A 55,651-nucleotide genomic window follows, 5' to 3' on the forward strand; every position below is an offset into this window, starting at 1 on the left:
CCTGCATCAGAACGCGTGGCGGATACCGAAGTCGTAGCCGGTGGAAGAGCGCGGCAGGCCCGTGTAGCTGGTGCCCGTGCTGCCGTAGCCCGTGGTGCTGGCCGACACCAGGCTGCCCGTGTAGTTCACGTCGTTGCGGTTGTTCACGCGCGCCACCGTCGCATACAGCGCCGTGCGCTTGGACAGGTTGTGCACGTAGCCAACTGCGAACTTGCGCGCCATCGGGTCTTCGCCCGTGATGCCGGCCGTGCCTTCGTTGTAGCGCACTTGCGAGTACGCCACGCGGATCAGGCCTGCGCCCACCGGCACGGTCGCGCCGATCAGGTAGCCGTTGTAGGTGTCGTGCGTGTCAGCCGCTGCCGCGTAGTCGAACTTGTTCTTCACGTTCGACAGCTCGCCGAACAGCTTCACAGGACCGAAGTCGTACGAAGCGCCCAGGTTGATGGTCTGCACCCTGCGCTCCAGCGCGGTGGTGTCCACGACGGTGCTCTGGCCCACGGCCAGTGCCACGTCCAGGGGACCGTTGGCGTAGCCGAAGCGGCCACCGACGTAGCGCCCAGCCGTGCTGCTGGAAGCTGCAGTGGTGCTGGTGGCGTCGGTGCTGGCGTTCTCGTGCAGGCTGTACTGCACCTGGCCGTAGAAGCCGCCCAGGTTCGGCGGCAGGAAGTAGCCGATCGAGTTGCTGGCACGCACGTAGTTGGCGTTGTTGATGGTGGTGTTGCCGCTGACGGTGCTGATGACGTTGGTGCCCGAACCGTTGGTGCCGAACGGGTCGAACACGGTGTCGTTCCAGAAGGTGGCGGTGTAGTCGCGGCCCAGGCGCAGCTCGCCGAAGCCACCCGACAGGCTCACGGTGGAGCGGCGCGCGAAGGTGGAGATGCCGGTGGCGCCGTCGTCGTTGGTGATGGGCGCTTCGAGCCAGAAGCTCGCTGCCAGCCCGCCGCCGAGGTCTTCGGTGCCGCGGAAGCCGATGCGGCTGGAGTTGTAGGCCGAGTTGCCCAGGCTCGTCTTGCTTTGCTTGACCGACGCGCCGGTGGTCGTGTCGCGCGAGGTGCTCGACTGGTAGGTCAGGCCAGCGTCCACGACGCCGAACAACGTGACGGACGATTGGGCAGAAGCCAGGCCGCAGACGGCCAGGGCAGCGAATGCCGTGAGGGTTTTCTTCATTCAGGGTTCTCCAGTTGCAGCGGCTCTCCATCGAGCAGCAGGCACGCATCGTCTCGTTCAAATTCGGAGGAATCTTGTGAATGCCTCTGCTTTGCGTGAACTGTTGTTTGCGTGCACTGCGCCGGGAGAAGCCCCGCACGACCGGAGGAAACACCTCACACAAGAAGTCTCCCAAAAGCAGCGCAATGCTCGGTGACCGAAGGAGTCATCCATGACCATTGCCATGCCAAGCACCGTCGCCACCTCGCTGGGTGTGCAGCAGCTGACCAGCGCATTCAGCCCCGCCTTTTCCTACCTGCGCATTCTTCGCAACCTCATCATTCCGATGCCCGAGGGGCATGCGGTGCGCACCGCGCGCATCGACGCCGTGGTGGTGTGCGAAACCGGTCTCTACCTGTTCGAGATCAAGGCCTGGCGCAACGCCTTTGTCTATCGCAAGAAGTCGGACCAGTCCCCGCCGCGCTGGTTCCTGCGCCTGAACGGCGGCAAGAGCGCGCGCGAGGTGAAAGACCCGGCATGGCAGGGCGGACGCAAGACCACCCAGCTGCGCAGCCTGCTGCCCGACGACCTGCGGCTGCAATACTTCGTGCTGCTGCCGTGCGAAGGCATCGAGCTCGAAGGCGTGATGCCGGCAGCCGTCATTACCCAGCAGGACCTGCCCTACATCGCGCGCCTGGTGCGCAACAACGGCCGTACCGCGCGCACCTACCGGCTGCTCGACGAAGAGGCCGTCGACCGCACGGTGGAGCGCCTGCTGCAGATACAAGGGTCCCTGTCGCTCGAAGAGCATCTGCAGAACTGCCGCGAAAGAGCCGGGTTCGTCGCGGGCGAACAGACGGCGCCGGCATGGCCAGCCTCAAACGCCATGGGGTTGCAGTAATGTAAAGACCAAGGTAAAGACCCCGAGCGGCCCGGGGCAGCCGGAGAAAAGTCCCAAATTTCTCCGACATTGGCAAAGACCATCCGTCGATGCACTTTCCCAAGTCCCTCGCAGCGGCCAGCGCGCTGCTTGCCTCTCTCGTCGCCCCTCTCGTCGCTCTTCCCGCCTGGGCCGTCGAACCGTTCACCGTCAGGGACATCAAGCTGGAGGGCCTCCAGCGCGTCGAACCCGGCACCGTCTTCGCCACCATGGGCCTTCGCGCCGGCGACACCTACAGCGACGAGCGCGGCAGCGCCGCCATCCGCGAGCTGTTCAAGCTCGGCCTCTTCAAGGACGTGCGCATCGACGTGAACGGCAACGTGCTGGTGGTGGTGGTGGAAGAGCGCCCCTCCATCGCCGACGTCGACTTCGTGGGCACCAAGGAGTTCGACAAGGCCGCGCTGCAGAAGGCGCTGCGCGAGGTGGGCATCGCAGAAGGACAGGCCTACGACAAGGCACTGGCCGACCGAGCCGAGCAGGAGCTCAAGCGGCAGTACATCAGCCGCAGTCTTTACAACGCGCAGGTCATCACCACCGTCACGCCGCTGGAGAACAACCGAGTGAACCTGACCTTCACCGTGACCGAAAGCGAGTCCGCGCGCATCAAGGAAGTGCACGTGGTCGGCAACAAGGCCTTCAGCGAAAGCACACTGCTCGACCTGTTCGACCAGGACACCGGCGGCTGGCTCGACTGGTACACCAAGTCCAACCAGTACTCGCGCACCAAGTTCAACGGCGACCTGGAGACGCTGCGCTCCTACTACATCACGCGCGGCTACCTGGAGTTCCGCATCGAGTCGACGCAGGTCGCCATTTCGCCGGACCGGCAGACGCTGACCCTCACCATCAACATCATCGAAGGCCAGAAGTTCGTGGTGGCCGGCGTGAAGCTCGCGGGCGACTACGTGGGCCACGAGGACGAGTTCAAGACGCTGGTGACCATCCGCCCCGGCGCGCCCTACAACGGCGAAGACGTGGCCGCCACCACCAAGGCCTTTACCGACTACTTCGGCACCTTCGGCTATGCCTTCGCACGCGTGAAGGCCGAGCCCGAGATCGACCGCGAGAACAATCGCGTCACGCTGGTGCTGAAGGCCGAGTCCTCGCGCCGTGCGTACGTGCGGCGCATCAACATCGGCGGCAATGCGCGCACGCGCGACGAGGTGATCCGCCGCGAGTTCCGCCAGTACGAGGGCGCCTGGTACGACGGCAACAAGATTCGCGCCTCGCGCGACCGGGTCGACCGCCTGGGCTTCTTCACCGAAGTGAACGTCGACACCGTCGACGTGCCCGGCTCGCCCGACCAGGTCGACCTGGTGGTGAACGTGGCCGAGAAGCCGACCGGCTCGCTGCAGCTGGGCGCGGGCTACTCGTCCACCGACAAGGTCTCGCTGAGCTTCGGCATCACGCAGGAGAACGTGTTCGGCAGCGGCAACTACCTGGGGCTGAACGTGAACACGAGCTCGTACAACCGCACCATCTCGGTCACGGCGACCGACCCGTACTTCACCAAGGACGGCATCTCGCGCACGATCAACGTGTTTCACACCACCACGCGGCCGTACTACGAGGCCGACGGCAACTACAAGCTCGCGAGCGAAGGCGGCTCCATCCGCTTCGGCTTTCCGGTGGGCGAGCAGGACACGGTGTTTCTCGGCATCGGCCTGGAGCGCTGGTCGTTCACGCCCGGCACCAACGGCACCTACACGCTGGTCGACGGCTCGTACGTGTACACCGCCACGCCGCAGGCCTACCTCGACTATTTCAAGTGCACGGGCACCGCGCCGAGCGTGACCTGCGCCAAGTCGAGCGTGGTGGGCATCCCGGCCACGCTGGGCTGGTCGCGCGACGACCGCGACAGCGCACTGGTGCCTACGCGCGGCCGGCTGCAGAGCGCCAACCTCGAAATCGGCGTGGGTAGCGAACTGCGTTACCTGAAGACCAACTACCAGTACCAGCAGTACTTTCCGCTGTCCAAGCAGTACACGCTGGCCATCAACGGCCAGCTCGGCTATGCGCGGGCGCTGGGAGACAGCACCTACCCGATCTTCAAGAACTTCTACGCCGGCGGCCTGGGCTCGATCCGCGGCTTCGAGCAGAACTCGCTCGGCCCGCTCGACTCGGTCACGGCCGGTGCGCTCGGCGGCACGCGCAAGGCGATCTTCAACATGGAGTTCAGCACGCCCTTCCCCGGCGCAGGCAACGACAAGACGCTGCGCCTGTACACCTTCTTCGACGCGGGCAACGTGTTCGCCGACCGCACCGCCAGCATGACGGACGCGCAATGGAAGGCGCAGAACCGCATTCGCGCGTCGACCGGCATCGGCATCAGCTGGATCTCGCCGCTCGGCCCGCTGCGACTGGCCTACGCGGTGCCGCTGATCTACCAGAAGGAAGACACGGCCAACGGCATCTCGGCCGACCGCACGCAGCGCTTCCAGTTCCAGATCGGAACCTCCTTCTGAGCGGAGTACCCTGGCCATGGCTCGCATCCTGCTGGTGGAAGACGGACGCGACAGCAGCGCCCCGCTGCTGCTCGGCCACCTGCAAGGCGCAGGCCACGAGGTCGAGCAGGTCGAAGACGGCTCGGCGGCGCTGGAGCGCATCCTGAGCATGCCGCCGGCGCTCACCCTGCTCGACATCGTGCTGCCGCGCATCGACGGCATCCAGGTGCTGGAGACGGTGCGCTCGTACGGCAACCACCCGATCATCATGCTGACGGCGCGCGCGCAGGAAGCCGACCGGCTGCTGGCGCTCGACCTGGGCGCCGACGACTATGTCTGCAAGCCCTTTTCGCCGCGCGAGGTGGTGGCGCGCATCCACACGGTGCTGCGCCGGCATGCGCAGTGGCGCGATACGGCCGCCCGGCCCTCGACAGCGGTGCGCTTCGACGATCCGCGCGGCAACGCCTGCCTGGAGGGCCGCGCGCTGAGGCTGACGCGCCGCGAACTGCTGCTGTTGCGGGCGCTTTCACGCGACCCTGGCCGGGTGTTCACGCGCTCCAAGCTGCTCGAAGCCGCGTTTCCGGAGGCGTTCGACGTCAACGAGCGCGCGGTCGACGGGCACATCAAGAACCTGCGCAAGAAGCTCGCGGCCGCCGTGCCTTCGCACGACTGGATCCGCTCGGTCTACGGTGTGGGCTTCAGCTTCGCGGAGCGGCCGGCCTGAGCCCGCACGCCCGCTGCAAGCGTGGCTTGCGAGGCTCAGCCTTCGGCGCGCGGCGGCACCAACGCGCGGGCGCGCGCCGTGCCTTCCAGCGCGCGGGGCCGCACCGGACGCATGCCACCGCCACCGGGGGGCGGCATCCCGCCGGGCGGCGGGCCACCAGCGCCCCCAAAGCCAGCACCCGGCCGCGGCGGCCGGTCAGTCACCGGGTTCGCCGCCGGGTCCACCACCAGCGCGAGCGTGGCAACGTAGCGCTGCCGCTCCTCGCGCACCGCGCCGAGCACCGTTGCGCCAGCCTTCAATGCGATGCCGTCCACGCTGTTGAGCGTGTCGCGCAGCCGCGCGCGCTGATAGAGCGGCATCTGCGTGTAGAGAAACTCGCTCAGCGCATCGGGCAGGAAGAACTGCGAGGTGAGCACGGCGTGCGCGCCCTTGATCACCTTGAAATGGATGTGCGTGGTGCGCCCTGCATACCAGCCCGGGTACACGGTGCCGAAGGACACGGCGCCCTCGCTGTCGGTGTGCTGGCTGCCGCGCAGGAAGGTCTTGCCTTCGAACGACTGGGCGCGGTCGTCGCCCTGCTCGCCGAAGCCCGAGTAGCGCCCCTGCGCGTCGCAGTGCCACAGGTCCACGCGCAGCCTGGGCAGCGGCCGGCCGGCCGCGTCGCACACAGTGAAGCGCACGTCCAGCGGCACGCCGTCGAGCCCTTCGGTGATGTCGCGGCGCTCCAGTGCGAGGTCGAGGTAGTACGGTCCTTCGGTGGCCTGCGCAGTCAGCGGCAGGCGGCGCGGCGCGGCCAGTGCCGGGCGTGCCGATGCCGACAGGCCCGCGGCGCCGAAGGCGGCCAGCAGGCCGCGGCGCCCGGGGAGCAGCGAATCGGGGGGTGTCATGGCGTCTTTTCCTTGTCGATCGGTCCGGTGCCGGACGCGGAGGGCCGCGTGGCGCATCCCTCCGCCCAGAAGACGAACAGCGTCCACGCCTGGGCGATCAGCCAGAAAAAAACCGTGATCGCCAGCTGCAGCGGCAGGCCCATGTGAGGAGGGTTCATGGCCTGCATCGTGCGGGCCGATTCAGGAGAAATGGTGGAGAAATTTCCTCCCAATTTCCTCCACATTCGGCCGCAATGATCGGCCGCTTGCCCATGAAGTACCCCTTCGCCTGCCCGCCATGCATGCCGCAGAATGCGGCCATGCCTCCCCCCAGTCCATGCCTCACCTGACACTTTCCAGGAAGATCTTCCTGGCGCTGGCCGCCCTGTTGATCGTGCTGTTGATCAGCTTTGCGGGCCTGTCGATCATCGCGCTGCAACGCGGCCTGGGCTCCTACGTGGCCGAGATCGAGATCCGGCGCATGGACTGGCTCACCGATCTGCTGCTGAAGCACTACGTCGCCAACGGCGACTGGAAGAGCCTGCGCGACAACGACGACGCCTGGCGCCGCCTGCAGATGGGTCGGATGGCTGCCCTGCTCGACAGCACCAGCAACGGCAGCAACGCCGGCGACGAGCGGCGGCTGCCGCCCTGGTATGACTACCGCGCCATGCGCGGCGGCAATCCTTCCGCCCCTCCACAGCACGACAACGGTGCCGACGGCAGCCCGCCACCCCCGCCGCCGTCGGAGACGACGCTGTCGTCACCACAGCTCGACCTGATGCCGCGCCGGCTGCCGACCATGCCGCCGCCGTGGTTCTTTCGCGATCCACGGGAATCGCCCGACTCCATCTTCCAGCGGCTGGCCGTGCTCGACGCGCACGGAGCGCGCGTGGTGGGCGCCGACGTCGACCTGGCGAACGCCGCGCGCACGCCGATCCGGCGCGACCGCACGGTCATCGGCTATCTGGCGCTCACGCCGCTGCAGGGCCTCGAAAGCGAGGCCGACCGCGCCTTCGTGGCGCGGCAGTCGGGCGTGATCGTGCTCACGGGCCTGTGCGGCCTCGGCTTCGCACTGGTGCTGTCGTGGCTGCTGGCACGCCGCTGGTTCAAGCCCATCGACGAACTCACGCAGGCCGCGCAAGACCTGGCGCGCGGCCGGCTCTCCACCCGCGTCGCGGTGCAGGGCTCGGACGAACTGGCGCTGCTCGGGCGCACCTTCAACGACATGGCACAGCGCCTGGACACGGTCGAGGCCTCGCGCCGCGCCTGGCTGGCCGATGCCGCGCACGAGCTGCGCACGCCGCTGGCCGCCATGCGTGCGGAAATCGAGGCGCTGCAGGACGGCGTACGCACTTTCGACGAACGCACCGCGCTGCGGCTGCACCGGCAGGTGATACGGCTCGGCCAACTGGTCGACGACCTGCGCAGCAGCATGCGCGAGCCGCAGAGCGACCTGCTCACAGCCACGGTGTTTCCGCTGTCGCTGCTGAAAGAAGCGCTCGACCACACGCGCGACCGCTTCGCCGCGCGTGGCATCACGGTGGACCGGCGCGCCATCGACCTCATCGGCGCCGCCGCGCAGCCGACCATCGACGGCGACGCGCACCGGCTGCACCAGGTCTTCATGAACCTGCTGGAGAACACGCTGGCCTACACCGACCAGGGCGGACAGCTGCGCATCGACGTCACGGTCGAGGGCGCATGGACCGGCAACTGCCTCACCCTGCTGTTCGACGACAGCGCGCCGGGCGTGCCCGAGGCCGAGCTGCCGCGCCTGTTCGACCGCCTGTTCCGCGGCGAAGCCTCGCGCAGCCGCGAACACGGTGGCTCCGGGCTCGGCCTTTCGATCTGCCGAGCGACCATCGAGACGCACGGCGGCACCATCGATGCGTCAGCCTCGCCCCTGGGCGGGCTGCGCGTGACCATCACCCTTCCACTGGGGACATCCTCATGACACGCATCGTCATCGTCGAAGACGAAACCGACATCGCCTCGGTGGTGCAGGACTACCTGCGCCACGCGGGCTACGAAACCGAGCACTTCACCGACGGGCAAAGCGCGCTGGAAAGCATCGTCGCCGCACCGCCCGACCTCACGCTGCTCGACATCATGCTGCCGCGGCTCGATGGCATCGAGGTGCTGCGCCGCGCGCGCGAGCACACGGCGCACCCGATCATCATGCTGACCGCGCGCATCGAGGAAGTCGACCGGCTGCTGGGCCTGGAGCTGGGCGCCGACGACTACGTGTGCAAGCCTTTCTCGCCGCGCGAGCTGGTGGCGCGCGTGCGCGCCGTGCTGCGTCGCACCGCACCGGGGCTGGCGCAGGGCTCGGCCTCGCAGAGCGACGCGCCGGGGCTGGTGCTCGACGACGTGCACTGGCGCGCCTCGCTCGAAGGCACGCCGCTGAACCTCACGCGGCGCGAGTTCGGGCTGCTGCAGGTGCTGTCGCGGCACCCAGGGCGCATCTTCTCGCGCTCCCGCCTGCTCGAACTGGCCTACGACGACACGGTTGACGTGACCGAACGCGCCATCGACAGCCACGTGAAGAACCTGCGCCGCAAGCTCGGCTCGGTCACGCCCGAGCACGACTGGATACGGTCGGTGTACGGCGTCGGCTTTGCGTGGGAAGTACCGGGCTAGCCGGTGGCTATCGGCTGGCGAGAAGAGTCTTGAGCTCCCCGCTGTCGATGAGCTTCTGCAGATCCGCGGCGCCGCCGACCAGCATGCCCTTGACGAACACCATCGGAAAGGTCGGCCACCCGGTCCACATCTTGAGCGCGTTGCGGTCGCGCCATTGGCTCAGGTAGCTGCCGTACCCGAGGTACTTGTACGGCTGCCCGATCCGGTCGAGGGCCTGGCGCGCTTTCTTGGGGAACGGGTTGATGCCCATGCCGACCACGACCACGTCGTGCTCGGCAACTGCCGCCATGACTTCGCGCACGAAAGTCTGGCGGCTGTCGGCCAGCCTTGCGCGGATGGCGGGGTGGATGCGGGCTTCTTCGAGGACGGGGCGGGGCATTGGGGAGCTTTCAGTGGTTCGTGTGAATGTAAGGGCCCGGGGGCGGCGCTTCCTGACTGCCAGCCAGCCAGTAATCCATCGTTGCAATGGCAAGCTTCTTGCTCGACGCCCCTGTGACTTGCTCATCCCCAGGGATCGCATATCGGCATCCGCCGTCGTCGAAACGACGAGATCGAGTGTTCTTTCGACGATCTGGTCTCTACCTTCGGTCTCCTGTCGTACCTACGATCACATCCACCGAAGACTGTCATCGCTTCAAGTCGAAGCCGATGCCTTGTTTTTTCCTTCCCCCCGAGCCCTGAAAACGGAGTATTCATCATGAAGCGTCGCGATTTTGTTGCTGGTTCAATGTTGGCGGCGGGTGCCGCTTCGTGGGCGACCGCGTTGGCGCAGGCGAGCGAATCGACATGGGAGCGCGTAACGCGCACCAAGGTCATGCGCGTCGGCGCGGTCGATGGCGGACTGCCCTATTACAAGAAGGACATGGTGAGCGGGGAGTGGCTCGGCTGTATGGCCGATTTCTATCGCGGCCTGGCCAAGAGCCTGGACGCAAAGCTCGACATCACGCCCACCAGCTGGGGCAATTCCGTGCTCGAGTTGCAATCGCAAAAGATCGACATCTTCTTCGGCCTGAACCCGACGCCCGCGCGCCTGCAGGTGATCGACTTCACTGACCCGGTTTTGAACATCGCCTTTGCCGCGGTCTGCAAGAAGGGCTATGCGCCCAAGACCTGGGCAGAGCTCGACCAGCCCACGATCCGCGTCGTGGTCGACAAGGGCTCTTCGCACGACACGCTCGCCACGCGCCTGCTCAAGAACGCGGAGATCACCCGGCTGGACAGCGCCGTCGATGCAACGCTTGCGCTGCAGGTCGGGCGCGCCGACGCGCAGATCCTCGTCCTGCCGCTGGCCCTGAGCCTGGCCAGCAAGAATCCCGCGGTGGGCCAGGTGGTCATCCTGACGCCTGAAGAAGTCGCAACCTCCAATGGCGGCGTTCGCAAGGAGGCCGACACGCGCTGGCTCAAGCACGTCAACGGATGGCTCGCCAGCGAACGCGCAAGCGGAAACATCCGCAAGACCTTCATCTCGAACCTCAAGTCCGTCGGGGGCGTCAGCGAAGACAAGATCCCGCCGCAAATCAAGGTCTGACGATCACTCCCGGGCACCATCATCATGAAGATCCAGAACATCGAAGTTCATCTGCTCGAATCGCCCATCAAGATGAAGCGGTCGCAGGGCGTGGGGAGCATCCAGGCCTCCATCAAGCGCGTGGTGGTCCGCGTGCGAACCGACCAGGGCATCGATGGCATCGGCGAGGGGCAGGCGTGGGAGGTGTTCTCGGGCACCAACGAGAACCTGTTCCACGGCATTGCGCAGTACTTGCGCCCCGTGCTCCTGGGCACAGACCCGCGCGACATTCCGCAGCGCATGGCCGATTGCGACCGGGCGCTGGTCGGCAGCCCCGAAGCCAAGGCCGCGGTGGAGATGGCCCTGTTCGACCTGTGCGGCAAGGCGGCCAACCTGCCGCTGTATTCGCTGATCGGCGGCAAGGTGCGCGACAGGATTCCCTTTTCTTTCTCCATCGCCAATCCCGACATCGACGCCGACATCGAGCTCGCCAAGCAGATGCTCGGCGCCGGGCATCGCATCTTCAAGGTGAAGACGGGCTTTGCCTCGCATGCGGAAGACATGCGCCGGCTCTCGCTGCTGAGAGAGCATCTGGGCTTCGAGTTCGATTTGCGCATCGATTACAACCAGGGCCTGCAGCCCTACAACGCGCTGCAGCAGCTGCGTGATGTCGAGCAGTTCAAGCCCACCTTCATCGAACAACCGGTGCCGCGCGACGCCATTGCGGCCATGGCGCAGATTGCGGCGGCACTCGACACACCCATCATGGCCGACGAAAGCGTGTTCTCCCCGGCCGAGGCGCTGCGCACGGTGCAGGAGCGCGCCGCCGACATCATCAGCATCAAGCTCATGAAGGCCGGTGGCATCGGCAAGGCCATGAAGGTGAACGCGATCGCCGAGGCGGCGGGTCTTCCCTGCTACGGCGGCACGCTGTGGGAGGGCGGCGTTGCACTGGCGGCCGCGTCGCACTTCATTGCGGCAAGTGCCAACGTCTCTCTGGGCTGCGAGTTCTACATGCCGAAGTATGTTTTCCAGGAGGACATCCTGATCCGCATGACGCCAGCGGAAGCGGGGCACGTGCATGTACCGAGCGGTCCGGGTATCGGTGTCGAGATCGACTGGAAGATCGTCGAGAAGCAACGCATCGCGTTCTCGGCCTGAAGCGCCGGCTTTGGCATGAACACCGTCATCGTGACCGGCGCGGGCTCGGGCATCGGCGCCGCAACCTGCCGGCTCCTTTCAACGCAGGGCGTCGACCTTGTGATTCACACCGGCAGCAACCGTGCGGCGGCCGAAGCGGTGGCGCAGCAATGCGGCGCGGTGCGAAGCACCGTCGTGGTTGGGGATGTAGGCACGCCGGAGACGATCGACACCCTGCTGGATGCCGCGCAAGCCCAGGGCGGCCTGCGCGGCGTGGTGGCCAACGCCGGCTTTGCCGACCGGCGCTCGCTCGCGGAACTGGACGACGACAGCGTCGAGCGTTCTCTGCACGTCATGGTCGTTTCGCTGGCACATCTCCTGCGCAGAAGCCTGCCTCTGCTGGAGGCGAGCGGGCAGGGCCGCTTCGTTGCGGTGAGTTCGTTCGTCGCGCACCGCTTCCGGCTGGGCAGCTCCACATTTCCCGCGACGGCGGCTGCCAAAGCCGGCGTGGAAGCTCTGGTGAAAGCCGCGGCCGCCGAAATGGCGCCGCGCGGCGTGACCGTCAATGCAGTGGCGCCGGGCTATGTCCGGAAAGACAGTGCGAAGGCAGGCGCGCTCAACGAGCAGCAATGGAAGGCGGCCCTGGGACAGGTGCCCATGGGCAGGCTCGCAACCCCCGACGACATCGCGGCCCCGATTGCCTTCCTGCTGAGTCCGGCGGCAGCCTTCATCACAGGGCAGGTGATTCATGTGGACGGGGGAATGACGCTGTAAAGGCTAGAGCCGGGTCCCGAGGCGCGGATCTGCGTCGCGGTCTTCGCCCAGGTCTTCTCCAGCATCCGCGACAGGTACGAGCCCGACTCCCAGCCCACCTGCAGGGCGATGGACAGCACCGACTCCCGCGTGTGCGCCAGCAGGTAGGCCGCGCGCTCCAGGCGCCGGCGCTGCAGCCAGGCCAGCGGCGATACGCCGTACTTCGCTCGGAAGATGCGCTCCACCTGGCGGCGCGAGAGGCGGTGCTGCTGGGCAAAGGCTTCCAGCGACAGAGGCTCTGCCAGGTCGCTTTCGATGGCTTCGGCCAGCAGTTCGGCCACCAGCAGGGCCGATAACGGATCGCCGTCCGACAGGGGGTTGCCGCTGAGCCGCGCCGCCTCCATGACGAGCGCGCCGCACAGCGCGTAGTTTTCGCCAGCGCCGGTCTTCGCGGACTCGAACATCCGCTGCGACAGTGCTCGCAGCGCAGTGCTGCCCGCGCGCATGCCCTGCGGCGGCCCCGAGACACCCTGCGCCTGCAACGCGGTCGCCCACAACGCGGGATCGACATAGACAGCGATGTGCGTCTGCCCCGCCGTGAGCGTGGTCGTCGAATGCGCGCTGCCGGCGGCAAACCACACGAAGTGCCCAGGACCGAGTCGCTGCGCCTCGCCCCGCGCATCGCCGACGCTGAAGCGCCCCGCGAGGGGCACGAACAGCATGTCGCAATCGTGCACGTGGGTGTCGGTGGCATAGCGGTCGCGGGTGTTCGCGACCATGGTGGCGTGGTGCGACAGCCGCTCGACGAACAGCGACTGGCGGGGCGTCGAGGGCGCGTTGTTCAGCTGCATGGCCGCTCCTTGTCGCATTTGAATTCGTGCATGTCGCAATCGGTCGCGCGCATTTGTGCACGCTCAACAGAATCGGGAAACACCACTCCCGCAAGCAAGAAGCATGACCTCAAAACCTCTGCGCCGCGCGCTCCTCGGTCTGGCAGCCGCCGGGCTTCTGTACGGCCCTGCAGCCTCCTGGGCAGCCCCGGACTATCCAGGCAAGCCGGTCACGATCATCGTACCCTTCCCCGCCGGCGGCGGCACGGACGTGATCTTCCGCTCGGTGCAGCAGCGGCTGCAGGCCGCGCTCGGCGTGTCGGTGATCATCGACAACCGGTCCGGCGCCGGCGGCACTGTGGGCACGGGCTTCGGCGCGAAGGCGAATCCCGACGGCTACACGCTCGTGGCCACCACCACGTCGACCATCGCATCGGCCGACGCGGTGTACCCCAAGCGGCCCTACGACCCGATCAAGGACCTGGTGCCGGTCGGCACCATCGGCACCACGCCCTTCGTGCTGGTGGTGACGCCTTCGCTGGCGGCACGCGACGTGAAGGGCTTCATCGACTACGCCAAGGCGCATCCACAGGCGCTCAACTACGGAAGCATCGGCAACGGCAGCCTGAGCCATCTGACAGGTGAACTGTTCAAGCAGCGCACCGGCATCGAGATGACGCACGTGCCCTACCGCGGCGCAGCGCCCGCGCAGGCCGACCTGATGGCGGGGCAGATCCAGGCGCTGTTCGACAACCCGCCCGCGCTGCTGGCGCAGGTGCGCGGCGGCCGCATGCGGGCGCTGGCGATCAGCGAGCCCTCGGCCGGCTTCGACGGCGTGCCCACTTTCGAGCAGGCCGGCATCAAGGACTTCAAGCCGCAGCTCTGGTACGGCCTGATGGCCCCGGCAGCCACGCCGCAGCCGGTGATGCAGCGCCTGCGCGCCGCGCTCGACACGGCAATGAACGACCCGGCCCTGCGCGCCGACATGCTCGCCAAGGGCGTGACGCCGTGGAACGTGCAGCCCGACGCGTTCCAGGCGCAGATCCGCGGCGACATCAAGCTCTGGGGCGGCATCGCGCGCTCGGTGAACGCGAGGGCCGATTGACGATGGCCAGCGTTCACAACATCCGCGTCTTCGTGGGGCCCGACCCGAAGGTCGGCGGCAACCCCGCGCCGGTCTGGCTCGATGCCGACGACCTCTCCAGCGCGCAGATGCAGGAATACACGCGGCGCAGCGGGCATGAATCGGTCTTCGTGCTGAAGCCCGCGACGCCCGCTCATGCCCTGCGCATGCGCTACTTCGTACCGAACCACGAAATGGAAATGTGCGGCCACGCCACGGTCGGCGCGCTGTGGCTGTTGCACCAGCGCGATGAATGGAACGGCGCACCGGTCGCCATCGAGACGCTGAGCGGCACCGTGACGGGACGGCGTGTCGATGGCACGGTGCAGATCAGCCAGCCGCGCGCGGTGGTGCAGGAGGTGACGAAGCAAGCACTGGTCGAAGAGATCGCGCAATGCCTGGGCATCGACGCATCGCAGATCGCGGGGCCGGTGCTCAATGCCGCCACCAGCCGCGTGAAGACACTGGTGCGGCTGGCGGACACGGCGCAGCTGCATGGCTTGCGCGTGGATTTCTCGCGCGTCGAATCGCTGTGCGAGCGGCTCGGGTCCACCGGGCTGTATCCCTACGCGATGTCACAGGACGCAGCCGACACAGTCAGCGCGCGGCAGTTTCCGAAGTCTTCGGGCTATCCGGAAGATGCTGCCACGGGCATCGCCGCGGCCGCGCTCGCGTGGGGGCTGCGCCATCTGGGCCTGGTCGGCCGCGGCGCGCTGTCGGTGACGGTGCGCCAGGGCGAGGCCATGGGGTCGCCCTCTGCCATCCACGTCGGACTGCCTTCGGAGGCGATGGCGCAGGAAGGCTGCTGGGTGGGCGGCGACGCCGCAGCGGACCGCCCCTGAAGCAGCACGGCTGGTCCTGCCTTACTGGTACGCCGCCAGCTCCTGCTTGGCAATCGCGTTGCGGTGCACCTCGTCGGGACCGTCGGCCACGCGCAGGTGGCGCTCGTAGGCGTAGAAATGTGTGAGCAGCGTGTCCTGGCTCAGGCCCATGGCGCCGAAGGCCTGCATCGCCCAGTCGATCACCTTCACGCAGTTGTTGGGCGTGAGCACCTTGATCATCGCGATCTCCCTTGCGGCGACTTTGTTGCCCACGGTGTCCATGCGGTAGGCCGCGTTGAGCACCATCCAGCGCGACTGCTCGATGAGCATGCGCGACTCGGCAATGCGCTCGCGCCACACGCCCTGCTCCGACAGCGGCTTGTGGAACGCGACGCGCGACACGAGGCGCTGGCACATCATTTCCAGCGCAGCCTCGGCCATGCCAATGGCACGCATGCAGTGATGGATGCGCCCAGGCCCGAGGCGGCCCTGTGCAATCTCGAAGCCGCGGCCTTCGCCGAGCAGGATGTTCTCGACCGGCACGCGCACGTTGTCGAACACGATCTCGGGGTGGCCGAACGGCGGGTCGTAGACGCCGAGCAGTGCCATGTCGCGCACGATGGTCACGCCGGGCGTGTTCTTCGGCACGAGGATCATCGACTGCTGCTTGTGGCGATCTGCGTTGTCGGGGTCGGTCTTGCCCATCAGCACGAAGATTTCGCAGCGCTCGTTCATCGCGCCGGTGATGTACCACTTGCGCCCGTTGATGACGTACTCATTGCCTTCGCGGCGGATGCTGCAGCGGATGTTGGTCGCGTCGCTCGACGCCACCTCGGGCTCGGTCATCGCGAAGGACGAGCGGATCTCTCCAGCCAGCAGCGGCTTGAGCCAACGCTCCTGCTGGGCCTTGGTGCCGTAGCGCGCCAGCACTTCCATGTTGCCGGTGTCGGGCGCAGAGCAGTTGAAGATTTCGGAGGACCAGTAGCGCCGGCCCATGATCTCGCACAGCGGGGCGTATTCGACGTTGCTCAGCCCCGGGCCGTGCTCCGACTCCGGCAGGAACAGGTTCCACAGCCCGCGCTCGCGCGCCTTGGCCTTGAGGCCGGCCATCATCGGCAGCTCGGCGTAGGGGCGGCCTGCGCGGGCGTTGGCGGCCAGTTCTTCTTCATGGCGTTTTTCGTTCGGGTAGACGAACTCGTCCATGAACTTGAGCAGTTCCTCGCGCAGCGCGATCACCCTGGGTGTGAATTCGAAATGCATGGTGCGTCCTTCAGCAACAGTCGATGTGCCTTGAAGGTACGTCGCGCACCGCATTCCGGACGGTCTTCCGCGCGACAGCCCGAGGCCCCTGCTGTCGCCTTCGCAGCAGCCACCGGCGCGACAATGCGTGCATGACAGCCAGCACTCCGGATGCCACGCCACAACCCGCTTCGCCGCCGCGCCCCGTGCGCTCGGCAGCCACCCTCATCGTTCTGCGCGACGCAAGCCACGGTCTCGAAGTGCTGATGCTGCGGCGGGCCGAGAAGGCCAACGACCAGAACAGCGGCGCCAGCGTGTTTCCGGGCGGCGTGATCGATGCGCACGACCGCGGCCTGCACGTGCACTGCGCCGGCATGGACGACAGGGCCGCGAGCGAACGCCTCGCGGTGCCTGATGGCGGGCTCGACTACTACGCAGCCGCGATCCGCGAATGCTTCGAGGAAGCCGGCGTGCTGTTTGCGACCGACGGCGGCACCGAACGGCTGGTGTCGCTGGACAGCCTGCCGCCCGACCAGCTCGCCGCCATGCGCCATGCAGCGGAGCAAGGCACCGATGCGCTGCTCTCGCTGTGCGAGCGGCACGGCTGGCGGCTCGCGGCCGACCGACTCGCTTATTTCGCTTACTGGCTCACGCCGCCAGGCATGCCGCGCCGCTTCGACACGCGCTTCTTCATCGCGCCGATGCCCGAGGCGCAGCGCGTGCAGCCCGATGGCCGCGAGACGGTCGAGCACATGTGGCTGCGCCCCGCCGAGGCCGTGGACCCGGCGCGCGGGCTCAAGCTGATGAACGTGACGCGCCGCATCCTCGAGCAGCTCGCGCAGTTCGCGAGCACGGCCGAGCTCATGAGCCATGCGCGCGGCCTGAAGCACATTCCGCGCGTCATGCCCCGGCTGGCGGACGGGCCCGCGGGACGACGGCCGGTGAACATGGACGAGCCGGCATACGAAGAAGTGGCGCATCTCGACCCGGAGGGCAAGGGCGGTGGCCGCTATGCGCACGAAGCCGGGCTGGTGACGCGGCTGTCGGCGCGGGTTCTGCGGGTTACGGGCGAAGCATCGGGCGAACTGGCGCACAGCTACTTCGTAGGAGCTGAGGGCGGCGATTGCGCGTTGATCGATGCGTTGCCCGCGAGCCCCGGGCACACCGCGGCCCTCGTTGCAGCGGCACCCGGGCGCGTGCGATGGATCCTGTCTACGCAGGCGTCGCCGGAAGAAGCCATGGGCGCCCTCGCCGGCCTGCTCGACATCTGGCCCGATGCCTCCACGGTGCTGCCCACGCCGGGCGAACGGATCGACCTGGGCGGCGCCACGCTGCGCGTGCTGCCGGGTACGGACGGGGCGCAATCCCGCCAGTTCCTGCAGGTCGAGGACGAGATGCTGCTCACAGGGGTTGCCCCCGCAGCCGACGACGCCCGAGCCCGGTGGATAGCCCCGCGCCACGGCTTCCTGCGCAGCCGGCCTGCGCCCTAGCCACAAGGCGCCACACGGCCGTGGCATGCATCGTGCAAGATCAGCCCATGCTTCCCCTGTCTCCCGACGCGCTGCGCCAGCGGCTGCGGTCTTTCGCTTCCCGCGCGCAACCCGTTCGCATCCTTCTCACCCTCGGCAGCCTCATGGCGGCCTGCGCCTGGACCGGCCATCCTGATGCGGTGATTCCCCTGTTCCTCGGCGCCATCGCCAGCGCGCTCGCCGAGACCGACGACAGCTGGCGCGGCCGGCTGCGCGCGCAGGTGGTCACGCTGGGCTGCTTCGCGGCCATCGCGTTCGCGGTCGAGGCGGCGTTCGGCCTGCCGCTGCTGTTCATCACCGGGCTTGCGCTCGCGGCCTTCTGCCTCACGATGCTTGGGGCGGTGGGGGCGCGCTACAAGGCGATTGCCTATGCGACGCTGATCCTCGCGATGTACGCCACGCTTGGCATCGAGAACATGGGCGCGCACGGCGTGACGCACCGCGGGCGCGAACCGCTGCTGCTGCTGGCGGGCGCTGCGTGGTACGGCGTGTTCTCGGTGTTGTGGTGCGCGGCCTTTCCGGCGCAGCCGGTGCAGGCACGGCTCGTGACGCTGTTCGCGGTGCTGGGCAATTTCGTGCGCTTCAAGGCATCGCTGTTCGAGCCGCTGCGCGGCATCGACATCGAACGCAAGCGGCTCGCACTGGCGCAGCTCAATGCCGAAGTGGTGGCGGAGCTCAACGCGGCGAAGGAAAGCATCTTCCTGCGCATCGGCGCGCGCGCGCCGACCGGGCGCCTCTCGCGCTACCGCGGGCTCTACCTGATCGCGCAGGACGTACACGAGCGCGCCAGCTCCTCGCACGACGACTACAACGCGCTGGCCGACGCCTTCTTCCATAGCGACCTGCTCTACCGCTGTCAGCGCCTGCTGGGCCTGCAGGGCCTGGCCTGCCAGCGGCTGGCCGATTCGATCGCTCGGCGCGAGCCCTTCGAGGTGGGAACGGAGACGGTGCAGGCGCTGGCCGACCTGCGCAGCGCCATCGAGCATGAGCGCGCGCGGGCCGATACGCCCGGGCGGCTGGCGCTGCTTGCGTCCGTCGAGGCGCTGGCGCGCAACCTCGCGCTGCTCGACGGGCAACTCGCCGGGGCCAGCCAGCCGTCGGCGCGCGCGGGCCGTACGGAGATGGGCCTGTTCGACCGCTCGCCGCGCTCATGGCGCGATGCGATCGAGCGCGTGCGGCGCCAGCTCACCACGCGCTCGCCACTGTTTCGCCATGCGCTGCGCCTGTCGGTGGCGCTGGTGGCGGGCTACGGCGTGATGCGCGCCATTCACCCGGCGCAGGGCTACTGGATCTTGCTGACCACGCTGTTCGTCTGCCAGCAGACGTATGGCGACACCATTTCGCGCATGGGGCAGCGCATTGCCGGCACCGCGCTCGGCGTGGTGGCCGGTTGGGCGCTGCTGCAGCTGTTTCCGCAGCCGCTGGTGCAGTCGGTGATCGCGGTGGTGGCGGGCGTGCTGTTCTTCGCGACCCGCGCCACGCGCTACCTGCTGGCCACAGCCTCGATGACGCTGCTGGTGCTGATGTGCTTCAACCAGGTCGGCGACAGCGGCGTGCTGCTGGTGCCGCGGCTGGTCGACACCGCCATCGGCAGCGCGATCGCCGGGCTGGCCGTGCTGCTGGTGCTGCCGCACTGGCAGGCACGGCGCATCAACGAGCTGGCGGCGGCCGCCATGCGCGGCCATGCCGGCTACCTGCGGCAGATCGTCGGGCAGTACCGCACCGGCGCGCGCGACCACCTCGACTACCGGCTGGCGCGGCGCAACGACCACAACGCGGATGCAGCGCTGTCCACGGCCGTGTCGGACATGTTCCGCGAGCCGGGCTACGTGCGTCCGCGCGCGGGGGTGGCGCTGCGCTTCCTGATCCGGTCGCACACGCTGCTGAGTTACCTCTCGGCCCTGGGCGCCCACCGTGCGGCGCTGCCAGACTCGGCGCAGATGGCGGTGCTGCGCACGGCGGCCGAAGGTGCGATCGCAGCGCTGGAAGGGCTGGCGGCCGGGCTGGAAAAGGGCGTGATCGAGGCGCCGGGCGATGCAGTTGCGGAATCAACCGCGCGCGCCGCACTGACGCAGGCCGTTGCCGCCAGCGGCGAGAACGGGGACGGCGGCGACCCGCAGGCGCGAACTTTTCATACCGAACTCGGTCTGATCTGGCTGCAGATAGACGCGTTGCGCACCCATGCACGCGAATGGCTGCAGTCCGAAGGCAGCGAAACCACGACCGCGCCAGCCTGAGCGAACATCCATGCGATCCGGTCGGTTGAAAGCACCCGCCGTGAACACCCCACGGCGCGGCAGGTAAGATTACCCCTACATGTCCCGCTGGTTTGTCGCCACTGTCCTGTCCATCATGCTGTCCTGCTACGGCTTTGCCGTGCTTGCCCACAGCGTGATCGGTGGCGGCCATTCGCACGGCGAACAGCAGGAGTCCGCGCTGGTTGTCAGTGCTGACTTCTCCGATGCAGCAACGCCGGCAAGCGATGCCGACAAGGCGTCGGACGATTCCCTTTCCGTCGACGAAGCCGGCTCCGAGCATGCCGAACTGGTCGACGCACGCAACGGCGCCCCCGCGCTGCTGCGCTTTACGGAACAGCCGCCGAAGCTCGGCCTGACCACCTCCGTCGCGCCGTTCCTCGCTCGACCCAAGCGGCCACCCCGCGCCGCTGCCTTCGTCGCCTAGGCCCCTCAAGGCCTTGCGCGACCGGGAGCCGCCATGGCTCCCGCCCTTTCGATCCGGGCTCCCGCCATCCGGCGGCACCCGCATCGCAGCAACGACATCTCTCATTTCCGGCCCTGTGCCCCTTGCGCGCCATTGCGTGCAGCCGGCACCGGTCCAGCTTCAAGGAATCAACACAATGAACAACAGTCCCTCCACCTATCACGACGGCTTCGACCTCCCGCTCGCCTCGCCGCAGGAACGCAACCGCGTGCTGCGCAACACCTACTGGCTGCTCGCGCTGTCGATGGTGCCCACCGTTCTGGGCGCCTGGATCGGCGTTTCCACCGGCTTCTCGCGCGCCATGTCGCCGGGCATCGGCCTGATGGTGTTCCTCGGCGGCGCCTTCGGCTTCATGTACGCCATCGAGAAAACCAAGGAATCGGCCGCCGGCGTGCCGGTGCTGCTGGCCTTCACCTTCTTCATGGGCCTGATGCTCTCGCGCCTGGTGGGCTCCGTGCTCGGCCTGGCCAACGGAGCTAGTCTGGTGATGACGGCGTTCGCCGGCACCGGCGCGATCTTCTTCGGCATGGCCACGCTGTCGTCGGTCATCAAGCGCGACCTGTCGGCCATGGGCAAGTGGCTCTTCATCGGCGCCATCCTGCTGCTGGTGGCTGGCATCGCCAACTTCTTCATCCAGTCGAGCGCGCTGATGATGACGCTGTCGGTCGCGGCCATCGGCATCTTCTCGGCCTTCATCCTGCACGACCTCAAGCGCGTGAAGGACGGCCTGGAGACCAACTACATCTCCGCCACGCTGGGTGTGTATCTCAGCATCTACAACGTCTTCCAGTCGCTGCTGGCCCTGCTGGGCATCGCGGGCGGCCGGGACGAGTAATTCCCCACGAAGGAAGGAAAGGAACATCCCATGCGTCTCACCACCAAGGGCCGCTTCGCGGTCACCGCGATGATCGACATCGCCCTGCACGGCCGGTCGGGCCCCGTCACGCTGGCCTCGATCAGCCTGCGCCAGCGCGTGTCGCTGTCGTACCTGGAGCTGCTCTTCGGCAAGCTGCGGCGCGCCAGCCTGGTCGAATCGACCCGCGGCCCCGGCGGCGGCTATTCGCTCAGCCGCAAGGCGGCGGAGATTTCGGTGGCCGACATCGTTCTCTCGATCGAGGAACACGATGCCGAATCCACCCGCCGGCGCGACGCCGACGCCCCGGGCGAGACCGGCCGCTGCGAAATCGACGAGCTCTGGGCCACCGTGAACCTGCGGGCGGTCGAGTTCCTCAAGTCGATCTCGCTGCAAAGCCTGGTCGACGAACAAAAGGCCAAGGGCGTGCAAGCCGCAGTACGGACCGAAACCCGGCGTACGCCGACCGGTCAGCCGGCCACGCGCAAGCCTTTTGTGGTCGACGCGCCGAACTCGGTGTTCGCACTGGGACGGCGTCAGCAGAGCGCCAGCTAGCCTCAGCCGGTCAACGCCATCACGGACCATGCGGTCGCCCGGCGCGGCCGCACGCGACGACGTCCTGACTCAGCGCTCTTCGGTGGCGGGCGAGCGCCTCGGCACGCCGGGCAGGGTCCATCCGAAAGTCATGCCCGCCGCGGCTATCAGGATGGCCGCGGCGCCCACCACCTGCAATGCGCCCAGCCGCTGGCCGAAGGCGACATAGTCGACGCCGATGGCCACCAGCGGATAGATGAACGACAGCGCGCCGGCCACGGGCGTCGACAGCTTCTGCAGCGCCCCGTACAGCAGCACGAAAACCAGGCCCGTGTAGACCACGCCCATGGCCAGGTGCACGCCCCACGTGGCCGCATCGGTGGGCAGCGTCTTCAGATGCGCGAACGGCGCGAGCATCACGATGCCCACGCAGACCTGGATCAGCGCGATGAGGTGCGGGGCGATGCCGTCGAGCTTCTTCGCAATGATCGCGGCCACCGCGTAGCAGAAGGCCGCGCCCAGTGCCATCAGCACGCCGACGAAATAGGCCGAACCGTCGGCCCCGCCACCAGGCTTGGCCTGCGCCACCAGCACCACGCCGGCGAACGCGATGCACAGCCACACGGCCTTCATCGCGGTCAGCCGTTCCGACAGCAGCAGTGCGCCGAGCGCGACCAGCATGAAGGGCTGCGTGTTGTAGACCGCCGTGGCAATCGAGATCGACGCGCGCGAGAAGGAAGCGAAGATCAGCACCCAGTTGACGACCAGCGCCACGCCGCCCAACGCGGCCAGCGCAAAGCTGCGCAGCGTCAGGCCGCGCCGCAGCAGGCCCAGAGCGAGGCACACAATGAGCAGCGTGGCCGCGCCGAACACGCAGCGCCAGAACAGCAGGTCGGGCAACGGCTGTCCGGATCGCACGACGAACCATCCGATGGTTCCGGAAATCACCATGGCCGCGCTCATTTCCAGCGCACCGCGAAGCTGTGTCTGCATGTCTGTCTCGAATGGCAGAAAGGAAGGAGCAAGCGTGCCACGTCCGGCGCGGATTGGATATGCTTTGAATAAGGCAATTACCGCTGATGACCTTTCAAAACAAGCCATCGCGGCCCATTCACCGGAGATCGGCAACATGCTCGACGCAATCGACGAAACCATCGTGCAGGCATTGGCCGGCAACGCGCGGATGTCCCTGAAAGAACTGGCCCACCACGTGGGGCTGTCGTCGCCCAGCGTGTCGGAGCGGCTGCGACGACTTGAAGAGCGCGACGTGATCCGCGGCTACACGCTGGACGTGAACCCGAAGGCGCTGGGCTACCAGTTCCAGGCCATCGTGCGCATCCGCCCATTGCCGGGGCAACTGCAGGCAGTGCAGAAGCTGATCGAGGCCACGCCCGAGTTCTGCGAGTGCGACAAGGTCACAGGCGAAGACTGCTTCGTCGCGCGGCTGTTCCTGCAATCGCTCGAACAGCTCGACGGCATTCTCGACCGCATCGCGAGCAAGGCCGAGACCAATACCTCCATCGTGAAGGCGCAGACGATCCGCAGGCGGCTGCCGCCCTTTCCGGCTCAGTGAAGGTCAGGGCCAGAACTGCTTCAGTATTTCCGGCAGCATGCTCTCGACAAAATCGTTCGTGCACGCGCTGCCGGCCTGCTCGCCGAACTTCTCGTCCAGCGCAAGATGCGCAAAGCCGTGCACGACGGACCAGGCGCCGAGCGCGGCGGCCTGCATCGCGCGGTTCGGCGGCTTCTTGCTGCTCCAGCCGTTGTAGTCGCGCACTGCCTGCTCCAGTTCGGCGAATGCCGCATCGCCGGCCGCCTGCAGCCGGAGGTCTTGCGTCAACCGGTCCTTGCGGAACATGAGCTGAAAGCGCGCCGGGTAGGCCAGCGCGAATCGCACATAGCCCATGCCCTGCCCACGCAAGCGACGCGCGGGGTCGGTGCCACCCGTTTCCGTGCCGGCACGCAGGCAGCGTGTGAGTTCCTCGAAGCCCAGGATCGCCACCTCGGTCAATAACCCGGCTGCGCTGCCGAAGTGATGCATGGGCGCGGCCGCCGACACGCCGGCGCGCCGCGCCGCTTCGCGCAGGGTGAAGCCCTCGATGCCGCGCTCGGCGAGCAGGGCTTCGGTAGCCCCGATCAGCGCCGCGTGCAGATCGCCGTGGTGATAGGGCGCGGGGGCTTCCTCTGTTTTCTTTGCCGCCATGGCTGGTTGCTGCTTTCGGTCTTCAAAGGAGGGAACTCTACCTTCTAAAGAATCTGCTGGCGTTTTTATCTAAACAGTGTAAAGATCATGCCATGCCAATCCCGGCATGCCTTTTTTGAACGCGAGGCTCTTCCATGTTCGACTCACTTTTCAGCGCAGGCAGCACCGTCGCCCTTCCTGCCTGGGCCGCGCTCGGCGCAGCCCCGTGGCTCGGGCGTGCCAAGCCGGTGATATGGGCAACGACGGGCATCGTCATTCCCGTTGGCCTGGGGCTGGCGTACTGGTGGCTGATGGCGACGTACTGGTCCGCGGCCGGTGGCGGCTACAGCTCGCTGTCGGCGGTGCATGCGCTGTTCCAGCATCCGGGCCTGCTCACCGCCGGATGGTTCCACTACCTCGCCTTCGACCTGTTCGTGGGCACGTGGATCGCACGCGAGGGAGAGCGCGCGGGCATCGCGCCAGTGCTGCTCATTCCTTGCTTCGGTCTCACCTTCCTGTTCGGGCCAGTCGGCCTATTGGCCTTCCTGGCGCTGCGGGTCGCGCCCGCATGCATGGCGCTGGCGCGCGAAGTGCATCGGCGGCAACCGCAGCTGGCCTGGTTCGGCGGCCTGCTGCTCGCAGTGATGGTGCCTGCCCTCGTGGCTGCTTGGCTCGATCCGCGCACGCTGAACGGCGTAGGCGTGTGGGTCAAGCCGTTGAAGTTCATGGCTTCGGTCAGCCTCTACGCGCTGACCACTGCATGGCTGCTCGGCGACCTGCCGCGCGAGCGACGCGGCAGCCGCATCGAACGTGCCATCGTCGCGGTGGTGATCGCCACGGGCGTCTTCGAGGTCGGCTACATCACCCTGCAAGGTGCCCTCGGGCAGGCCTCGCATTTCAATGAAGACTCGACCTTCCACATCGTCATGTACAGCCTGATGGGTGTGGGTGCGCTGTCGCTCAACGCCACGGCATTGCCGCTCGCGTGGCTATTCGCGCGCCACGGCGACGCGCTGGCGGCGCCTTACCGGCTGGCCGTGGTGCTGGGGCTGGTCCTGACCTTCATAGCCGGAGCGGGCGCGGGCATCGCGATCAGCCAGCACGGCGGATCGACCATCGGCGCCATCGCAGGCGGCACAATGCTCCCCCTGTTCGGCTGGTCAGCCACCGGCGGCGATCTGCGCGTGCCGCACTTCCTCGGCGTGCACGCACAGCAGCTGCTGCCGCTGGCGGGCGCGCTCATCAGCGTGTCGCTCATGCCATGGGGCCGTGCGGCAGTCTGGCTCCTGACGGGCCTCTACGCGGCGCTGATTCTGCGGATGTTCAGCCTTGCCTATGCGGGCGTGCCGCTGATTGCGCTCGGCGTTCAGGCCGCGGCATAGCTCTCTCGGTCAGTCGCTCTTCGTGCGCAGCGCCTGGCCGGGCTCGGGGCCAGTCTCGGGCGCATTGCCCGTCATCATCTGGCTCAGCAGGCTCGAGAGCACGTCGCGCTGCGGCGCATCGAACATGCGCAGCAAATGCAATTCGGCTGCCGCGTGGCGCGGCATCGCTTCATCGGCCAGGCGAATGCCCTTGGCGGTTAGCTTGACCAGCACGCCGCGACCATCGTTCGGATCGATCGAGCGCTTGATCCAGCCCTCCTTCTCAAGCCGCTTCAGCAGGTTCGACAAGCCACCCGAAGTGAAGAGCAGCGTGCTCTGCAGGCGCGACGGCGACAGCCTGTAGGGCGCGCCCGCCACGCGCAAGGTAGCGAGCACCGCGTACTCCTGGTACTTCATGCCGAAGGGCTCCAGCACCTGGTTCAGCGTGCGCAGCACCACCTCTTCGAGCCGCAGCAGCCGGCCGACCACGGACTTGCCGCTGCTGTCGATGTCAGGCCGCTCGCGCTTCCATTGCTGGATGCCGCGCTCGACCAGGTCGGCACCGCCTTCCATCGGCGCTTCATCGGCCGGTGCAACGGGCTTGGCGGCCTCAGCGGCCTCAGCAGCATCGTCGCGATGCCTTGCATCGCCTTGGGGCGGACGTCGATTCGACGCTTCTTTTTTGTGCGGCATGACGTGCTTTCCATCCAGGTTGATGCCCCATGCGCTGCCATTGTGGTGCGGCGCGATGGCGCGGGTTGGTCCCTATCTTAAATGCCTTGCATTTATCTTTTGCGAAAGATAAAGTGAATTCCAACGCGGCCATCCGGCCCTTCGTTCCGGGTTTTGCCCACAGGAGCTCTTCATGAAAACCATGTTCTCTCGCTGTCTCGTTTCCGGCTTGGTGGCCGCTCTTTTCGCAGGCGCTGCACAGGCCGAGGAGCTGGTGGTCGGCATCTTCGGCGGCTCCTTCGCCGACGACTCCAAGACCTGCCATATCGCGTCGTTCGAGAAGAAAACAGGGGCCAAGGTCGCGCTCAAGCTGGGCAGTTCCTCGCAGTTCGCGGCCGCGATCCGCGCGACCGGCGGCAAGTCGGACTTCGACGTGGTCTACATCGACAACTCGCTCGCTGCGCAGCTCAAGAACGAGAAGCTGCTCGAGACCATCGACAAGAGCAAGCTCACGAACGCCGCCGAAGTGTCGCCGCGCGCACTCGACAAGGACGGCCAGTACGTCGTGTTCATGACCGGTGCGACCGTCATCGTCTACGACACCAAGCAGATCAAGACACCACCCACCTCCTGGTCCGACCTTGCAAAGCCCGAGTACGACGGCAAGCTCGCCATCGGCGACATCAGCGGCACCTCGGGCTCGCAGTTCCTGATGGCGCTCAACCGCATGAAGGGTGGCACGCTCGCGAACATGGACGCGGGGTTCACGGCCATCAAGCCGATCGCGAAATCGTCGGTCACGCTCTACACGCAGGCCGACCAGATCGTGTCGCTCTTCGAACGCCAGGAGATCGCCGCCGCCGTGTGGTACCCCGACCGCGCCGGCTCGGCCATCGACAAGGGCCTGCCGCTGGCCATCGTCTATCCGAAGGAAGGCGCGGTGGGCATCCTGCCTGCGCTGGTGATCCCGAAGGGCGCGAAGTCGCCTGCGCTCGCGCTCAAGTACATCGACGAGGTGCTGTCCAAGGAAGGCCAGACCTGCTTCGCAGAACGCAAGTACGCGGGCCCGGTCAACACGCAGGTCAAGCTCAGCGACAAGGCCGCGAAGATCGTTCCCTACAAGGAGACTTTCGACAACCTCTGGTTGCCCGACCCCGAGGCCGTTGCCAAGTCGCTGCCGGAATGGACCAAGCGCTGGCAGCGCGAAGTGGCTCGCTGAGCCGCTGCAATTCGCCACCGCAACCTCCAGGACCGAACGACATGCCGGCACTCACGCTCGACCGCCTCGAGAAACGCTACCCGGGCCACATTGCCGCACAGTCCGTGTCGCTGTCGGTGCACGACGGCGAGTTCATCTCACTGCTCGGCCCTTCGGGCTGTGGCAAGACCACCGTGCTGCGCATGGTGGCCGGCCTGATCGAGCCGACGGGCGGGCGCATCCTCGTCGATGGCCGCGACGTCACGGCGCTGCCCACCAACAAGCGCAACATCGGCCTGGTCTTCCAGTCGTACGCACTTTTCCCGCACATGAGCGTGTTCGAGAACGTCGCGTTCGGCCTGCGCCGCCAAGGCCTGCAAGGCAGCGAATTGAAGCAGCGCGTCGACCAGGCGCTGGCCAGCGTGCGGCTTTCCGCGCTCGGCGACCGACTGCCGCGCCAGCTCTCCGGCGGCCAGCAGCAGCGCGTGGCAGTGGCGCGTTCGATCGCGCCGCGCCCCAGCATCCTTCTTTTCGACGAGCCGCTGTCGAACCTCGACGCCTCGCTGCGCGACGAGATGCAGATCGAGCTCAAGCGCCTGCAGCGCGAAGTGGGCATCACCACGCTGTTCGTCACGCACGACCAGGGCGAGGCGATGTCGATGTCCGACCGCGTGTGCGTGCTCGCGCACGGCGTGGTGCAGCAGTTCGACACGCCCGAGGCCATCTACCACCGTCCCGCCACCGGCTTCGTCGCGAGCTTCATCGGCCGCCCCAACCGTCTCGCGGGCCGCGTGGTGCGCTCGCCCGAAGGCGCGGCTGCGGTGCAGTTGAACGATGGCCCGGTGCTTGCGGCCACGGCTGCCGATGGCATGGCACAGGGCACGGCGGTCGACGTGGTGGTGCGCCAGGAGGACATCCGCTTCGCCGACGCGGCGGCGTCGAACGGCCCGACGCTCTCGGGCCGCGTGGCCATGCGTTCCTTCGTCGGCTCGCGCGTGCAATATCTGCTGGCCTTCGGCAGCACCGAGCTCATCGCCGAGGCGCTCACCAATGGCCCGCACGCCGGCCTGGCGGTCGACGCGCCGGTGCGGGTGAGCGTCGAGCCGCAGCACGTGTACGTGACACCCACGGCAAGCCAGGCCACCGCATGACGCCGCGCAAGATCACCGGCACTCTGCTGGCGTCGCCGCTGCTGCTGCTCCTGCTGCTGGCATTCGTCGCGCCAGTGCTGCTGATGGTGCCGCTGAGCCTGCACCCCTACGTGCCCGGCACCGGCATCGCCGCCGGCTGGACGCTCGAGAACTACACCAGCATCCTCACCGACGAGTACTACCGCGAGGTGGTGGTGCGCACGCTGGTACTGGGCTTCGGCGTCACCGCCATCTGCCTGCTGCTGGGCTACCCACTGGCCTACTACATCGCGAATGCGGGCCCGAAGATGCGCCTCACGCTCACCATGCTCGTCATCTTCCCGATGCTGCTGAACCTGGTGGTGCGCTCCTTCGGCTGGATCGCATTGCTCGCCAACCGCGGGCTGGTGAACAACCTGCTCATCGACATCGGCCTGATCGAGCGGCCGATCAAGATGATGTTCAACCTGTTCGGCCTGCTGGTCGGCATGTCGCACATCTTCCTGCCGTTCATGGTGCTGATGCTGGTGCCGGCGATCCAGGCAATCTCCAAGGACGTGCAGGCGGCCGCGTACACGCTGGCCGCAAGCCGGCTGCGCGTGTTCTGGTCGATCACGCTGCCGATGAGCGCGCCGGGCATCCTGTCGGGGTCGATCCTGGTGTTCGTGCTGACCATCAGCGCACTGGTCACGCCGCGCATGCTGGGCGGGCCTACCTACAAGGTGATGGCCACGCTGATCTACGACGACTTCCTGCAGACGCTCGACTGGCCCGCAGGCGCCGCGATGTCCTTTGCGCTCACCGCGCTCACGCTGGTGGTCATCGGCCTGTCGAGCCGCGTGCTCAGGCGCTGGGGAGGCAACGCATGAGCATCGAAGGCAAGAAGGCGCCGTTCCTCGCGGCCACGGCCATCGCGGTGGTCGTGTTCCTGCAGATTCCCGTGCTGGTGGTAATGCTCGCGGCCTTCAGCAAGACGGCCTACCTCACGATCCCGCCCAAGGGCCTGACCTTTCACTGGTTCGACGTGGTGCTGCGCGACCCCGAGTACCTCAGCGCCGCCTGGACCAGCCTGTGGCTCGCCACCGCATCGACCGCCGCCGCGCTGGTGCTGGGCCTCATTGCCGCCTATGCCATTCACCGCCGCATGGTGCCCGGCGCGGGTGCGCTCACCTCGCTCTTCATGGCGCCGCTGATCCTGCCTTCGGTGGTGCTCGGCGTGGCGCTGCTGCAGTACTACACGATGACCGGCCTGCGCGGCAACTCGCTGGGCCTGTGGCTCGCACACGTGGTCATCACCGTGCCCTACGTGGTGCGCGCGAGCCTGGGCAGCCTGTCGGCGGTCGACGAGTCGCTCGAGGACGCGGCGCGCGTGCTGGGAGCCGACGGCTTCACGAGCTTTCGCCTGGTCACGTTGCCGCTGGTGAAACCCGGCCTCGTCGCTGGCGGCCTCTTCGCCTTCATCACCTCGCTCGACAACGTGCCGGTGTCGGTGTTCCTGCTCTCCGCGAGCCAAACGACGCTGCCCGTGAAGATCTTCACCTCGGTCGAGCAGGGCGTGGACCCGAGCGTGGCCGCCGTCTCCACCCTTCTGATCGTGACCACCGGCGTCGTGCTGCTGCTGGCCGAGCGATGGACGGGCTTCCACAAGCACGTCTGAGCACACCCCCTTTTCACCTCATTCGCCAAGGAGTTTCTTGATGCCGACCACGAGCAAAGGCTTCCCGCTCATGCTGACCTTCGACCTCGACGCGGAGACCATGTGGACCGGCCGCGACCCCGCCAACGCGCAGCGCCCCATCCTCATGTCGCAGGGCGCCTACGGCTGGAAGGTCGGCATGCCGCGCATCCTCGCGCTGCTGGCGCGCTATGACATCAGCGCCACCTTCTTCATTCCCGGCGAAGTGGCCGACAAGCACCCGGACCTGGTTCGCGAGGTGGTCGACAAGGGCCACGAGGTGGCGCACCACAGCTACAGCCACCGCTGGATCGTCAACCTGAGCCCCGCGGAAGAACGCGAGGAGATGGAGCGCGGCATGGAGACGCTCACCCGCCTGGCTGGTACTCGCCCACGCGGCTGGCGTTCGCCGGCGGCGGAGTTCAGCAGCATCACGCTCGACCTGCTCAAGGAGTACGGCTTCGACTACTCGTCGAACTTCTTCGATGACGACTCACCCTACTTGCTGGAAATCGGCGGGCAGCGCACCGACATCGTGGAGCTACCCTTTCGCTGGGTGCTCGACGACGCGCCCTTCTTCCAGTACTCGATCACCCTGCCGGGCCGCACGCTGCAGGCGCCCTCTGCCGTGCTCGAGGCGTGGACGAGCGAGTTCGACATGCTCTACGCCGAAGACCGGATGATGATGGTCGGCATGCACCCGCAGATCATCGGCCAGCCATCGCGGCTCAAGGTGCTCGAAGGGCTCATCGAGCATGCGCTGGCGCACTCGGGTGTATGGATCGACCGCTGCGACCGCATCTCCGACGACATGCGCCCGCGCCTGAAGGCGGCGGTCAAGGCATGACCACCGCCTTGCGTTTCGTGGTGAGCGGCGGCGCGAGCGGTATCGGCTTCGCGGTGGCGCGGCTCGCGGTGGAACGTGGCGCACGCGTCGTACTGCTCGACCTTGATGCGCCACGGCTGCAGGCATGTGTCGCGGCATTGGGCGATGCGGCGCTGCCACTGGTGTGCGACGTGACCGACGCACCGGCCGTGAAGGCGGCGGTAAACCATGCCGCCCAGTGGCTCGGCGGCATCGACGCGCTGGTCAACTCGGCCGGTGTCGATTCGCTGAAACCGCTGGAGCAGACCGACGACGCCGAGTGGGCCCACACGCTGGCCGTCAACCTCACGGGGCCGATGCTGATGTGCCGCGCCGCCATGCCGCACCTGCGCGCGGCGGGCGGCGGCAGCATCGTCAACATCGCCTCGGGGGCAGGGTTGCGGCCGCTACCGAATCGCACCGCCTACTGCGCCACCAAGGCGGCCGTGATCATGTTCGGCAAGGCACTGTCCATTGAAGCGGCGGCGGACGGCATCCGCGTCAACGCTGTGTGCCCCGGCGCCATCGACACGCCTCTGTTCCGCACCAGCTACGAGCACAGCGACGACCCGGCGCGCACGCTCGACGAGATCCGCCAGCGCTATGCACTGGGCCGTGTCGCCGCGCCCGAGGAAGTGGCCGAGGCCGTGCTCTACCTGAGCGGCCCGGGTGCCAGTTACATCACGGGCACCGCACTGGCCGTCGACGGCGGACGCACCTTCCACTGAAGGATCAGATGCCATGAGCTTCGACCATCGCATCGCCGTCGTCACCGGAGGTGGCCAGGGCATAGGCGCCGCCACGGTGCTCGACTTTCTGGACCAGGGTGCGCGCGTTGCCGTGCTGGACCTCGACTGCACCCCGCTCGCGCAGCAACTCGCAACCAGGCCCGAAGCCGCCGCGCGCTGCCTGCGCGTGTCGGGCGACTGCACCGATGCCGCCGTGGTCTCGGCCTTCTTCGACAGGGTCGAAAAGGAACTGGGCCCGGTCGACATCCTGTTCAACAACGTGGGCCAGAGCGCGCGCGAACGCGGTGGCCTGTTCACCGAATCGGACGAGGCCGTGTGGCGCTTCGTCATCGAGGTGTCGCTGCTCACCACCATGCGCGCCGCGCGCCGCATCGCGCCTGGCATGAAGGCGCGCGGCTTCGGGCGTATCGTCAACATGAGCACCGACGCAGCCTTTGCCGGCGACGTGGGCCTGGCCGACTACGCCGCCGCCAAGATGGGCGTGGTGGGCTTCACGCGCTCGCTGGCGCGGGAGCTCGCGCCGCATGGCGTGACCGTGAATGCGGTGTGCCCCGGCGCAATTCGCACGCGCGCGCACGACAGGCTGCGCCCCGAGGTGCTCGCGAAGATCGTGGCCGACACACCCGCCGGCTTCGTCGGCTCGCCCGAGGACGTGGCCGCCACGGTGCGTTTCCTCGCGAGCGACGAAGCGCGCTTCATCACCGGCCAGACGCTGCTGATCGACGGCGGCCGCTGGATGCTCTGACCGCTTTTCAAGGACACGACCATGGATCTGATGGACCACAGCGCACGCGAGCTCGCCGCACTGATCCGCACCAAGGAAGCCTCGCCCGTGGAGGCGGTGCGCGACGCGCTCTCGCGCATCGAGGCGCGCCGCGAGCTCAATGCCTTCATCACCGTGACGGGCGAGCAGGCGCTCGATGCCGCGCGACGCGCCGAAGCCGCCGTGATGGCCGGCGAGACGCTCGGTCCGTTGCACGGCGTACCGTATTCGGTGAAAGACCTGACGCTCACGGCCGGCGTGCGCACCACCATGGGCTCGGCCATCTACGAAGACTTCGTGCCGAAGGAAGACGCCGTGGCGGTGGCGCGCGCCAAGGCCGCAGGCGCCATCCTCATCGGCAAGACGACCACGCCCGAGTTCGGCCACAAGCAGGTGGCGACCGCACCGATCTTCGGCCGCACGCTGAACCCGATCGACGCGCGCTACACGCCCGGTGCGTCGAGCAGCGGAGCGGCGGTGGCGGTAGCGGCGGGCCTCGGCTCGCTCGCGCTCGGCACCGACGGCGGTGGTTCCATCCGCATTCCGGCTTCGTGCTGCGGCATCGTCGGGCTCAAGGCCACGCTGGGCGTGGTGCCGAACCTGCAGGCGCCCGACCTGTTCTCGGCGAACTCCTTCACCGGCCCGATGGCACGCGACGTGGCCGACACGCAGTTGCTGTTCGATGTCATCAAGGGCTTCGACGCGCGCGATCCCTATGGGTTGGGCGGGCCGGTGCCGCAGCGTGCGATGCCAATGTCGCTGCGCGGCCTGCGCGTGGCGTGGTTGCCCACGGCGGGCAACCCGATCGACCCCGAAGTCGAGGCCGTGACGACGGCCGCCGTGCAGGCGATGGAACGCGAAGGTGCCATCGTCGAAACCGTGCAGCTGAACTTCGTGGCGCTCGAACGCCACTTCCTCGTGGTGCTGCAGTCGATGCTGGCCGCACGCGTGGGCGCCAACCTCGAGCGCTTCGGCGACCGGCTCGACCCCACGCTGATCGACGCCGTGCAAAAGGGCCGCCGCCACAGCGCGGTGGACCTGCACGACGCCACCTTCGCCAAGACCCGCTGTTTCACTGAATTGCAGACGCTCTTCAAACGCTTCGACGTGCTGGTGTCGCCCACCGTCTCGGCGCCGCCGTTGCCCATCGACATGGACGTGAGCGGCGAAGTGGAGATCGGCGGCCGGCCCGCCGGCACCATCCGCGGCGCCTGGTATCCGTACACCTACCCGATGAACCTGACGGGCCATCCCGCGCTCTCGATGCCCTGCGGCAAGAGCGCGATCGGCCTGCCCATCGGGTTGCAGCTGGCGGGCCGCTGGTACGACGACGACCACCTGCTGGCCATTGCACGGCTGGTGGAGCGCGCGCTCGGCTGAAGTTTTCTTCTCTTCCGCCTCGCGCACGAGGCCTGGCGGGCGCCAGGTGGGTTCTGTCCTGTTTTTGCGTAGATGCGTACGGTTGGGCAGCAGTTCGCCGTCCCAGAATGAACCGGCCGTGCGGGGTACAGCACGCGCATTTCTTCATAGAACAAGGAGACCCTCATGATCACGTCCCGTCGCGGCCTGCTGGCCGGTTCCGCTGCCATGGCCACGGGCGCCATTGCCGGTTGTGCATTGCCCGCAGGCGCCAGCCGCACGCAGGCAACGCCTTTCGATGTCGCCGCATCGACCATCCCGATCGTGGGCAGCGAGCAGGTCTATCCGGTGCGCCGCATCTACTGCATCGGCCGCAACTACGAGGCCCATGCGCGCGAGATGGGCTCGGACCCGAGCCGCGAGCCGCCCTTCTTCTTCCAGAAGCCGGCCGACGCGATCCAGGTCGTGACACCCGGCGTGGTGGCCGACCATCCCTATCCCACGCTCACGAAGAACTACCACTACGAAGTGGAGCTCGTGGTGGCGCTGGCCAAGGGCGGGCGCAACATCCCGGCGAGCTCGGCGCTCGACTACGTGTACGGCTATTCGCTCGGTCTCGACATGACGCGCCGCGACCTGCAGCGCGAGATGGGCGACCAGAAGAAACCGTGGGAAATCGGCAAGAGCTTCGACCATTCGGCGCCCATCGGACCGATCCACCCGGTGGCGAAGGTCGGGCACTTCACCGACGGTGCGATCTGGCTCAAGGTGAACGGGCAGACGAAGCAGAGCGCCACGCTCAAGCACATGATCTGGTCGGTGGCCGAGCAGATCAGCCGGCTGTCGCAGGCCTTCGAGCTGAAGCCGGGCGACATCATCTACTCGGGCACGCCGGAGAACGTCGGGCCCGTGGTGCGCGGCGACCTGATCGAGATCCACATCGACCGGCTGCCGGAGCTGTCGGTGCGGATCGTCTGAGGGCGCGGAGGCCGTCGCACCATTTTTCCTACCAGATTGGTGCCGATCATCGGGGCTCCTGCATCTCCAGAGCCACCATGTCCCAGCCTCCGCAAGCCACCTACATCGACGATCTGCACGCCCCGCAGGTGTTCGCGGACGAAGTCTCGGGATACTGGGTCAACGCGGGCTGCGTGCACATCACCTTCGATGCCAGCCGCGTCGACCACAGCTCCGACCGGTGCCCGGTCCATCGGGCCGCCGTGCTGCGCGTGACGCTGCCGATACCCATTGCACAGGTGCTCGCGGTCAGCCTCTATGACTTCCTGAAGCAGCGCGGGCTGGCGCCGGCGCCTGGCAACGGGCACTGACGAGGGCAAGCAGCACCCGGCGGCGGGTGGCCTCCAAGATTTCTCCGAGATTCAACTTTAAAATGAGAAGCATTCTTATTTGCGAAGTGAGTCAACGTTGAATCCTGGACGCCAGAACACCGCCGGCACCGTCACGGTCCCCTCCCCGACCTCATTCAGGCGCAGCGCATTCGGCCCGCCCGCGCGCGCCACGCTGCTGGTGCTGTGGGCGGCCGCCCAGATCGGCCGCGCGCATGCACAGGAGGCGCAAAACAAAGAAACCTCCTCGCTGCCGACCGTGACTGTCACGGCCGAATCGCAGGACGACTCGCAGCAGCACCTCGGCGCCAAGGTGAGCAGCGGCGCGCTCGGTGCGCGCTCGCAGCTTGAAACGCCCTTCTCCACCACCGTCGTGACCAGCGAGGACATGGCCGAGCGCCAGGTGTCGAAGCTGGGTGACGTGTTCGCGCTCGACGCGTCGGTGTCCGACAACAGCGGCGCCTACAGCAGTTGGGCCAGCTACATCACGGTGCGCGGCCTGCCGCTGGACTGGCAGAACGCCTACCGCATCAACGGCCAGCCCTTCCTGAGCTACGCCATCACCATGCCCTACGAGCACTTCGAGCAGATCGAGCTGCTCAAGGGTTCGTCGGGCTTCATGTACGGCTTCGGCTCGCCGGGCGGCATCGTCAACTACGTGACGAAGAAGCCGACCGACACGCCGGTGCGCAGCATCGAGGTCGGCTACAAGACCGCCGGCATCTGGAGCGAGCACGTCGACCTGGGCGGGCGCTTCGGCACCGACGACCGCTTCGGCTACCGGCTCAACGCCACGCACGAGGAAGGCAAGACCTACAACGACGGCAACATCCGCCGCGACTCGGTGTCGCTCGGGCTCGACGCGAAGCTCACCGACAAGCTCACCTGGACCTTCGACTCGCTCTACCAGAAGCGCACCTCCACCGGCCAGACGCCATCGATCTACCTGGGCAGCTACACGGGCACGAGCCTGCCGTCCACGATCAGCGCCAACAACGCGAGCCTCGTCGGCCCTGGCCAGCACCTTGCCACCGACTTCAGGCTCTATTCGACCGGCCTGCAATACCAGCTATCGCCCGACTGGACGCTCAGCACCAGCTACAGCCACAGCAGCGCCACGCGAAGCCGCAACGAAGGAATCTCCTACCTGCAGGACGCCAGCGGCAGCTACGACGACTACCGCTCCGACAGCGAAGAAGGCCACCGCTTCAACCAGTGGCAGGCCATGGCCACGGGCAAGCTGCGCACCGGCGACTTCGAGCACCAGGTGACGCTGGGCGCGTCGTGGCAGAAGCAGGTCAACTACTACAGCAGCAACGCCGTCTACCAACTGGTGGGCACCGGCAGCATCTTCGGTCAGAACACCAACAGCTACAACAGCGTGACGAACCTCACGCCCTACCGCAACAGCGACATCACGCAGCGCGCAATATTCGCGAGCGACACGATGAAGCTGTCCGAGAAGTGGTCAGTGCTGGCCGGCCTGCGCAGCACCACCTACGAACAGGTCGGCTACGACACCACCGGCCTGCAGAACTCCACCTACCGAAAGAGCGGCGTGATCACGCCCACGCTGGCGCTGATGTACAAACCCGCGCCCGACACCACGCTGTACACCAGCTATGTCGAATCGCTGGAGCCCGGCAGCACGGTGAGCAACCTCTACGCCAACGACGGCGCGCTGCTCAACCCGCTGAAGAGCCGCCAGTACGAACTGGGCGTGAAAACCGAACGTGAACGCTGGAGCGCCACGGCCGCGCTGTTCCGCATCGAGCGCGGCGCCGAATACGCCAACAGCTCCAACGTGCTGGTGCAGGACGGCCAGTCGATCTACCAGGGCCTGGAGCTCGGCGCTTCCACGCGGCTGGGCTCGCAGTGGCAGATCGGTGGCAACCTGATGCTGCTCGACAGCTCCTACGAGCGCGGCAGCAGCTATGTCGGCAACCGCGTGGCGGGTGCGCCGAAGCTGGTGGCAACGGCGCAGGTGTCGTACACGGTGGCGCAGGTGCCGGGCCTCAAGCTGTCGGCCGACATGAAGTACACGGGCAACACCATGCTGAACGCGGCGAACCAGCTGACCGTGCCCGGCTACACCATCGCCAACATCGGCGCGAGCTACACGACGCGCATCGGCGGGCGCAACACGACCTTCCGCGCGGCCATCAACAACGTGGCGAACCGGAAGTACTGGGAATACCAGTACGACAACTACATCAAGCCCGGCGACCCGCGCACCTTCAGCCTGAGCGCCAAGCTCGACTTCTAGGCCTTCTCGCAGTCTTTGCTTCCTTGGCCGGCCGCCGTCTTCGACGGCGCGCCGGCTTTTGGATTTCTGCAGCGGCCGATGGCCATCGAGGGAGCCGTCATCCAATTTTTCTCCCCCTTTGAAGTTCACGATACGGGTCATGAACACCATCCCGCATCGCAACCCGCACGGCGCATCGCACGCGCTGCGCTTCACCGGCCTGCCGGCGTTGGCGCATGCGGATCGCCACTCCCCGGAACTCACCATGCAAGCACGCTGGAGCAGAACACAGCCCGCCCTCGTCGCTGCGCCGCGGCTGAAGAAGTCCTTCTGGCTGTCGCTTCTCGCGGGCCTGTTGGCCTTCGGCGCGCTGGCGTTCGGCGTCCTCGTGGCCGCGAGCGACACCGGCTGCGCAGCGCGTGAAGCCGGCGCTTCGGGCAACTACAGCCAATCGACGCTCGCGCCGATCACATCGGCCGGCGGCAGTTGCAAGCGCAAGCAGGAGCCCGGCCGCCTCGAGCATCCGAAGACGATGCTCTAACACGCCCACTTGCGACAGCCCACTTCAGAAGAAAGCACATCCGTGTTCGATACCAAGCTGCCCGGTGGCGCCTCGCGGGTGTTCCGGCCACAGCCTTTCTTCAGTGCGCTTGTAGTGGAAAGCGATCCCGCCGTGGCGAGCCGCCTGAATAGCGTCCTGGGGGTCCTCGCGCCGGGACGGTGCGTGGTGCTTGTGCCCACGCGCGAAGAGGCCGATGCGATGCTGGACACGCTGTCCTTCGACCTGGTGTTCGTCGACATGCAGCTCTATCCGATCGGCGACGGCGCATCGCTGATCGCCGACGTGCGTGCGATGCAGCCACGCGCCCGGATCATTGCCCTGTCGGACACGGACGACCGGGATCTGGCCCTGTCCGCATTCGCCTCCGGGGCGACGGGCTACCTGCTGAGCGAGGCGGAAGACGCCGAGATCGCCTACGCGTTGCGCGCCCTGGCGAACGGCGGCGCCGTGCTGGACCCGCGCGTGGCGCGCCACGTGGTGGCCATGTTCGCCGAGACGCTGGCGGAGCCAATCCGCGCCGGCGACTTCCACGCGGACGGCGCCTTCCGCAAGCTCGAGCTCAGATCCCTGACCCCGGCGATTCCCGAGGGAACACGCCACGGTCTTCCAGGCTGACACCGACACGAAGGCGCTTCCTCTCGCGCGGCAGCTCGTGCTCGACGATGCAACGCCGGGCAAGGAGGAACGCCAGCCGCCGGGCATCCCAGGCCAGGAACATCGCCAGCAACGCGACGTCGCACACGGCCAGCGCGATCAGGGTGCGCCAGTCCCACAGCCAGTCGAACGAAGTCATGAGTCGGTAGAGGTGATGAATGCGAAGCCCCGAGATTGAGGTCTTCGCATTGCCTGCGAATTTCACCGTGTTACGGTGATCGCGGTTCAGGCTTCGCGCGTGCGCGTTACGGCGGGCACGAACATGTAGCCCTCGTTGCGCACGGTGCGGATCAGGTCGGCGCGCGTCTCGCCGGAAGCCAGCTTGCGTCGCAGGCGGCTGATCTGCACGTCGATGGCGCGGTCGTACGAATCGCTCTCGGCGCCGAGCGCGTACTGCACCAGCTGGTCGCGCGTCAGCACCCGCCGCGGGTGCTGCACCAACGCGCGCAGCAGGCGGAACTCGCCGTCGGAGAGGTCCACCGGGCGGTCTTGCGGGTCATGCAGCAGCCGGGTTTCGAGGTCCATGCGCCAGCCTGCGAAGTACAGCACCTCGGGCTGCTGCGCTTCTTGCGCCGCAGGCGTGCCAGAAGGCGGCGGCACGGATTGTTGCGCCGGTAATCCGACAGCGGCCGCATGCGCAGTGCGGCGCAGCACGGTGCGGATGCGCGCCAGCAGTTCGCGCGGATTGCAAGGCTTGGCCAGGTAGTCTTCCGCGCCGATCTCCAGGCCCACGATGCGGTCGATGTCCGTGCCCACGGCCGACAGCATGATGACGGGCGGCCCGCCGATGCGCTGCAGCTCGCGCAATGCGCTCAGGCCGTCTTCGCCGGGCATCATCACGTCGAGCACGATCAGCGCGTAGTCGGCCTGCGCGAGCCGCTCGCGCATCTCCGCGGGATGGCCGGCCGCATCGACATGGAAGCCGTGCTTCTCCAGGAAGGACGCCACCAGGCTGCGGATGCCGGCGTCGTCGTCGACGATGAGGATTCGGGTAGACAGGTTCACGTTACGGCGGATCGGGTAGCGGATCATAGGCTGGGCGCGGCCTCCGCCCGAAGCCCCGCGAGCCTTGAAATAATTTGCAATGCGCTGAAATCCGGCTGCAACATCCGCTTCACAGACTCGTGCGCTCGAACGTTTGCGCATGCCCCCCCGCCTCGCGCATGCGCGCTGACAGCTGGGAGAAAAAAGATGGGAACGCAAAGATCGAGCCATGCCGGCGTGACATCGCTTCCCGTCCGTGCCAGCATCAACCCATGAACTCCCAAGGTACCGCGCGCCGCTGGTCGGGCCCGCCGCTCGCGTGGCAAATCATGGGCCTGCTGCTGGGCGGGCTGGTGGTGGCGCAAGTCGTGACACTGGCGCTGACCGTGCTTCTCCCGCCGCAACCACAGCGCCAATGGGAGATGGGCGACATCGCGCGCGTGCTGTCTGGCCGGAGCGCCGAAGGCCGCAACGCGAACCTGCTGCAGCGCACGCTGCAGGCGAACGCGCCCCAACCCAAGGGACAAGGCTGGCTGACATCCGAACGCTCGCGGCGCGACCTGGCGCAACTGCTGACGCGCGACGAAGCCGAGGTGCGGCTGTACTTCTTCACACCGCTGCCGTTTGCAGGCGCCACAGGGCCTGTCGCGGCGACGGAGAACGGGCATGACGCAGCGCAGCCGGTGCCGCGCCGCATCGCCGATACCTTCGCCGGAGCCGGCTTTCTGCGGGTCCAGGCGAGAGGTGGGCCGGGGGGCGGTGGACCGGGAGGACCCGGTGGGCCTGGAGGCATGGGATTCCCGGGGGGAATGGGAGGCCCGAGGGGAAACCAGATGGGCACTCCTCCGCCATCACCACCACCCGGCAGCGCGACGACGAATCCCGCGCCGGGCAATGCGCCAGCCACCGCACCGGATGCACCAGCCGGTACATCCGCCCCCACGCCCGCGGCCGGAAACCCTCCAGGCAGCACGGTAGCGGCGCCCCCTGGTAGCGGCGCAGGCCCCGTCGGCACACCGCCATCGCCCGGGTCGGCGGCACCGAACACGGCGACCACGCCGGGCTCGGCGACTGCACCAGGCTCAACGACCGCGCCGGGCGCGCCCGGTGCCGCCCCTCCACCGGGCCTCTCGCCCACGGCGCCGCCATCGGGCCCCGCCCAAGGCCAGCCCGGAGCCCCTTCCATTCAGTCGGGCCCCTCCATGCGAGCCTTGCCGCCGGTCATCGAAAGCCCCCCGCGCCGCGAAGCCCCTGACAGGGCTGAAGCACCAGTTGCGCCCCCTATCGCGCAGTCGCCGCGCGCCGAGCCCGCTACGCGCCCGTCTTCGGCCAGCACGCCACCGGCGACTGCGGCTGCACCGCCACGCGTCGTCACCCCCGCCGAACCGCCCCGTGCGTCCAGAGACACCGACACGACGATCACGACGCCCATTGCGACCACCGACAACGAACGCCCCGCCGCACGCGGCCTCTTCGGGCTCGCGCCCGCGCCGTTCGTCGAAGGCGACTTCATCGCCGCGGTCTACACGCCCGAAGGCAGTTGGGTGGTCGTGCAGCCGGTGCCCGAGTCTTTTCCGAACGCATGGCAGCGCCGCGTGCTGCTGTGGTTCCTGATCGCCGCGGCAATCGTCGCCCCCGCGGGCTGGCTGTTCTCGCGCCGGCTGGTGCGGCCGATTGCCGGCTTCGCGCGCGCGGCCGACCAGCTGGGGCGCGACCCTGCGGCGCCGGTGCTGGCACTGGAGGGCCCCGCCGAAATCGGCCGCGCAGCACAGGCCTTCAACCGCATGCAGGCGCGGCTGCGCAGCTTCGTCGACGACCGCACGGTGATGATCGGCGCCATCAGCCACGACCTGCGCACGCCCCTCACGCGGCTGCGCTTTCGCATCGAGGACGTGCCCGACGATGTGCGCGCCGGCATGCTCGAAGACGTCCAGGAGATGGAGCTGATGATCGGCTCCGTGCTCAGCTTCATCCGCGATGCCTCGGTGGTGAGCGCGCGAGAGCGCATGGACCTCGCGAGCCTTGTCGAGGACGTGGTCGAGCAGGCCATCTTCGTCGGCAAGAACGTGCAGCTGCGACGCGTCGAGAGCGCGCAGGTGGAGGTCGACCCGATCGGCATGCGCCGCGTGCTCGACAACCTGATCGAGAACGCCGTCAAGTACGGGCACCTGGCACGCGTGCGGCTGTTCACCGATGGGCACGACGCCGTGGTCGAGATAGGCGATCGTGGGCCGGGGCTGCCCGCAAACGAAATCGAGCAGGTGTTCAAGCCGTTCTATCGCACTGCGCAGGCGCGGTCCTCGCGTGCTGCGGGCAGCGGCCTTGGTCTGGCGGTATGTCGCTCCATCGCGCGCGCGCATGGCGGCGATGTCGTGCTGAGATCCGGCTCACACGGGCTTGTTGCGCAGGTTCGCGTACCGCTGGCGCTCGAGGCACAACGGCTGGCGTCTGCGGCGCACTGAGCAAAGCCGGCGCACACGCGCGATGACACCACCCTTCAGATGCCATGGCACGCGCCGCCGCGCGTCATAGTGAAGCGGCACGAACGGGTCCGCGCCTTTACCTCCTGAAACACCTGTCGAAACACGCATGAACCACCGCAGGACGGGTGGCATGCGGACTGCAGAAAGAAGCTCGTCCCGGTGAGTTTTTCCGGGCGCACTTTTCTCAACAGCAGGAGTTTCACAATGAACCATCGTTCCTTCGCACGCAACGTGCAAAAGGGTTTCACCCTCATCGAGTTGATGATCGTCGTGGCGATCATCGGCATTCTGGCTGCCGTGGCGCTGCCGGCCTATCAGGACTACACGGTGCGTGCGCGTGTGACTGAAGGCCTCGGGCTCGCTCAGGGCGCGAAGACCATGGTGGCTACTGACGGCACCAGCACTACGGAACTGGCCAATGTGCTGACGACGTGGAACGCGCAAAACAGCAACACCGGCGCGAACTCCAAGTTCGTCAACAGCGTGCAGATCGCGGACGGCGGCATCATCACCGTGACGTTCAACGCGACCGCGACCGGTGTCGCGACGGGTGCCAACACGATCATCCTTTCGCCCTATGTGCGCTCGGCCGGCGCAGGCACGGCGGTCACGCTGGCTACGGCACTGTCCACGGGAGTGAGTGGCGCTATCGACTGGGCCTGCACCAGCGCCACCAACGTCTCCGCAACGAACGCCAACATGTCGGCCACCGCGGGCACGCTGCTCGCCAAGTACGCCCCCGCGACCTGCCGCTGATTCGCGAGCGAATCTTGCATCAGCCACCCTCGGGTGGCTTTTTTGCGTTTGCTTCAGAACGATGAGTCTCTTGCGCACTGGCCTTCAGGTACGCAGCCTCCACCATCGCCTCGCACTTTTCCGCGCCCGCCGTCTCGTAGCAGCTCCGCTGAAAAATCCGGTACACATCGAGCGCCACACGCGCCGCCATTCGCTCGCCGGTCTTCGATGATGGCGCTTCAGCGCATTCATAGAGATCAGGCACTCCCGCTGTATTGCATTTCTGCTGCGCGACGATCACGTAGCGAGCCACGACGCTTGCGCCGAAGTCGGCCTGCTCGTCATCCGGCACATGCGAGCCCCCACAACCTGCCAGCACCACAAGCATGAGAGCGGAACATGCGATCAAACCAGGCAACCGCATGCCTACGGTTCGCCGCATCCCGCCCTCATGCCCTGAATCTGCTGGCAAGCCACCGGATGCCCCAACGACGCCGCCTTGGCAATCCACATGATGGCTAGGCTGTCGTCCTTCGGCACGCCCAGGCCCGATGCATGGCAGTTGCCGAGCCACTGCATGGCGTCGGCATTACCTTGCGCGGCCGCCAGATCGAGCCAGTAGACGGCCGCATTGAAGTGGCCCGCGACGAAGAACATCCCGCCGACATCGGCCTGCGCATTCGCATCACCGCTGTCGGCCTTCACGATCATGTGCAGGTCTTCGTCAGACAGCTCGAGCTTGATCAGACCAACGATTTGCGCGAAGGCGAGCATCGCCCGTCCCCGTGCGTCTTCCTTGTGCTTGGCGATGGTGCCGTCGGACACGCGACGCCACAGCGTGCGCTTGCTGATGCCGGTCATCGCGATGGCGGCCTCGAGGCTGATGGCGTCCGACCTCAGCTCCGGGCCGCCCTCGGGCTCGAGGCCGTCGTGCACATGCGGCAACGTCTCGCTCTCAGTCGCCTTCCGGCGTCGGCTGCTGCGAGGCAGCCGCTGCCGTACCGTCATTTCCGGGATGCACTGCCAGGGGGTGGTGGCCTGCCGCCGTCCTGCGCGGGCTTGGTGAAGCCTGCCTTGGTCATGCACGCGGTCATCGCGGTCTCGTCGGGGCCGCCGTTCGAATCCTTGGCCACGCTGGCCGCGCAGGTCTTCAACGCAGCATCAACCGCTGAATTGCCGCCAGTGCTGCCGGTGCTTGCACTGCTGCTTTCCGTGGTCGTCGACGCAGCCCAAGCCGCGGCCGAACATCCCACCAGACACGCCATCCCAAGGGACAGCAACATCTTCTTTTTCATCGATCACTTCTCCTGAACATCGGTCGATCCGATACAGCAGTGATGCTGGGCAACAAAGTCGGAGAAACGTCGGATTCACTGCACCCGCGCGCACACAAACCCCAACGCATCAGCCAGCTTTCTCCCAAATTGCATGTTCGACTCGGCGTCCAGGAAGTTTCTGATTGCTTCCGGTACACGAGGAGAAGAACCACCATGACGCGGCTGCAGAAGAAGCCTCCAGAGCTCCGTGCGCGAGCACCCGGCTTCACCTTGATCGAGGTGATGGTCACCGTGGCGATCGTGGCGATCCTGGCGTCCCTCGCCCTGCCCTCCTACACGGACTACGTCCGGCGCGGCCGCATCCCGGAGGCGACCTCCAATCTCTCTGCCAGCAACGCAAAGATGGAGCAGTGGTTCCAGGATGCCAAGAGCTACTACGCCACCGGGTCCACCAGTGCATGCGGCGTGAGCATCTCGAATACCAACCTGAAGTACTTCACGCTCACCTGCTCGCCCAGTTCGTCCACGAGCTACACCATCACTGCCACCGGCACGTCTGCCATGGCCGGCTTCGTCTACACCATCGACCAGGACGGCACGCGGACTACCACCATCACCGGCGTGTCCGGATGGACCGCAACCTCATCGAGTTGCTGGATCACAACCAGGGGCGGGAGTTGCTGATGCGCATGCGGCAGCCTTCGTCGGCGGGGTTCAGCTTGATCGAGTTGATGGTGGCTATCACGCTCTTGGCGATCCTGACTTTGCTGGCCGCACCCGGGTTCAGTGACTGGACACGCAACAACCGCCTGCGCAGCACGGCCGAGTCGCTGCGCTCCGATCTGCAGACGGCCAGGGCGGAAGCCATCCGCCGCAACACCGGCACGCGATTGCAGTTCGTCAGCTCACTGGACGCCAGTTGCGCGTTGAGTACCAGCGTGGCGATCTGGGTGGTGAACGCCGGCATCTCCCAGACACCGGCCGGCGCCTGCGGCAATGCCCCGAGCGCCACCAGCACGCCCTACCTGATCAGCAAGAGCCCGATCGAATCCAGCAAGAGCTCGGATCTGGTGCTCACCGCAACGCGCAGCACCGTGGGCTTCGATGCATTGGGCCGCCAGTCGGCCACGAGCAACCCGACCACGTCGGTCGCCACGCTGACGGTGCAGCTGACCAGCGCCAGCAGCACCTGCGTCGCCTCCGGCGGCTCGGTGCGCTGCCTGAACGTGATCGTCTCGCCGGGCGGTGATGCCCGCATCTGCGACCCCGCGCGCAGCGGGAGCACCGACCCCATGACCTGCTGACCATGCCGCGCCGCCAAACACCTTCATCCGCCATGGGCGGCTTCACCCTCATCGAGGTGATGGCCGCGCTGCTCATCTTCGCGATCGGCCTGCTGGGCATCACCGGCCTCTATGCCAGCGCAGCGCGCACCGCTACCGGTGCCGAATTCCGTACAACCGCCGCCATGCTCGCCAGCGACCTGATCAGCCGCATGTGGATGAGCGACCGCACGGCGGCCACCCTCCAGGCCAACTACGGGAGCACGGCCGCCGGCACGGGCTACACGAGCTGGAAGGCCACCGTCGACAAATCGAACCTGCCGGGCATCAGCAGCCTGCCGCCGACCGTCACTTTCAGCACGGTAGCCGGCGGCGGCAGCTCGGCCGTCAGCAGCAGTCTGGCCACCATCACCATCTACTGGAAGGGCCCAGGCGACAGCAGCGCCCACCAGTACGTGGCCATGGCCCAGATGAAGCCGTGAGAACCTTCATGCCCGTCCCACGCCCCATTCGCAGCCAGCACGGCTTCAGCATCATCGAACTCATGGTCGGCCTGCTGGTCGGCATGCTGGCGGTGCTGATCGTTGTGCAGTTGCTGTACTCCACAAGCACACAGCAGCGGCTGACCAGCACCAGCGGCGACGCTGAAATCAACGCCGCCACGGCCACCCACATCCTGACGCGTGAACTGAGCCAGGCCGGCCTGGGCATCAGTGCCTACACGCTGCTGGGCTGCAGTCTCACGTACACCACGACCTCCGACAGCAAGAGCGTCACGCTGTCGTCGCTGGCCCCGGTCACGGTCAATCCCGGCACTTCGCTGGTGCCCGCGGGCGACACCGGCACCGACACGCTGCTGGTCGTCAGCGGCAGTTCAGCCAGCCCCACCGAGGGGGACGCTCTCGCGGGCACCAGCACCGCCACCAGCTACACCGTGACCACCCCGTCGTCCTTCGCCACGGGTGACTGGGTGATGGCCGCCTCGACCACGCGCGACAGCACCTCTTCATGCGCCATGACTCTGGGCAAGGTGACTGCCATTGCGAGCTATGTGCTGACTGTGTCCAGCGGCACCGCAGGCCTGGCGTCAGCGGAGGCCGCCGTCTACAACCTGGGGGCTGCCCCTGTCATCCATGCCTATGCGATCCGCAACGGCAACCTCACCGTGTGCGACTACGCGGCCTACAACTGCGGCAACACCAGCTACACCACCACGCTCAACAGCAGCGTCTGGGTTCCGGTGGCCAGCCACGTCGCCAGCCTGCGGGCCCAGTACGGCCGCGACACCAGCGACCTGAGCACGCCGAAGATGGACGGCGTGGTCGACAGCTACGACCAGACCACCCCCGGCAGCACGAGCGACACCTCGGGCCTGTCCAGCTACTGTGGCTGGCTGCGGGTGGTTGGCCTGCGGCTCGCGGTGGTCGCGCGCAGCCAGCAATACGACAAGGACTCGGTCACCACCACCGCACCCACCTGGTCCGGCAGCAGTGCCAACACCAGCACCACCAGCACGCTGACCACCGTGACGCCCACCGCCCTGGCGATCGACCTCAGCACCAACTCGGACTGGAAGCACTACCGCTACAAGACCATCGAGACCACGGTGCCGCTGCGCGACATCATCTGGAACGGCAACCAGGTCACCTACCAGAGCGGAGACGTCGCATGCTGAGCCCGCAGCGCAGGCAACGCAGGCAGAGTGGCTTCGTCATGATCATCGTCCTGATTGCGCTGGCAATCATGAGCATGGCCGCTATCGGCCTCATGCGCACCGTCTCCAGCTCGGCGAGCATCGCCGGCAACCTGGCCTTCGAACAGGCGGCTGCCACCTCTGCCGACCAGGCGGTGGAGACGGCGGTGACCTGGCTGGAGAACAACAGCGGACAGACCAGCTCCAGCACCGCCAGCACCTGTTCGACAGGAACCTCCGTGCTGGCCTGCGACCAGGCGAGCCATGGCTACGCCGCCACGCGCACCGACCCCGGCAGCACGCAGTCCTGGTCGCAGCTGTGGACCCAATTGGCCAGTGCGGGTTACACCGCCATCCAGCTGAGCCAGGACAGCTCGGGCAATACCGCTGCCTACCTGATCCAGCGCATGTGCGCCAGCACAGGCGATGCGTCATCCACCAACGGTTGTGGCAGTTCACCCCTGACCGTGAACACCGGTGGAAGCAAGAAGTCCGGCAGCACCCAAACGTCCAGTACCCAGGTCTATTACCGCATCACCGTCAAGGTGAGCGGGCCGCGCAACACCGTCTCCTTCACGCAAGCCATGGTCGCCCTATGAATATGTTCCTTCCCGGCCGCAGGTCGATCGCCGGCCGCTGGCGTGCCTGCATGGGCGCCCTGGCGCTGATCCTCGGAGCACCCGCCTTCGGTGCTCTCACCGACCTGGCCACGGCCCCGCTGGAAACATCCTCGGCCACGCTGGTCAAGCCCAACATCATGTTCATCCTGGACAACTCCGGCAGCATGGCCTCCGCCTACCTGCCGGACTGGGCAGACGACTACAGCGCCAGCAGCTATCCGTACCTCTACCGCAACAGCCGCTTCAACGGCATCTACTACGACCCGTCGGTCACCTATTCGCCGCCTGTCAACTACGCCGGCACCAGCTACACCAGCATGACCTCTGCCAACACGTCGGCATGGGCCAAGGTGCCGACCGACGGCTTCGGCATCATCTCCACGGGCACGACCGACCTCACGGGAACAACCACCCCCGCCACGTACTACACCTTCATTCCGGGCGAGTACTGCTCCTCGGCCAACCTGCGCACTTGCAACAAGCAGAGTGCGGCCACCACCGCCTATGCCTACCCGGCCTACCTGCGCTGGTGCACCACGTCCGCACTGAGCACCTGCCAGGCCGCATACATCGACAGCACCTCCGCGCCGGCCACCTACAAGTACCCGCGGTATCCGGGCATAAGCTCCACCGCAACGATCGTCATCAGCGGATCGAGCAGCACGAGCATCAGCGGCATCACTGTCAACGGCGTGCAGATTATCTCGGCCACGACCACGGCCAGCACGTCGTCCACCACGGTGGCCACCAACATCGTCACGGCCATCAACAACTGCACCAGCAGCAAGACCGGCAACTGCGGCATTGCCGGCTACAGCGCCAGCCGCAGCGGCAGCACCGTGACCATCACCTCGCCCAAGGGCACCGATGCCTATGGCTATTCGCCCGTGGTCACGCAATCCGGCAGCATGACGGCCACCGTCACCGCCTTCAGCGGCGGCACGCCGGGCAGTTGGGTGCAGACCACCATCAGCAGCAGCACGTCGACCTATGCCTACCCCGGCACAAGCGCCCGCTCCACGACGCGCACCGACTGCACCACCAACAGCACCACCTGCACCTATGCGGAGGAGATGACCAACTTCGCCAACTGGTGGGCTTACTACCACACCCGCATGCAAACGATGAAGAGCGCCACGACGCTCGCCTTCAGCGGGCTGACCTCCAGCTACCGGCTGGGCTACATGACCATCAACAAAGTCAGCAGTTCGACGGATTTCCTGAACATCGCCGACAACACCACCACCAGCGGCGGGCAGAAGTCGCTGTGGTACGGCAAGCTCGTGGCCGCCCAGGCCAGCAGCACCACGCCGCTTCGCACTGCATTGTCGAATGCCGGGCGCTACTTCGCCGCCAAGGTTTCCTCCATCAATGGAGTCACAACCACCGATCCGATGCAGTACGCCTGCCAGCGCAACTACACGCTGCTGTCGACCGACGGTTACTGGAACGAGACCGCGACACCCTACAAGGCCGACGGCTCCACCGCAATCGGCGACCAGGACAGCAGCGAGTCCCGCCCCTATCTCGATGGCAACAAAGTGTCCAACACGCTGGCCGACGTGGCGGAGTACTACTACGTCACCGACCTGCGCTCATCCTCCCTGAGCAACACGACGAATTCGAGCGGCACGGATGTCTCCAGCAACAGCTATTCCAACAAGCGCCAGAACATGGTGACATCCACCATCGGCCTGGGTGCCTCGGGCTACATGCTGTTCGATGCGGACTATGCAAATGCCACGAGCGGCGACTACTACGACGTCGCCAACGGAACCACCACCAGCAGCACGACGCAGACTTCCGGAGTGTGCGGCTGGCAGAGCTCCGGCAGTTGCAACTGGCCCACGCCGGTCAGCGACACGCAAACCGCCATCGACGACCTGTGGCATGCCGCCGTCAACGGCCGGGGCAGCTACTACAGCGCGTCCAACGCGGCCGATATCAAGACCGGCCTGACCAACTTCCTCAATACCGTGGACGCCACGACCAGCAGTTCCGCAGCCGTTGCGCAAAGCGCGCCCGTGCTGACCTCCACCACGGCCGGCTACACCTTCTCGACCACCTATTGTTCCGGCAAGTGGTTTGGTGAATTGGCGCGCTACGCGGTCGATTCCAGCACCGGAGTCACCTCTACCACCGCCGACTGGGCCGAGTCGGGCGCGGGCTCCGACTGCTCGAGCACTTCGGGCAGCCTCACCACCACGGCACTGCTGGACAACGTCGGCTACGCCTCGCGCACCATCTTCACCTACGACCCCAGCACCGCGACGAAGCTCAGTTTTTCCTGGGATGCGCTCACGACAACGATGCAGGGCTACTTCAAGATCGCGTCGATCAGCTCGCTGTCCCAGCTGTGCAGTTCGGGCAGCGCCTGTCTGGCGACGGCATCCCAGGTGAACAGTTCCACCGCCGGCACCACCACCGGTGCGGGCGCAGTGAACCTGGTGAACTACCTGCGTGGCGACCGCAGCAACGAAGGCTCCACCAACACCAAGTACTACCGTTCGCGCACCCACGTCCTGGGCGACGTCGTCAACTCCACGCCGGTGTACATCAAGGCCCCTTCGCGCAGCTACAGCGACTCGGGTTATGCCACTTTCAAGTCAACCTACGCCTCGCGCCAGGGCATGGTCTATGTGGGTTCCAACGACGGCATGCTGCATGCCTTCAACGCCGACACGGGCGCCGAGACCTGGGCGTACATCCCCTCGGTTCTGCTGCCCAACCTGTACAAGCTGGCAGACAAGAACTATGCGTCCAACCACGTCTACTTCGTGGACGGCCAGATCACGCAGGCCGACGTCTACTACAACAGTGCCTGGCACACCATCATCGTGGGCGGCCTGGGCGATGGCGGCCGCGCGTACTTCGCACTGGACGTGACAGACCCGGCCTCCCCGACGGTGCTGTGGGAGTTCAGTTCGAGCAGCACGCTCACGCCCAATCTGTACGACGTGGACCTGGGCTACACCTATGGCGCCCCGGTGATCACCAAGCTGTCGGACGGGACCTGGGCGGTCATCCTCAGCTCCGGCTACAACAACGTCTCCGACGGCGACGGCGAAGGCCATCTGTGGGTGAGAAACGCCATGACCGGCGCGCTGATCAAGAAGATAGACAACGGCATGGGCACCACCTCCAGCGGTGGCACGGTAACCGGCTGTTCCGTCGCGCCTTGCCCCAGCGGCCTGGCGAAGATCAGCGGCTGGACCAACAGCTCCACAGACAACACGACCACACAGCTTTACGGCGGCGACCTGTTCGGCAATCTCTGGCGCTTCGACATCAGCGCCCTGGCTTCCAGCAGCGGCAGCGCCACGGTGCAGCTTCTGGCCACGCTGTCGGACAGCTCGGGCAACCGCCAGCCCATCACCACCGCGCCGGAACTGGGGCTGGTGAGCAGCCAGCACGTGGTCTTCGTCGGCACCGGCTCCTACCTGGGTGTGACCGACATCACGACGACACAGGTGCAGTCCATGTACGCCATCAAGGACTCGCTGAGCGGCAGCTCCACCACCAGCGCCATCTACAGCAACCCGCGCAGCAATGCGTGCAGCACGGGAACGGTGACCAACTGCTTCGTGAAGCTGACGCTCACCGACACCTCCGGGGTGCGCACGGCTGCCAGTTCAGTGAGCTACACCACCAATTTCAGCACCATGTACGGCTGGTTCGTGGACATGCCCGAGTCGGGCGAACGCGTCGACGAGGACCCGGTGCTTTCTTCCGGCACGCTGGTCTACGTCTCCAACACGCCCAGCACCTCGGGCGCCTGCAGCACCGGCGGCTCCAGCTACATCAACTACGTCAACTACGCCACCGGCCTGGCGGTGTCGGGCGCCAGCAATACGGGCGTTCTGCTGTCGAGCTCGGGCTTGTCGAGTTCGGCTGCGCTCGCGGTGACCAGCAGCGGCAAGACCGTCGCCACCACCAAGGACTCCACCGGTACCGTGACGACGACCACCATTCCGGTTTCCTCCTCGAGCAGCACACGCCGCATCTCGTGGCGGCGGCTGACCGATGGGCAGTGAGGAAGGGCACAAGGGCATTGCCAACCTGACCGTCGGCGTTGGAAGACAACACCGGCTGCACACAAGGCGCTCCCCTCAAGATGTCTCCCACATCGCCGCGCAGACTCGCCGGCATGTGCACTCCCGCAGCTTCGCGCCCATGGATCCGCCTGCGCTGGCGATTGCCGTGCGTGGGCCTGTTCGGGCACCCCGTCGAGGGCCACTGGCTGTGGGAGCCTGACACGCCGTCGGTGCGCGCCGCATTCCAGGCGGCCGTGGAGGCCGGCAACAAGGCACATGGCGCCGGGACGCACTGGATGGAGCAGGAAGAAGCCGAGGCGGCGCCGGACAGGACGGCCATCCGGCAGGCGCCAGGGGCGGATCACATGATCGGGTGATTGCAGCCGGACGGCACTCTTCGAGAATCGCGAGCGGGACGACGGCCTCCATCGCACTTCGAGGAGAACAGCGATGCCACCCTATGTTTGCAGCTGCGGTCTGAAATGCTGGGACCCGCACACTCCCCCGGTCTATTGCACCCAGCGCCCAAGGTGCGGCCCCTTTGTTGACGAAGGCACTCTGCCGGAGAACTTGGCGCCTGACTCTCCTCACCCGCCTCCCGATCTGCCACCGCCCCCAGGCGGCTCAGTGGCCGTTCAGTCTGCCTCCAACACCATCACGATAGTTCCCATCGCACACCAGCCCATGCCGGTCGGCCTGCTGTCGATGCCCGTGGAAATACTCCACCTGATCCTGACCAACATCGGGCCCGGGCTGGTGCCGGTACTCGGTGCGCTGCACCGAACGAGCAATCGGACGCACCACCTGACCCAGCTGGCCCTGGGGTCCGACATGCATCTGGCGACCGTACCGATCTTCACCAACATGCTCTTCAGATTCCAGACGCAGTGGCAGCCACATGCGGCAGAGATCACACAACAGCTCGCGGTCGGGTTGACGGGGAACCTGGAGACCCTCAAGGCGCTGGTGAAGAAGCTCACTTTGCTGCGCAAGGAATGCCTGTTCCTCATCACCCAGCTGGAAGGCCTCTTGTCGGGCATAGAAAACGTGTGCCGTCTGATCGACGGAGCCGACACCGTGCGCCGAGCCACCATCACGGCGAATCTCGTCGCGCTCAGGGACCGGGTGAGGGCCCTGAGAGACCAGATTGCAGCACAGGCGACAGCGTTGGGCCTGAGACTGCAGGCCGCGAAGAAGGCCGAGAGCCAGAAGCGATCCCTGATGCGCCTGTAGCGATCAGGCTCAACGCGCCGCGTTCCGATCCGAAATCATCTTCGGGCTGATGAAGATCAGCATCTCGGTCTTGTTGTTGACCCGGCTGCGGGTGCGGAACAGCGCGCCGACCATCGGCAGTTCGCCCAGCACCGGCACGCGCGATTCCGAGTTGGTGTCCGTCAGCTCGAAGACCCCGCCGATGACGACGGTGCCGCCGTTCTCCACCAGCACTTCGGTCTGGATGTGCTTGGTGTTGATGGCGTAGCCCGCGGTGGTCGATTGGCCCACGGTGTCCTTGTTGACGTCGAGCGCCAGGATGATGTTGCCCTCGGGCGTGATCTGCGGCGTTACCTCGAGCTTGAGGTTGGCCTTGCGGAACGCGATGGACGTGGCGCCGCTCGATGTCGCTACTTGGTAGGGCAGCTCGGTGCCCTGCTCGATCAGCGCCTTGGTCTGGTCGGCCGTCACCACGCGCGGGCTCGACACCACCTTGCCTTTGCCGTCCGCCTCCAGCGCGGAGATTTCGAGGTTGAGCATCTTCGTCAGGCTCGAATTGAACAGCGACAGCGCGAAGGTGCCGACCGCGTCGCCGGTCGTGCTGGTAGCCGGCAGGTTGACGAAGCTGGTGCTCGAGTAAGTGTTGGTGCTGGTGGTGGTGGTCACGCCGCCGGTCGTGGTCGAGCTGACGGAAGGCGTCACGCCCACCGACGAGTTCGAATTGACGGAGCCGCCGCCGAGCTTGACACCCAGCGACTTGCTGAAGGTATCGGTCGCCTCGACGAAGCGCGCCTCGATCAGCACCTGACGCACCGGCACGTCGAGCTTCTGCAGGAGGTCAGCCACCTGCGACAGCCGCGAGGGAATGTCGGTCACGAAGAGCTGGTTGGTGCGCACCTCGGCCAGCACGCTGCCGCGCGAACTCAGGATGCGGGTGGTCGAGCCTGAGCTGCCACCGCCGCCTCCACTGCTTCCGGTGCCCGTAAGGCCCTGCGCCACGGTAGCGGCCTTCGCATAGTTGAGCTGGAAGGACTGCGTGCGCAGCTGCTCCAGTCCCTGCAGCGTGGCCTGCGCCTCGTACTTGATCTTTTCCTTGGCATTGAGCTCGTCTTCCGGCGCAATGCGCAGCACGCTGCCGCTCTTGCGCATGCCGAGGTTCTTCGCCTCCAGGATGATCTCGAGCGCCTGGTCCCAGGGCACGTCCTTGAGGCGCAGCGTGAGCGTGCCGCTGACGGAGTCCGAAGTGACGATGTTGAAGTTGGTGAAGTCCGCAATCACCTGCAGCAGCGAGCGGATCTCGATGTTCTGGAAATTCAGCGACAGCTTCTCGCCGCTGTAGCCCGTGCCTTGCGCGAGCTTGTTGGGGTTTTCCTTGCGCGGACGCACTTCCACCACGAACTGGCTGTTGCTCTGGTAGGCGCTGTGCTCCCATTCGCCGCGCGGGTCGATCACCATGCGCACGCGGTCGCCGGACTGCTGCATGCTCACCGACTGAACCGGCGTGCCGAAGTCGGACACGTCGAGCCGGCGGTTCAGCCCCTCGGGCAGCGACGACTTGGTGAACTCGACCACGAGGCCCTTGCCCTGCTGGCGGATGTCCACGCCCACCTGGTCGTTGGGCAGCGACACGATCACGCGGCCGGCACCCTCGGTGCCCAGGCGGAAATCGACGTCGCGCAATGGCAGCACGTCGCGGTTGCGGTTCTCGGCAAACTCGAAGGGTGTGGAAGCCACCAGCGCGGGGCCCGCCGCGGGTTGCAGCACCACCAGCAGCGACTTGCCGCGCAGCTCGGTCGTATAGGCGGTCGCCTGCTTCAGGTTGAGCACGAGGCGCGAGCGCTCGCCCGCCTGCACTACGTTGACGGAGCGCAGGTTGCCCTGGCTGATGTCGATGGCTTCCCGGCCCAGGCGGCTGGTCATGCCAGGAAAGTCGAGCGCGATGCGCGCCGGCGACTGGATGGCGAAGCCGTTGGGCGCTGCGGCCAACGGTTCGGAAAAATCGACACGCAGCACTTCGCTGCCTGCCTGCACGGAGCCCGTGACTGATTCGATTCTGTTCTGTGCCTGTGCCTGCGCCGCTGCGAGCGACCCGAAGGCAACGAGCAAGAAGACGGACGCGCGCAACCAGCGCGCGAGCACGAATGACTGTTTTTTCATTTCACCTGCCTTGAAACTGCGGCTCCATCTCCTCGCTGCCCTGAGGTCCCTCCCGAGCGCAGCGATGCCCCGGCGCCGCGCAGTCCATGCTGCGCAGCGGGGGCGAGCAGCGCGGCCGCTTGCTGGCCGCGCTGCCCCCTTCACGTCCTCACGTCATCAGAACGCGTGGCGGATACCGAAGTCGTAGCCGGTGGAAGAGCGCGGCAGGCCCGTGTAGCTGGTGCCCGTGCTGCCGTAGCCCGTGGTGCTGGCCGACACCAGGCTGCCCGTGTAGTTCACGTCGTTGCGGTTGTTCACGCGCGCCACCGTCGCATACAGCGCCGTGCGCTTGGACAGGTTGTGCACGTAGCCAACTGCGAACTTGCGCGCCATCGGGTCTTCGCCCGTGATGCCGGCCGTGCCTTCGTTGTAGCGCACTTGCGAGTACGCCACGCGGATCAGGCCTGCGCCCACCGGCACGGTCGCGCCGATCAGGTAGCCGTTGTAGGTGTCGTGCGTGTCAGCCGCTGCCGCGTAGTCGAACTTGTTCTTCACGTTCGACAGCTCGCCGAACAGCTTCACAGGACCGAAGTCGTACGAAGCGCCCAGGTTGATGGTCT

Annotated in this window: 56 protein-coding genes (1 of these 56 cut by a window edge); 41 read left to right on the forward strand and 15 right to left on the reverse strand. The window is 66.8% G+C overall.

The features are described 5' to 3' along the window. Positions 1 to 6: 6 nt before the first annotated feature. The gene (locus tag BLW48_RS29965) at positions 7 to 1,167 is read right to left on the reverse strand and encodes a porin (protein WP_093057368.1); all 1,161 of its coding nucleotides are present in this window, start codon (positions 1,165 to 1,167) and stop codon (positions 7 to 9) included. Between the two features lie 211 nt (positions 1,168 to 1,378). On the opposite strand from BLW48_RS29965, the gene BLW48_RS29970 reads away from it, so the two are divergent. The 3 genes from BLW48_RS29970 to BLW48_RS29980 all read left to right on the forward strand — a co-directional run bounded on the left by BLW48_RS29970 (position 1,379) and on the right by BLW48_RS29980 (position 5,254). Continuing rightward, complete coding sequence (locus tag BLW48_RS29970; protein WP_093057414.1) at positions 1,379 to 2,047, forward strand: nuclease-related domain-containing protein; 669 nt, start codon at positions 1,379 to 1,381, stop codon at positions 2,045 to 2,047. Positions 2,048 to 2,136: 89 nt separating this feature from the next. Continuing rightward, positions 2,137 to 4,551 carry an outer membrane protein assembly factor BamA gene (gene bamA, locus BLW48_RS29975; RefSeq protein WP_093179214.1) on the forward strand — a complete coding sequence of 805 codons (2,415 nt, stop codon included), beginning with the start codon at positions 2,137 to 2,139 and terminating at the stop codon, positions 4,549 to 4,551. A gap of 16 nt (positions 4,552 to 4,567) precedes the next feature. Next, positions 4,568 to 5,254, forward strand: coding sequence for a response regulator (locus BLW48_RS29980; protein ID WP_093057412.1), 687 nt, complete (start codon positions 4,568 to 4,570; stop codon positions 5,252 to 5,254). A gap of 35 nt (positions 5,255 to 5,289) precedes the next feature. On the opposite strand, the gene BLW48_RS29985 is transcribed toward BLW48_RS29980, so the two are convergent. Further along, positions 5,290 to 6,141, reverse strand: coding sequence for an intradiol ring-cleavage dioxygenase (locus BLW48_RS29985; protein ID WP_093179216.1), 852 nt, complete (start codon positions 6,139 to 6,141; stop codon positions 5,290 to 5,292). Beyond that, positions 6,138 to 6,308: a hypothetical protein gene (locus BLW48_RS35175; RefSeq protein ID WP_256331009.1), complete on the reverse strand. Its 171-nt coding sequence runs from the start codon at positions 6,306 to 6,308 to the stop codon at positions 6,138 to 6,140. Before BLW48_RS35175 ends, BLW48_RS29985 begins: the two co-directional genes overlap by 4 nt. A 149-nt stretch (positions 6,309 to 6,457) precedes the next feature. On the opposite strand from BLW48_RS35175, the gene BLW48_RS29990 reads away from it, so the two are divergent. Together BLW48_RS29990 and BLW48_RS29995 are read left to right on the forward strand one after the other, a co-directional pair. After that, on the forward strand, positions 6,458 to 8,077 hold the full coding sequence (locus BLW48_RS29990; RefSeq protein WP_093057495.1) for an ATP-binding protein: 1,620 nt from the start codon (positions 6,458 to 6,460) through the stop codon (positions 8,075 to 8,077). After that, positions 8,074 to 8,763 (forward strand): response regulator, encoded by a 690-nt coding sequence (locus BLW48_RS29995; RefSeq protein ID WP_093057410.1) that lies wholly within the window; start codon positions 8,074 to 8,076, stop codon positions 8,761 to 8,763. Before BLW48_RS29990 ends, BLW48_RS29995 begins: the two co-directional genes overlap by 4 nt. A 7-nt stretch (positions 8,764 to 8,770) precedes the next feature. Here BLW48_RS29995 and BLW48_RS30000 read toward each other — a convergent pair whose 3' ends face one another. After that, positions 8,771 to 9,142, reverse strand: coding sequence for a glutaredoxin domain-containing protein (locus BLW48_RS30000; protein ID WP_093179217.1), 372 nt, complete (start codon positions 9,140 to 9,142; stop codon positions 8,771 to 8,773). Between the two features lie 318 nt (positions 9,143 to 9,460). On the opposite strand from BLW48_RS30000, the gene BLW48_RS30005 reads away from it, so the two are divergent. The 3 genes from BLW48_RS30005 to BLW48_RS30015 are packed head-to-tail and all read left to right on the forward strand — an operon-like array spanning position 9,461 to position 12,184. After that, positions 9,461 to 10,291: a transporter substrate-binding domain-containing protein gene (locus BLW48_RS30005; RefSeq protein ID WP_218137545.1), complete on the forward strand. Its 831-nt coding sequence runs from the start codon at positions 9,461 to 9,463 to the stop codon at positions 10,289 to 10,291. Between the two features lie 24 nt (positions 10,292 to 10,315). Continuing rightward, entirely contained in the window at positions 10,316 to 11,431 is a 1,116-nt protein-coding gene (locus BLW48_RS30010; protein WP_093179220.1) for an enolase C-terminal domain-like protein, read from the forward strand. A 15-nt stretch (positions 11,432 to 11,446) separates the two neighbouring features. Continuing rightward, positions 11,447 to 12,184, forward strand: a complete 738-nt coding sequence (locus BLW48_RS30015) for an SDR family NAD(P)-dependent oxidoreductase (RefSeq protein ID WP_093179222.1) — start codon at positions 11,447 to 11,449, stop codon at positions 12,182 to 12,184. Here BLW48_RS30015 and BLW48_RS30020 read toward each other — a convergent pair. After that, positions 12,157 to 13,014, reverse strand: coding sequence for a helix-turn-helix domain-containing protein (locus BLW48_RS30020; RefSeq protein WP_177142460.1), 858 nt, complete (start codon positions 13,012 to 13,014; stop codon positions 12,157 to 12,159). The two genes, BLW48_RS30015 and BLW48_RS30020, sit on opposite strands and share 28 nt — an antisense overlap. Positions 13,015 to 13,117: 103 nt before the next feature. Here BLW48_RS30020 and BLW48_RS30025 point away from each other — a divergent pair, with 103 nt between their 5' ends. Then, entirely contained in the window at positions 13,118 to 14,098 is a 981-nt protein-coding gene (locus BLW48_RS30025; RefSeq protein ID WP_093179225.1) for a Bug family tripartite tricarboxylate transporter substrate binding protein, read from the forward strand. A gap of 2 nt (positions 14,099 to 14,100) precedes the next feature. Then, on the forward strand, positions 14,101 to 14,958 hold the full coding sequence (locus BLW48_RS30030; RefSeq protein WP_093179226.1) for a PhzF family phenazine biosynthesis protein: 858 nt from the start codon (positions 14,101 to 14,103) through the stop codon (positions 14,956 to 14,958). Positions 14,959 to 14,979: 21 nt separating this feature from the next. On the opposite strand, the gene BLW48_RS30035 is transcribed toward BLW48_RS30030, so the two are convergent. Beyond that, positions 14,980 to 16,197, reverse strand: coding sequence for an acyl-CoA dehydrogenase family protein (locus BLW48_RS30035; RefSeq protein WP_093179228.1), 1,218 nt, complete (start codon positions 16,195 to 16,197; stop codon positions 14,980 to 14,982). Positions 16,198 to 16,328: 131 nt separating this feature from the next. Between BLW48_RS30035 and BLW48_RS30040 the strand changes: the two genes are divergently transcribed. The 5 genes from BLW48_RS30040 (at position 16,329) to BLW48_RS30060 (ending at position 21,834) form a co-directional block, all read left to right on the forward strand. Then, positions 16,329 to 17,666: an NUDIX domain-containing protein gene (locus tag BLW48_RS30040; RefSeq protein ID WP_093179229.1), complete on the forward strand. Its 1,338-nt coding sequence runs from the start codon at positions 16,329 to 16,331 to the stop codon at positions 17,664 to 17,666. A 47-nt stretch (positions 17,667 to 17,713) separates the two neighbouring features. After that, complete coding sequence (gene yccS / locus BLW48_RS30045) at positions 17,714 to 19,942, forward strand: YccS family putative transporter (RefSeq protein ID WP_093179290.1); 2,229 nt, start codon at positions 17,714 to 17,716, stop codon at positions 19,940 to 19,942. Between the two features lie 79 nt (positions 19,943 to 20,021). Beyond that, the gene (locus tag BLW48_RS30050; protein WP_256331010.1) at positions 20,022 to 20,387 is read left to right on the forward strand and encodes a hypothetical protein; all 366 of its coding nucleotides are present in this window, start codon (positions 20,022 to 20,024) and stop codon (positions 20,385 to 20,387) included. Between the two features lie 175 nt (positions 20,388 to 20,562). Continuing rightward, positions 20,563 to 21,261, forward strand: a complete 699-nt coding sequence (locus BLW48_RS30055; RefSeq protein ID WP_093057402.1) for a Bax inhibitor-1/YccA family protein — start codon at positions 20,563 to 20,565, stop codon at positions 21,259 to 21,261. A 30-nt stretch (positions 21,262 to 21,291) separates the two neighbouring features. Next, a complete protein-coding gene (locus BLW48_RS30060) occupies positions 21,292 to 21,834 on the forward strand; it encodes an Rrf2 family transcriptional regulator (protein WP_093057401.1) in 543 nt (180 codons plus the stop codon). A gap of 69 nt (positions 21,835 to 21,903) precedes the next feature. Here BLW48_RS30060 and BLW48_RS30065 read toward each other — a convergent pair whose 3' ends face one another. Continuing rightward, complete coding sequence (locus BLW48_RS30065) at positions 21,904 to 22,806, reverse strand: DMT family transporter (RefSeq protein ID WP_093179231.1); 903 nt, start codon at positions 22,804 to 22,806, stop codon at positions 21,904 to 21,906. A gap of 136 nt (positions 22,807 to 22,942) precedes the next feature. Here BLW48_RS30065 and BLW48_RS30070 point away from each other — a divergent pair, with 136 nt between their 5' ends. After that, positions 22,943 to 23,386 carry an Lrp/AsnC family transcriptional regulator gene (locus tag BLW48_RS30070; protein WP_093057399.1) on the forward strand — a complete coding sequence of 148 codons (444 nt, stop codon included), beginning with the start codon at positions 22,943 to 22,945 and terminating at the stop codon, positions 23,384 to 23,386. Between the two features lie 3 nt (positions 23,387 to 23,389). On the opposite strand, the gene BLW48_RS30075 is transcribed toward BLW48_RS30070, so the two are convergent. Then, complete coding sequence (locus tag BLW48_RS30075) at positions 23,390 to 24,016, reverse strand: TetR/AcrR family transcriptional regulator (RefSeq protein WP_093057398.1); 627 nt, start codon at positions 24,014 to 24,016, stop codon at positions 23,390 to 23,392. Between the two features lie 134 nt (positions 24,017 to 24,150). Between BLW48_RS30075 and BLW48_RS30080 the strand changes: the two genes are divergently transcribed. Beyond that, on the forward strand, positions 24,151 to 25,377 hold the full coding sequence (locus tag BLW48_RS30080) for an ABA4-like family protein (protein ID WP_093179232.1): 1,227 nt from the start codon (positions 24,151 to 24,153) through the stop codon (positions 25,375 to 25,377). A gap of 9 nt (positions 25,378 to 25,386) precedes the next feature. On the opposite strand, the gene BLW48_RS30085 is transcribed toward BLW48_RS30080, so the two are convergent. Continuing rightward, the gene (locus BLW48_RS30085) at positions 25,387 to 26,049 is read right to left on the reverse strand and encodes a MarR family winged helix-turn-helix transcriptional regulator (protein ID WP_218137546.1); all 663 of its coding nucleotides are present in this window, start codon (positions 26,047 to 26,049) and stop codon (positions 25,387 to 25,389) included. A gap of 172 nt (positions 26,050 to 26,221) precedes the next feature. Here BLW48_RS30085 and BLW48_RS30090 point away from each other — a divergent pair, with 172 nt between their 5' ends. From BLW48_RS30090 to BLW48_RS30150, 13 genes are all read left to right on the forward strand, one after another. Then, on the forward strand, positions 26,222 to 27,247 hold the full coding sequence (locus BLW48_RS30090; RefSeq protein ID WP_093179234.1) for an ABC transporter substrate-binding protein: 1,026 nt from the start codon (positions 26,222 to 26,224) through the stop codon (positions 27,245 to 27,247). 41 nt (positions 27,248 to 27,288) lie between these two features. Then, positions 27,289 to 28,377: an ABC transporter ATP-binding protein gene (locus tag BLW48_RS30095; protein ID WP_093077531.1), complete on the forward strand. Its 1,089-nt coding sequence runs from the start codon at positions 27,289 to 27,291 to the stop codon at positions 28,375 to 28,377. Further along, positions 28,374 to 29,225: an ABC transporter permease gene (locus tag BLW48_RS30100; protein ID WP_093057394.1), complete on the forward strand. Its 852-nt coding sequence runs from the start codon at positions 28,374 to 28,376 to the stop codon at positions 29,223 to 29,225. Before BLW48_RS30095 ends, BLW48_RS30100 begins: the two co-directional genes overlap by 4 nt. After that, positions 29,222 to 30,013, forward strand: coding sequence for an ABC transporter permease (locus BLW48_RS30105; protein WP_093179235.1), 792 nt, complete (start codon positions 29,222 to 29,224; stop codon positions 30,011 to 30,013). The genes BLW48_RS30100 and BLW48_RS30105 overlap by 4 nt, the downstream gene beginning before the upstream one ends. A 40-nt stretch (positions 30,014 to 30,053) precedes the next feature. Beyond that, positions 30,054 to 30,878: a polysaccharide deacetylase family protein gene (locus BLW48_RS30110; protein ID WP_093057392.1), complete on the forward strand. Its 825-nt coding sequence runs from the start codon at positions 30,054 to 30,056 to the stop codon at positions 30,876 to 30,878. Beyond that, on the forward strand, positions 30,875 to 31,624 hold the full coding sequence (locus BLW48_RS30115; protein WP_093179237.1) for an SDR family NAD(P)-dependent oxidoreductase: 750 nt from the start codon (positions 30,875 to 30,877) through the stop codon (positions 31,622 to 31,624). The genes BLW48_RS30110 and BLW48_RS30115 overlap by 4 nt, the downstream gene beginning before the upstream one ends. A 13-nt stretch (positions 31,625 to 31,637) precedes the next feature. Further along, entirely contained in the window at positions 31,638 to 32,390 is a 753-nt protein-coding gene (locus BLW48_RS30120; protein WP_093179238.1) for an SDR family NAD(P)-dependent oxidoreductase, read from the forward strand. A 21-nt stretch (positions 32,391 to 32,411) separates the two neighbouring features. After that, on the forward strand, positions 32,412 to 33,788 hold the full coding sequence (locus BLW48_RS30125) for an amidase (protein WP_093179240.1): 1,377 nt from the start codon (positions 32,412 to 32,414) through the stop codon (positions 33,786 to 33,788). Between the two features lie 165 nt (positions 33,789 to 33,953). After that, positions 33,954 to 34,745, forward strand: a complete 792-nt coding sequence (locus tag BLW48_RS30130; protein ID WP_093077540.1) for a fumarylacetoacetate hydrolase family protein — start codon at positions 33,954 to 33,956, stop codon at positions 34,743 to 34,745. Between the two features lie 77 nt (positions 34,746 to 34,822). Next, positions 34,823 to 35,095, forward strand: a complete 273-nt coding sequence (locus tag BLW48_RS30135; RefSeq protein WP_093057387.1) for a hypothetical protein — start codon at positions 34,823 to 34,825, stop codon at positions 35,093 to 35,095. 193 nt (positions 35,096 to 35,288) lie between these two features. Next, entirely contained in the window at positions 35,289 to 37,379 is a 2,091-nt protein-coding gene (locus BLW48_RS30140) for a TonB-dependent siderophore receptor (protein ID WP_093179293.1), read from the forward strand. A 139-nt stretch (positions 37,380 to 37,518) separates the two neighbouring features. Continuing rightward, entirely contained in the window at positions 37,519 to 37,899 is a 381-nt protein-coding gene (locus tag BLW48_RS30145; RefSeq protein ID WP_093057386.1) for a hypothetical protein, read from the forward strand. A gap of 42 nt (positions 37,900 to 37,941) precedes the next feature. Continuing rightward, complete coding sequence (locus BLW48_RS30150) at positions 37,942 to 38,535, forward strand: response regulator (RefSeq protein ID WP_177142461.1); 594 nt, start codon at positions 37,942 to 37,944, stop codon at positions 38,533 to 38,535. Here the strand turns inward: BLW48_RS30150 and BLW48_RS35180 are convergent. Then, positions 38,480 to 38,779, reverse strand: a complete 300-nt coding sequence (locus tag BLW48_RS35180; RefSeq protein ID WP_143047821.1) for a hypothetical protein — start codon at positions 38,777 to 38,779, stop codon at positions 38,480 to 38,482. The genes BLW48_RS30150 and BLW48_RS35180 overlap by 56 nt on opposite strands. Positions 38,780 to 38,799: 20 nt before the next feature. Beyond that, a complete protein-coding gene (locus BLW48_RS30155; RefSeq protein WP_093057383.1) occupies positions 38,800 to 39,606 on the reverse strand; it encodes a response regulator in 807 nt (268 codons plus the stop codon). 224 nt (positions 39,607 to 39,830) lie between these two features. Here BLW48_RS30155 and BLW48_RS30160 point away from each other — a divergent pair, with 224 nt between their 5' ends. Both BLW48_RS30160 and BLW48_RS30165 read left to right on the forward strand, forming a co-directional pair. Further along, a complete protein-coding gene (locus BLW48_RS30160) occupies positions 39,831 to 42,020 on the forward strand; it encodes an ATP-binding protein (RefSeq protein ID WP_093179244.1) in 2,190 nt (729 codons plus the stop codon). 225 nt (positions 42,021 to 42,245) lie between these two features. Next, complete coding sequence (locus tag BLW48_RS30165) at positions 42,246 to 42,797, forward strand: pilin (RefSeq protein ID WP_093179245.1); 552 nt, start codon at positions 42,246 to 42,248, stop codon at positions 42,795 to 42,797. Between the two features lie 19 nt (positions 42,798 to 42,816). Here BLW48_RS30165 and BLW48_RS30170 read toward each other — a convergent pair whose 3' ends face one another. Together BLW48_RS30170 and BLW48_RS30175 are read right to left on the reverse strand one after the other, a co-directional pair. After that, the gene (locus tag BLW48_RS30170) at positions 42,817 to 43,164 is read right to left on the reverse strand and encodes a hypothetical protein (RefSeq protein WP_143047822.1); all 348 of its coding nucleotides are present in this window, start codon (positions 43,162 to 43,164) and stop codon (positions 42,817 to 42,819) included. A 38-nt stretch (positions 43,165 to 43,202) separates the two neighbouring features. After that, positions 43,203 to 43,712, reverse strand: coding sequence for an SEL1-like repeat protein (locus tag BLW48_RS30175; RefSeq protein WP_256331014.1), 510 nt, complete (start codon positions 43,710 to 43,712; stop codon positions 43,203 to 43,205). A 144-nt stretch (positions 43,713 to 43,856) separates the two neighbouring features. Between BLW48_RS30175 and BLW48_RS30180 the strand changes: the two genes are divergently transcribed. From BLW48_RS30180 to BLW48_RS30220, 9 genes are all read left to right on the forward strand, one after another. Next, entirely contained in the window at positions 43,857 to 44,087 is a 231-nt protein-coding gene (locus BLW48_RS30180) for a hypothetical protein (RefSeq protein WP_143042628.1), read from the forward strand. A gap of 179 nt (positions 44,088 to 44,266) precedes the next feature. Further along, the gene (locus BLW48_RS30185; protein ID WP_093179250.1) at positions 44,267 to 44,737 is read left to right on the forward strand and encodes a type IV pilin protein; all 471 of its coding nucleotides are present in this window, start codon (positions 44,267 to 44,269) and stop codon (positions 44,735 to 44,737) included. Further along, positions 44,683 to 45,357, forward strand: a complete 675-nt coding sequence (locus BLW48_RS30190) for a GspH/FimT family pseudopilin (RefSeq protein WP_093179251.1) — start codon at positions 44,683 to 44,685, stop codon at positions 45,355 to 45,357. The genes BLW48_RS30185 and BLW48_RS30190 overlap by 55 nt, the downstream gene beginning before the upstream one ends. Positions 45,358 to 45,359: 2 nt before the next feature. After that, the gene (gene pilV, locus BLW48_RS30195; protein ID WP_093077553.1) at positions 45,360 to 45,818 is read left to right on the forward strand and encodes a type IV pilus modification protein PilV; all 459 of its coding nucleotides are present in this window, start codon (positions 45,360 to 45,362) and stop codon (positions 45,816 to 45,818) included. Between the two features lie 8 nt (positions 45,819 to 45,826). Next, the gene (locus tag BLW48_RS30200) at positions 45,827 to 47,011 is read left to right on the forward strand and encodes a PilW family protein (RefSeq protein ID WP_093179253.1); all 1,185 of its coding nucleotides are present in this window, start codon (positions 45,827 to 45,829) and stop codon (positions 47,009 to 47,011) included. A gap of 38 nt (positions 47,012 to 47,049) precedes the next feature. Beyond that, complete coding sequence (locus tag BLW48_RS30205; protein ID WP_177142463.1) at positions 47,050 to 47,628, forward strand: pilus assembly PilX family protein; 579 nt, start codon at positions 47,050 to 47,052, stop codon at positions 47,626 to 47,628. Further along, complete coding sequence (locus tag BLW48_RS30210) at positions 47,625 to 51,683, forward strand: pilus assembly protein (RefSeq protein ID WP_143047824.1); 4,059 nt, start codon at positions 47,625 to 47,627, stop codon at positions 51,681 to 51,683. The genes BLW48_RS30205 and BLW48_RS30210 overlap by 4 nt, the downstream gene beginning before the upstream one ends. A gap of 113 nt (positions 51,684 to 51,796) precedes the next feature. Then, positions 51,797 to 52,060 carry a hypothetical protein gene (locus BLW48_RS30215; RefSeq protein WP_143042626.1) on the forward strand — a complete coding sequence of 88 codons (264 nt, stop codon included), beginning with the start codon at positions 51,797 to 51,799 and terminating at the stop codon, positions 52,058 to 52,060. Between the two features lie 307 nt (positions 52,061 to 52,367). Continuing rightward, positions 52,368 to 52,916 carry a hypothetical protein gene (locus tag BLW48_RS30220; RefSeq protein ID WP_143047825.1) on the forward strand — a complete coding sequence of 183 codons (549 nt, stop codon included), beginning with the start codon at positions 52,368 to 52,370 and terminating at the stop codon, positions 52,914 to 52,916. Positions 52,917 to 52,925: 9 nt separating this feature from the next. On the opposite strand, the gene pilQ is transcribed toward BLW48_RS30220, so the two are convergent. Both pilQ and BLW48_RS30230 read right to left on the reverse strand, forming a co-directional pair. Continuing rightward, positions 52,926 to 55,052, reverse strand: coding sequence for a type IV pilus secretin PilQ (gene pilQ, locus BLW48_RS30225; RefSeq protein WP_093057369.1), 2,127 nt, complete (start codon positions 55,050 to 55,052; stop codon positions 52,926 to 52,928). A 156-nt stretch (positions 55,053 to 55,208) separates the two neighbouring features. After that, on the reverse strand, positions 55,209 to 55,651 hold the final stretch of the coding sequence (locus BLW48_RS30230; protein ID WP_093057368.1) for a porin. It continues 718 nt past the right edge of the window; the window shows 443 of its 1,161 coding nt (coding positions 719–1,161); the start codon falls outside the window, past its right edge; it ends in the stop codon at positions 55,209 to 55,211.

Source organism: Variovorax sp. YR266 (assembly GCF_900107295.1).
Taxonomy (GTDB): Bacteria; Pseudomonadota; Gammaproteobacteria; order Burkholderiales; family Burkholderiaceae_C; genus Variovorax.

Bases quoted from the DNA above. Each gene is read 5' to 3' on its own strand.
- BLW48_RS29965 (WP_093057368.1), bottom strand. From the start codon at position 1,167: ATGAAGAAAACCCTCACGGCATTCGCTGCCCTGGCCGTCTGCGGCCTG.
- BLW48_RS29970 (WP_093057414.1), top strand. From the start codon at position 1,379: ATGACCATTGCCATGCCAAGCACCGTCGCCACCTCGCTGGGTGTGCAG.
- bamA (WP_093179214.1), top strand. From the start codon at position 2,137: ATGCACTTTCCCAAGTCCCTCGCAGCGGCCAGCGCGCTGCTTGCCTCT.
- BLW48_RS29980 (WP_093057412.1), top strand. From the start codon at position 4,568: ATGGCTCGCATCCTGCTGGTGGAAGACGGACGCGACAGCAGCGCCCCG.
- BLW48_RS29985 (WP_093179216.1), bottom strand. From the start codon at position 6,141: ATGACACCCCCCGATTCGCTGCTCCCCGGGCGCCGCGGCCTGCTGGCC.
- BLW48_RS35175 (WP_256331009.1), bottom strand. From the start codon at position 6,308: ATGCAGGCCATGAACCCTCCTCACATGGGCCTGCCGCTGCAGCTGGCG.
- BLW48_RS29990 (WP_093057495.1), top strand. From the start codon at position 6,458: ATGCCTCACCTGACACTTTCCAGGAAGATCTTCCTGGCGCTGGCCGCC.
- BLW48_RS29995 (WP_093057410.1), top strand. From the start codon at position 8,074: ATGACACGCATCGTCATCGTCGAAGACGAAACCGACATCGCCTCGGTG.
- BLW48_RS30000 (WP_093179217.1), bottom strand. From the start codon at position 9,142: ATGCCCCGCCCCGTCCTCGAAGAAGCCCGCATCCACCCCGCCATCCGC.
- BLW48_RS30005 (WP_218137545.1), top strand. From the start codon at position 9,461: ATGAAGCGTCGCGATTTTGTTGCTGGTTCAATGTTGGCGGCGGGTGCC.
- BLW48_RS30010 (WP_093179220.1), top strand. From the start codon at position 10,316: ATGAAGATCCAGAACATCGAAGTTCATCTGCTCGAATCGCCCATCAAG.
- BLW48_RS30015 (WP_093179222.1), top strand. From the start codon at position 11,447: ATGAACACCGTCATCGTGACCGGCGCGGGCTCGGGCATCGGCGCCGCA.
- BLW48_RS30020 (WP_177142460.1), bottom strand. From the start codon at position 13,014: ATGCAGCTGAACAACGCGCCCTCGACGCCCCGCCAGTCGCTGTTCGTC.
- BLW48_RS30025 (WP_093179225.1), top strand. From the start codon at position 13,118: ATGACCTCAAAACCTCTGCGCCGCGCGCTCCTCGGTCTGGCAGCCGCC.
- BLW48_RS30030 (WP_093179226.1), top strand. From the start codon at position 14,101: ATGGCCAGCGTTCACAACATCCGCGTCTTCGTGGGGCCCGACCCGAAG.
- BLW48_RS30035 (WP_093179228.1), bottom strand. From the start codon at position 16,197: ATGCATTTCGAATTCACACCCAGGGTGATCGCGCTGCGCGAGGAACTG.
- BLW48_RS30040 (WP_093179229.1), top strand. From the start codon at position 16,329: ATGACAGCCAGCACTCCGGATGCCACGCCACAACCCGCTTCGCCGCCG.
- yccS (WP_093179290.1), top strand. From the start codon at position 17,714: ATGCTTCCCCTGTCTCCCGACGCGCTGCGCCAGCGGCTGCGGTCTTTC.
- BLW48_RS30050 (WP_256331010.1), top strand. From the start codon at position 20,022: ATGTCCCGCTGGTTTGTCGCCACTGTCCTGTCCATCATGCTGTCCTGC.
- BLW48_RS30055 (WP_093057402.1), top strand. From the start codon at position 20,563: ATGAACAACAGTCCCTCCACCTATCACGACGGCTTCGACCTCCCGCTC.
- BLW48_RS30060 (WP_093057401.1), top strand. From the start codon at position 21,292: ATGCGTCTCACCACCAAGGGCCGCTTCGCGGTCACCGCGATGATCGAC.
- BLW48_RS30065 (WP_093179231.1), bottom strand. From the start codon at position 22,806: ATGCAGACACAGCTTCGCGGTGCGCTGGAAATGAGCGCGGCCATGGTG.
- BLW48_RS30070 (WP_093057399.1), top strand. From the start codon at position 22,943: ATGCTCGACGCAATCGACGAAACCATCGTGCAGGCATTGGCCGGCAAC.
- BLW48_RS30075 (WP_093057398.1), bottom strand. From the start codon at position 24,016: ATGGCGGCAAAGAAAACAGAGGAAGCCCCCGCGCCCTATCACCACGGC.
- BLW48_RS30080 (WP_093179232.1), top strand. From the start codon at position 24,151: ATGTTCGACTCACTTTTCAGCGCAGGCAGCACCGTCGCCCTTCCTGCC.
- BLW48_RS30085 (WP_218137546.1), bottom strand. From the start codon at position 26,049: ATGCCGCACAAAAAAGAAGCGTCGAATCGACGTCCGCCCCAAGGCGAT.
- BLW48_RS30090 (WP_093179234.1), top strand. From the start codon at position 26,222: ATGAAAACCATGTTCTCTCGCTGTCTCGTTTCCGGCTTGGTGGCCGCT.
- BLW48_RS30095 (WP_093077531.1), top strand. From the start codon at position 27,289: ATGCCGGCACTCACGCTCGACCGCCTCGAGAAACGCTACCCGGGCCAC.
- BLW48_RS30100 (WP_093057394.1), top strand. From the start codon at position 28,374: ATGACGCCGCGCAAGATCACCGGCACTCTGCTGGCGTCGCCGCTGCTG.
- BLW48_RS30105 (WP_093179235.1), top strand. From the start codon at position 29,222: ATGAGCATCGAAGGCAAGAAGGCGCCGTTCCTCGCGGCCACGGCCATC.
- BLW48_RS30110 (WP_093057392.1), top strand. From the start codon at position 30,054: ATGCCGACCACGAGCAAAGGCTTCCCGCTCATGCTGACCTTCGACCTC.
- BLW48_RS30115 (WP_093179237.1), top strand. From the start codon at position 30,875: ATGACCACCGCCTTGCGTTTCGTGGTGAGCGGCGGCGCGAGCGGTATC.
- BLW48_RS30120 (WP_093179238.1), top strand. From the start codon at position 31,638: ATGAGCTTCGACCATCGCATCGCCGTCGTCACCGGAGGTGGCCAGGGC.
- BLW48_RS30125 (WP_093179240.1), top strand. From the start codon at position 32,412: ATGGATCTGATGGACCACAGCGCACGCGAGCTCGCCGCACTGATCCGC.
- BLW48_RS30130 (WP_093077540.1), top strand. From the start codon at position 33,954: ATGATCACGTCCCGTCGCGGCCTGCTGGCCGGTTCCGCTGCCATGGCC.
- BLW48_RS30135 (WP_093057387.1), top strand. From the start codon at position 34,823: ATGTCCCAGCCTCCGCAAGCCACCTACATCGACGATCTGCACGCCCCG.
- BLW48_RS30145 (WP_093057386.1), top strand. From the start codon at position 37,519: ATGAACACCATCCCGCATCGCAACCCGCACGGCGCATCGCACGCGCTG.
- BLW48_RS30155 (WP_093057383.1), bottom strand. From the start codon at position 39,606: ATGATCCGCTACCCGATCCGCCGTAACGTGAACCTGTCTACCCGAATC.
- BLW48_RS30160 (WP_093179244.1), top strand. From the start codon at position 39,831: ATGAACTCCCAAGGTACCGCGCGCCGCTGGTCGGGCCCGCCGCTCGCG.
- BLW48_RS30165 (WP_093179245.1), top strand. From the start codon at position 42,246: ATGAACCATCGTTCCTTCGCACGCAACGTGCAAAAGGGTTTCACCCTC.
- BLW48_RS30170 (WP_143047822.1), bottom strand. From the start codon at position 43,164: ATGCTTGTGGTGCTGGCAGGTTGTGGGGGCTCGCATGTGCCGGATGAC.
- BLW48_RS30180 (WP_143042628.1), top strand. From the start codon at position 43,857: ATGCACGCGGTCATCGCGGTCTCGTCGGGGCCGCCGTTCGAATCCTTG.
- BLW48_RS30185 (WP_093179250.1), top strand. From the start codon at position 44,267: ATGACGCGGCTGCAGAAGAAGCCTCCAGAGCTCCGTGCGCGAGCACCC.
- BLW48_RS30190 (WP_093179251.1), top strand. From the start codon at position 44,683: ATGGACCGCAACCTCATCGAGTTGCTGGATCACAACCAGGGGCGGGAG.
- pilV (WP_093077553.1), top strand. From the start codon at position 45,360: ATGCCGCGCCGCCAAACACCTTCATCCGCCATGGGCGGCTTCACCCTC.
- BLW48_RS30200 (WP_093179253.1), top strand. From the start codon at position 45,827: ATGCCCGTCCCACGCCCCATTCGCAGCCAGCACGGCTTCAGCATCATC.
- BLW48_RS30205 (WP_177142463.1), top strand. From the start codon at position 47,050: ATGATCATCGTCCTGATTGCGCTGGCAATCATGAGCATGGCCGCTATC.
- BLW48_RS30210 (WP_143047824.1), top strand. From the start codon at position 47,625: ATGAATATGTTCCTTCCCGGCCGCAGGTCGATCGCCGGCCGCTGGCGT.
- BLW48_RS30215 (WP_143042626.1), top strand. From the start codon at position 51,797: ATGTGCACTCCCGCAGCTTCGCGCCCATGGATCCGCCTGCGCTGGCGA.
- BLW48_RS30220 (WP_143047825.1), top strand. From the start codon at position 52,368: ATGCCGGTCGGCCTGCTGTCGATGCCCGTGGAAATACTCCACCTGATC.
- pilQ (WP_093057369.1), bottom strand. From the start codon at position 55,052: ATGAAAAAACAGTCATTCGTGCTCGCGCGCTGGTTGCGCGCGTCCGTC.